Source organism: Paenibacillus mucilaginosus 3016 (assembly GCF_000250655.1).
Taxonomy (GTDB): domain Bacteria; phylum Bacillota; class Bacilli; order Paenibacillales; family NBRC-103111; genus Paenibacillus_G; species Paenibacillus_G mucilaginosus.
Window position 1 is genome coordinate 182,501 of the sequence record NC_016935.1, and the last position, 57,671, is coordinate 240,171.

At 56.3% G+C, this 57,671-nt stretch carries 48 protein-coding genes, 10 tRNA genes, 2 rRNA genes, 1 other RNA gene and 1 pseudogene (2 of these 62 running past the window's edge); 56 read left to right on the forward strand and 6 right to left on the reverse strand.

Features of this window, described 5'->3' with window-relative positions; all coding sequences use genetic code 11:
- The 11 genes from PM3016_RS00810 to PM3016_RS00860 form a co-directional block, all read left to right on the forward strand.
- Positions 1-1,986, forward strand: a 23S ribosomal RNA gene (locus PM3016_RS00810); it begins 944 nt to the left of the window's first position.
- 170 nt (positions 1,987-2,156) lie between these two features.
- A 5S ribosomal RNA gene (gene rrf / locus PM3016_RS00815) occupies positions 2,157-2,273 on the forward strand.
- A 15-nt stretch (positions 2,274-2,288) separates the two neighbouring features.
- Positions 2,289-2,376: transfer RNA gene (locus tag PM3016_RS00820), tRNA-Ser, on the forward strand.
- Positions 2,377-2,405: 29 nt separating this feature from the next.
- Positions 2,406-2,482 (forward strand) — tRNA-Met (locus PM3016_RS00825).
- A 39-nt stretch (positions 2,483-2,521) separates the two neighbouring features.
- Positions 2,522-2,597 (forward strand) — tRNA-Val (locus PM3016_RS00830).
- A 15-nt stretch (positions 2,598-2,612) separates the two neighbouring features.
- Positions 2,613-2,689 (forward strand) — tRNA-Met (locus PM3016_RS00835).
- 14 nt (positions 2,690-2,703) lie between these two features.
- Positions 2,704-2,780: transfer RNA gene (locus PM3016_RS00840), tRNA-Asp, on the forward strand.
- A gap of 48 nt (positions 2,781-2,828) precedes the next feature.
- A tRNA-Phe gene (locus PM3016_RS00845) sits at positions 2,829-2,904 on the forward strand.
- Between the two features lie 5 nt (positions 2,905-2,909).
- A tRNA-Thr gene (locus PM3016_RS00850) sits at positions 2,910-2,985 on the forward strand.
- 9 nt (positions 2,986-2,994) lie between these two features.
- Positions 2,995-3,079 (forward strand) — tRNA-Tyr (locus PM3016_RS00855).
- A 15-nt stretch (positions 3,080-3,094) separates the two neighbouring features.
- Positions 3,095-3,170: transfer RNA gene (locus PM3016_RS00860), tRNA-Lys, on the forward strand.
- Between the two features lie 183 nt (positions 3,171-3,353).
- Here PM3016_RS00860 and PM3016_RS00865 read toward each other — a convergent pair.
- Positions 3,354-4,604 (reverse strand): nickel-dependent lactate racemase family protein, encoded by a 1,251-nt coding sequence (locus PM3016_RS00865; protein WP_014368138.1) that lies wholly within the window; start codon positions 4,602-4,604, stop codon positions 3,354-3,356.
- A gap of 311 nt (positions 4,605-4,915) precedes the next feature.
- Here PM3016_RS00865 and PM3016_RS00870 point away from each other — a divergent pair, with 311 nt between their 5' ends.
- The 25 genes from PM3016_RS00870 (at position 4,916) to PM3016_RS00995 (ending at position 34,973) form a co-directional block, all read left to right on the forward strand.
- Positions 4,916-5,902 (forward strand): PucR family transcriptional regulator, encoded by a 987-nt coding sequence (locus tag PM3016_RS00870; RefSeq protein ID WP_238540410.1) that lies wholly within the window; start codon positions 4,916-4,918, stop codon positions 5,900-5,902.
- 90 nt (positions 5,903-5,992) lie between these two features.
- Positions 5,993-7,117: an ABC transporter ATP-binding protein gene (locus PM3016_RS00875; protein WP_014368140.1), complete on the forward strand. Its 1,125-nt coding sequence runs from the start codon at positions 5,993-5,995 to the stop codon at positions 7,115-7,117.
- Positions 7,118-7,241: 124 nt separating this feature from the next.
- A complete protein-coding gene (hprK, locus tag PM3016_RS00880; protein WP_013913997.1) occupies positions 7,242-8,183 on the forward strand; it encodes an HPr(Ser) kinase/phosphatase in 942 nt (313 codons plus the stop codon).
- Positions 8,184-8,264: 81 nt separating this feature from the next.
- Positions 8,265-9,314, forward strand: a complete 1,050-nt coding sequence (gene lgt, locus PM3016_RS00885) for a prolipoprotein diacylglyceryl transferase (protein WP_014368141.1) — start codon at positions 8,265-8,267, stop codon at positions 9,312-9,314.
- Complete coding sequence (gene ppaX, locus PM3016_RS00890; RefSeq protein WP_014368142.1) at positions 9,292-9,945, forward strand: pyrophosphatase PpaX; 654 nt, start codon at positions 9,292-9,294, stop codon at positions 9,943-9,945. Before lgt ends, ppaX begins: the two co-directional genes overlap by 23 nt.
- Positions 9,942-10,445 (forward strand): acyltransferase, encoded by a 504-nt coding sequence (locus tag PM3016_RS00895; protein ID WP_013914000.1) that lies wholly within the window; start codon positions 9,942-9,944, stop codon positions 10,443-10,445. The genes ppaX and PM3016_RS00895 overlap by 4 nt, the downstream gene beginning before the upstream one ends.
- Positions 10,446-10,750: 305 nt before the next feature.
- Positions 10,751-11,929, forward strand: a complete 1,179-nt coding sequence (locus PM3016_RS00900; RefSeq protein WP_014368143.1) for an ATP phosphoribosyltransferase regulatory subunit — start codon at positions 10,751-10,753, stop codon at positions 11,927-11,929.
- 14 nt (positions 11,930-11,943) lie between these two features.
- Positions 11,944-12,591 carry an ATP phosphoribosyltransferase gene (gene hisG, locus PM3016_RS00905; RefSeq protein ID WP_013914003.1) on the forward strand — a complete coding sequence of 216 codons (648 nt, stop codon included), beginning with the start codon at positions 11,944-11,946 and terminating at the stop codon, positions 12,589-12,591.
- Between the two features lie 151 nt (positions 12,592-12,742).
- On the forward strand, positions 12,743-14,035 hold the full coding sequence (gene hisD / locus PM3016_RS00910; RefSeq protein ID WP_014368144.1) for a histidinol dehydrogenase: 1,293 nt from the start codon (positions 12,743-12,745) through the stop codon (positions 14,033-14,035).
- Positions 14,025-14,636 carry an imidazoleglycerol-phosphate dehydratase HisB gene (gene hisB, locus PM3016_RS00915; RefSeq protein WP_014368145.1) on the forward strand — a complete coding sequence of 204 codons (612 nt, stop codon included), beginning with the start codon at positions 14,025-14,027 and terminating at the stop codon, positions 14,634-14,636. Before hisD ends, hisB begins: the two co-directional genes overlap by 11 nt.
- 3 nt (positions 14,637-14,639) lie before the next feature.
- Positions 14,640-15,266, forward strand: a complete 627-nt coding sequence (gene hisH, locus PM3016_RS00920) for an imidazole glycerol phosphate synthase subunit HisH (protein ID WP_014368146.1) — start codon at positions 14,640-14,642, stop codon at positions 15,264-15,266.
- Between the two features lie 41 nt (positions 15,267-15,307).
- Entirely contained in the window at positions 15,308-16,066 is a 759-nt protein-coding gene (gene hisF / locus PM3016_RS00925; RefSeq protein ID WP_013914007.1) for an imidazole glycerol phosphate synthase subunit HisF, read from the forward strand.
- Positions 16,063-16,770: a bifunctional phosphoribosyl-AMP cyclohydrolase/phosphoribosyl-ATP diphosphatase HisIE gene (gene hisIE, locus PM3016_RS00930; protein WP_013914008.1), complete on the forward strand. Its 708-nt coding sequence runs from the start codon at positions 16,063-16,065 to the stop codon at positions 16,768-16,770. The genes hisF and hisIE overlap by 4 nt, the downstream gene beginning before the upstream one ends.
- A gap of 12 nt (positions 16,771-16,782) precedes the next feature.
- On the forward strand, positions 16,783-17,598 hold the full coding sequence (gene hisJ / locus PM3016_RS00935) for a histidinol-phosphatase HisJ (RefSeq protein WP_013914009.1): 816 nt from the start codon (positions 16,783-16,785) through the stop codon (positions 17,596-17,598).
- Between the two features lie 119 nt (positions 17,599-17,717).
- Entirely contained in the window at positions 17,718-18,668 is a 951-nt protein-coding gene (locus PM3016_RS00940; protein WP_013914010.1) for a ribose-phosphate diphosphokinase, read from the forward strand.
- 170 nt (positions 18,669-18,838) lie between these two features.
- On the forward strand, positions 18,839-20,593 hold the full coding sequence (locus PM3016_RS00945; protein WP_014368147.1) for a tetratricopeptide repeat protein: 1,755 nt from the start codon (positions 18,839-18,841) through the stop codon (positions 20,591-20,593).
- A 44-nt stretch (positions 20,594-20,637) separates the two neighbouring features.
- Positions 20,638-21,591 carry a thioredoxin-disulfide reductase gene (gene trxB / locus PM3016_RS00950; protein ID WP_013914012.1) on the forward strand — a complete coding sequence of 318 codons (954 nt, stop codon included), beginning with the start codon at positions 20,638-20,640 and terminating at the stop codon, positions 21,589-21,591.
- Positions 21,592-21,792: 201 nt separating this feature from the next.
- Positions 21,793-26,982: an S-layer homology domain-containing protein gene (locus PM3016_RS00955; RefSeq protein ID WP_041619008.1), complete on the forward strand. Its 5,190-nt coding sequence runs from the start codon at positions 21,793-21,795 to the stop codon at positions 26,980-26,982.
- 352 nt (positions 26,983-27,334) lie between these two features.
- Positions 27,335-28,288, forward strand: coding sequence for an ROK family glucokinase (locus PM3016_RS00965; RefSeq protein WP_014368149.1), 954 nt, complete (start codon positions 27,335-27,337; stop codon positions 28,286-28,288).
- A gap of 162 nt (positions 28,289-28,450) precedes the next feature.
- The gene (gene rapZ, locus PM3016_RS00970) at positions 28,451-29,350 is read left to right on the forward strand and encodes an RNase adapter RapZ (protein ID WP_013914017.1); all 900 of its coding nucleotides are present in this window, start codon (positions 28,451-28,453) and stop codon (positions 29,348-29,350) included.
- A complete protein-coding gene (locus PM3016_RS00975; RefSeq protein WP_014368150.1) occupies positions 29,347-30,336 on the forward strand; it encodes a gluconeogenesis factor YvcK family protein in 990 nt (329 codons plus the stop codon). Before rapZ ends, PM3016_RS00975 begins: the two co-directional genes overlap by 4 nt.
- A gap of 6 nt (positions 30,337-30,342) precedes the next feature.
- Entirely contained in the window at positions 30,343-31,281 is a 939-nt protein-coding gene (gene whiA, locus PM3016_RS00980) for a DNA-binding protein WhiA (protein WP_014368151.1), read from the forward strand.
- 434 nt (positions 31,282-31,715) lie between these two features.
- Positions 31,716-31,985: an HPr family phosphocarrier protein gene (locus PM3016_RS00985; protein ID WP_010500412.1), complete on the forward strand. Its 270-nt coding sequence runs from the start codon at positions 31,716-31,718 to the stop codon at positions 31,983-31,985.
- Positions 31,986-32,189: 204 nt separating this feature from the next.
- Positions 32,190-33,980, forward strand: a complete 1,791-nt coding sequence (locus tag PM3016_RS00990) for a copper amine oxidase N-terminal domain-containing protein (RefSeq protein ID WP_014368152.1) — start codon at positions 32,190-32,192, stop codon at positions 33,978-33,980.
- A gap of 180 nt (positions 33,981-34,160) precedes the next feature.
- Positions 34,161-34,973, forward strand: coding sequence for a hypothetical protein (locus PM3016_RS00995; protein WP_013914022.1), 813 nt, complete (start codon positions 34,161-34,163; stop codon positions 34,971-34,973).
- A 91-nt stretch (positions 34,974-35,064) separates the two neighbouring features.
- On the opposite strand, the gene clpP is transcribed toward PM3016_RS00995, so the two are convergent.
- The gene (gene clpP / locus PM3016_RS01000; RefSeq protein ID WP_013914023.1) at positions 35,065-35,646 is read right to left on the reverse strand and encodes an ATP-dependent Clp endopeptidase proteolytic subunit ClpP; all 582 of its coding nucleotides are present in this window, start codon (positions 35,644-35,646) and stop codon (positions 35,065-35,067) included.
- A gap of 129 nt (positions 35,647-35,775) precedes the next feature.
- Positions 35,776-35,850 (reverse strand) — tRNA-Arg (locus tag PM3016_RS01005).
- Positions 35,851-36,111: 261 nt separating this feature from the next.
- Here PM3016_RS01005 and PM3016_RS01010 point away from each other — a divergent pair.
- The 15 genes and pseudogenes from PM3016_RS01010 (at position 36,112) to PM3016_RS01080 (ending at position 52,608) form a co-directional block, all read left to right on the forward strand.
- Positions 36,112-37,143 carry a sugar-binding transcriptional regulator gene (locus PM3016_RS01010; protein WP_013914024.1) on the forward strand — a complete coding sequence of 344 codons (1,032 nt, stop codon included), beginning with the start codon at positions 36,112-36,114 and terminating at the stop codon, positions 37,141-37,143.
- Positions 37,144-37,231: 88 nt separating this feature from the next.
- Positions 37,232-38,239, forward strand: coding sequence for a type I glyceraldehyde-3-phosphate dehydrogenase (gene gap / locus PM3016_RS01015; RefSeq protein ID WP_187296756.1), 1,008 nt, complete (start codon positions 37,232-37,234; stop codon positions 38,237-38,239).
- A 394-nt stretch (positions 38,240-38,633) separates the two neighbouring features.
- Positions 38,634-39,815, forward strand: a complete 1,182-nt coding sequence (locus PM3016_RS01020; RefSeq protein ID WP_014649068.1) for a phosphoglycerate kinase — start codon at positions 38,634-38,636, stop codon at positions 39,813-39,815.
- A 15-nt stretch (positions 39,816-39,830) separates the two neighbouring features.
- Positions 39,831-40,583: a triose-phosphate isomerase gene (gene tpiA / locus PM3016_RS01025; RefSeq protein ID WP_013914027.1), complete on the forward strand. Its 753-nt coding sequence runs from the start codon at positions 39,831-39,833 to the stop codon at positions 40,581-40,583.
- 1 nt (position 40,584) lies between these two features.
- The gene (gene gpmI / locus PM3016_RS01030) at positions 40,585-42,129 is read left to right on the forward strand and encodes a 2,3-bisphosphoglycerate-independent phosphoglycerate mutase (protein ID WP_014368153.1); all 1,545 of its coding nucleotides are present in this window, start codon (positions 40,585-40,587) and stop codon (positions 42,127-42,129) included.
- A gap of 51 nt (positions 42,130-42,180) precedes the next feature.
- Entirely contained in the window at positions 42,181-43,473 is a 1,293-nt protein-coding gene (gene eno / locus PM3016_RS01035; protein WP_013914029.1) for a phosphopyruvate hydratase, read from the forward strand.
- A 310-nt stretch (positions 43,474-43,783) separates the two neighbouring features.
- The gene (locus PM3016_RS01040) at positions 43,784-44,494 is read left to right on the forward strand and encodes a M50 family metallopeptidase (RefSeq protein ID WP_014368154.1); all 711 of its coding nucleotides are present in this window, start codon (positions 43,784-43,786) and stop codon (positions 44,492-44,494) included.
- 174 nt (positions 44,495-44,668) lie between these two features.
- Positions 44,669-44,908: a preprotein translocase subunit SecG gene (gene secG / locus PM3016_RS01045; RefSeq protein ID WP_013914031.1), complete on the forward strand. Its 240-nt coding sequence runs from the start codon at positions 44,669-44,671 to the stop codon at positions 44,906-44,908.
- Positions 44,909-45,002: 94 nt separating this feature from the next.
- Entirely contained in the window at positions 45,003-45,806 is an 804-nt protein-coding gene (locus PM3016_RS01050) for an alpha/beta hydrolase (protein ID WP_014368155.1), read from the forward strand.
- A 30-nt stretch (positions 45,807-45,836) separates the two neighbouring features.
- A pseudogene (rnr, locus tag PM3016_RS01055) lies at positions 45,837-48,346 on the forward strand (ribonuclease R).
- 123 nt (positions 48,347-48,469) lie between these two features.
- Positions 48,470-48,955: an SsrA-binding protein SmpB gene (gene smpB, locus PM3016_RS01060; protein ID WP_014368157.1), complete on the forward strand. Its 486-nt coding sequence runs from the start codon at positions 48,470-48,472 to the stop codon at positions 48,953-48,955.
- A 186-nt stretch (positions 48,956-49,141) separates the two neighbouring features.
- Positions 49,142-49,504: a transfer-messenger RNA gene (ssrA, locus tag PM3016_RS36895) on the forward strand.
- 140 nt (positions 49,505-49,644) lie between these two features.
- Positions 49,645-50,304: a hypothetical protein gene (locus PM3016_RS01070; protein ID WP_014368158.1), complete on the forward strand. Its 660-nt coding sequence runs from the start codon at positions 49,645-49,647 to the stop codon at positions 50,302-50,304.
- Positions 50,301-52,001 (forward strand): GMC family oxidoreductase N-terminal domain-containing protein, encoded by a 1,701-nt coding sequence (locus tag PM3016_RS01075; protein ID WP_014368159.1) that lies wholly within the window; start codon positions 50,301-50,303, stop codon positions 51,999-52,001. Before PM3016_RS01070 ends, PM3016_RS01075 begins: the two co-directional genes overlap by 4 nt.
- Before the next feature lie 79 nt (positions 52,002-52,080).
- Positions 52,081-52,608, forward strand: a complete 528-nt coding sequence (locus PM3016_RS01080; RefSeq protein WP_013914038.1) for a DUF3231 family protein — start codon at positions 52,081-52,083, stop codon at positions 52,606-52,608.
- Positions 52,609-52,697: 89 nt separating this feature from the next.
- Here the strand turns inward: PM3016_RS01080 and PM3016_RS41255 are convergent, their stop codons facing one another.
- Both PM3016_RS41255 and PM3016_RS01090 read right to left on the reverse strand, forming a co-directional pair.
- On the reverse strand, positions 52,698-52,865 hold the full coding sequence (locus PM3016_RS41255; protein ID WP_420798965.1) for a DUF5367 family protein: 168 nt from the start codon (positions 52,863-52,865) through the stop codon (positions 52,698-52,700).
- A 110-nt stretch (positions 52,866-52,975) separates the two neighbouring features.
- Positions 52,976-53,563, reverse strand: coding sequence for a TetR/AcrR family transcriptional regulator (locus PM3016_RS01090; RefSeq protein WP_014368161.1), 588 nt, complete (start codon positions 53,561-53,563; stop codon positions 52,976-52,978).
- 228 nt (positions 53,564-53,791) lie between these two features.
- On the opposite strand from PM3016_RS01090, the gene PM3016_RS39230 reads away from it, so the two are divergent.
- Both PM3016_RS39230 and PM3016_RS01095 read left to right on the forward strand, forming a co-directional pair.
- Entirely contained in the window at positions 53,792-54,220 is a 429-nt protein-coding gene (locus PM3016_RS39230; protein ID WP_238540411.1) for a hypothetical protein, read from the forward strand.
- Positions 54,120-55,244, forward strand: a complete 1,125-nt coding sequence (locus tag PM3016_RS01095) for a TolB family protein (protein ID WP_014368162.1) — start codon at positions 54,120-54,122, stop codon at positions 55,242-55,244. Before PM3016_RS39230 ends, PM3016_RS01095 begins: the two co-directional genes overlap by 101 nt.
- Positions 55,245-55,251: 7 nt before the next feature.
- Here the strand turns inward: PM3016_RS01095 and PM3016_RS01100 are convergent, their stop codons facing one another.
- On the reverse strand, positions 55,252-56,082 hold the full coding sequence (locus PM3016_RS01100; protein ID WP_014368163.1) for an AraC family transcriptional regulator: 831 nt from the start codon (positions 56,080-56,082) through the stop codon (positions 55,252-55,254).
- Positions 56,083-56,211: 129 nt separating this feature from the next.
- On the opposite strand from PM3016_RS01100, the gene PM3016_RS01105 reads away from it, so the two are divergent.
- The 3 genes from PM3016_RS01105 to PM3016_RS01110 form a co-directional block, all read left to right on the forward strand.
- Positions 56,212-56,670 (forward strand): SRPBCC family protein, encoded by a 459-nt coding sequence (locus tag PM3016_RS01105; RefSeq protein ID WP_013914044.1) that lies wholly within the window; start codon positions 56,212-56,214, stop codon positions 56,668-56,670.
- A 279-nt stretch (positions 56,671-56,949) separates the two neighbouring features.
- Positions 56,950-57,123 (forward strand): hypothetical protein, encoded by a 174-nt coding sequence (locus tag PM3016_RS38355; protein WP_014368164.1) that lies wholly within the window; start codon positions 56,950-56,952, stop codon positions 57,121-57,123.
- 230 nt (positions 57,124-57,353) lie between these two features.
- Positions 57,354-57,671, forward strand: the 5' end (the start) of a protein-coding gene (locus PM3016_RS01110) for an inorganic phosphate transporter (protein WP_014649075.1). The gene runs 771 nt beyond the window's last position; only the first 318 of its 1,089 coding nucleotides appear in the window; the start codon lies at positions 57,354-57,356; its stop codon lies beyond the right edge, outside the window.

Consider the following 57,671-nt stretch of genomic DNA (forward strand, 5'->3'; position numbering starts at 1 on the left):
AGTCAAACTCTGAATGCCGCAAACGTGATGCCCGGGAGTCAGACAGTGAGTGCTAAGATCCATTGTCAAGAGGGAAACAGCCCAGATCATCAGCTAAGGTCCCCAAGTGTGTGTTAAGTGGGAAAGGATGTGGAGTTGCACAGACAACCAGGATGTTGGCTTAGAAGCAGCCACCATTGAAAGAGTGCGTAATAGCTCACTGGTCGAGTGACTCTGCGCCGAAAATGTAACGGGGCTAAACACACCACCGAAGCTATGAGTCCAAGGTGCAAACTTGTTTGCACCCGGGCAGTAGGGGAGCGTTGTATGCGGGTTGAAGGTTGATCGTGAGGACAGCTGGACTGCATACAAGTGAGAATGCCGGTATGAGTAACGAAAAGATCAGTGAGAATCTGATCCGCCGAAAGCCTAAGGGTTCCTGAGGAAGGCTCGTCCGCTCAGGGTAAGTCGGGACCTAAGGCGAGGCCGAAAGGCGTAGTCGAAGGACAACAGGTTGAAATTCCTGTACCACCGTGAACCGTTATGAGCAATGGGGTGACGCAGAAGGATAGTGACGCGAGCTGATGGATGCTCGTCCAAGCAGTAAGGCTGATGTGTAGGCAAATCCGCACATCGTAAGGCTAAGCTGTGATGGGGAGGGAAATTTAAGTACCGAAGGTCATGAGTTCAGGCTGCCAAGAAAAGCCTCTAGCCAGGGAGAAGGTGCCCGTACCGCAAACCGACACAGGTAGGCGAGCAGAGCATGCTAAGGCGCGCGGAAGAACTCTCGTTAAGGAACTCGGCAAAATGACCCCGTAACTTCGGGAGAAGGGGTGCCTCGGTAGGGTGAATAGCCCGAGGGGGCCGCAGTGAAAAGGCCCAAGCGACTGTTTAGCAAAAACACAGGTCTGTGCGAAGCCGCAAGGCGAAGTATACGGGCTGACGCCTGCCCGGTGCTGGAAGGTTAAGGGGAGCGGTTAGGAGCAATCCGAAGCTGTGAACCGAAGCCCCAGTAAACGGCGGCCGTAACTATAACGGTCCTAAGGTAGCGAAATTCCTTGTCAGGTAAATTCTGACCCGCACGAATGGCGTAACGACTTGGGCGCTGTCTCGACGAGAGATCCGGTGAAATTTTAATACCTGTGAAGATGCAGGTTACCCGCGACAAGACGGAAAGACCCCATGGAGCTTTACTGCAGCTTGATATTGGACTTTGGTACGATCTGTACAGGATAGGTGGGAGCCTGAGAAGCCTGAGCGCCAGCTTGGGTGGAGGCGCCGTTGGGATACCACCCTGATCGTATCGGAGTTCTAACCTGGTACCGTGATCCGGTACGGGGACAGTGTCAGGTGGGCAGTTTGACTGGGGCGGTCGCCTCCTAAAGCGTAACGGAGGCGCCCCAAGGTTCCCTCAGAATGGTTGGAAATCATTCGAAGAGTGCAAAGGCATAAGGGAGCTTGACTGCGAGACAAACAGGTCGAGCAGGGACGAAAGTCGGGCTTAGTGATCCGGTGGTACCGAATGGAAGGGCCATCGCTCAACGGATAAAAGCTACCCTGGGGATAACAGGCTTATCTCCCCCAAGAGTCCACATCGACGGGGAGGTTTGGCACCTCGATGTCGGCTCATCGCATCCTGGGGCTGAAGTAGGTCCCAAGGGTTGGGCTGTTCGCCCATTAAAGCGGTACGCGAGCTGGGTTCAGAACGTCGTGAGACAGTTCGGTCCCTATCTGTCGCGGGCGCAGGAAATTTGAGAGGAGCTGTCCTTAGTACGAGAGGACCGGGATGGACGTACCGCTGGTGTACCAGTTGTTCCGCCAGGAGCACGGCTGGATAGCCAAGTACGGACGGGATAAGCGCTGAAAGCATCTAAGCGTGAAGCCCCCCTCAAGATGAGATTTCCCAGTATGTAAGACCCCTTGTAGACGACGAGGTTGATAGGTTCGGGGTGGAAGCGCGGCAACGCGTGGAGCTGACGAATACTAATCGGTCGAGGGCTTATCCACAAGCTTCCTGAGGGAAGCGGCGGCAGCAGTATAGATGTTAGGTCTTTAGCTAGTAAGCGAGGAGATATCTTTTTGAAAGCGACCTTTATGCGAAGTATAACGGAGCGCAAAAAGATATGCCCGAGCGCTGTTTCGTTTCCAGTTTTCAAGGTACAAGCCTTGAACAACCGTTTGGTGATGATGGCGGAAGGGAACCACGCGTACCCATCCCGAACACGAACGTTAAGCCTTCCAGCGTCGATGGTACTTGGACCGCAGGGTCCTGGGAGAGTAGAACGTCGCCAAGCAGTTCATTGATGCATGGAGAGATACCCAAGTGGCTCAAGGGGACCCTCTGCTAAGGGGTTAGACTGCGCAAGTGGTGCGAGGGTTCGAATCCCTCTCTCTCCGTAGATTCTATCTGCATCGATTATCATTATGGCGGCATAGCTCAGCTGGCTAGAGCGTACGGTTCATACCCGTAAGGTCGGGGGTTCGATCCCCTCTGCCGCTACCATATTTCCGAACTTATTGATTCATATGGTTTGGTTACCCAGGAGGCTTAGCTCAGCTGGGAGAGCATCTGCCTTACAAGCAGAGGGTCGGCGGTTCGATCCCGTCAGCCTCCACCATAATGTTTATACTGACGCGGGGTGGAGCAGCCCGGTAGCTCGTCGGGCTCATAACCCGAAGGCCGCAGGTTCAAATCCTGCCCCCGCAACCAATTTTCTTTAGTGTGGAGCCGTGGTGTAGAGGCCTAACATGCCTGCCTGTCACGCAGGAGACCGCGGGTTCGAATCCCGTCGGCTCCGCCATTTATTGTTCAAATCGAGGAATAAAGATTTGATAAATGTATATACTAAGGCTCGGTAGCTCAGTTGGTAGAGCAGAGGACTGAAAATCCTCGTGTCGGCGGTTCGATTCCGTCCCGAGCCACCATGTATGCCGCTGTAGCTCAATTGGTAGAGCAACTGACTTGTAATCAGTAGGTTGGGGGTTCAAGTCCTCTCGGCGGCACCATTGTTTTTTGGAGGCTTAGTGAAGTGGCTAAACACGGCAGACTGTAAATCTGCTCTCATCGAGTTCGGTGGTTCGAATCCATCAGCCTCCACCACTTTCTTTTCATCTAGAGCCATTAGCTCAGTCGGTAGAGCACCTGACTTTTAATCAGGGTGTCGTAGGTTCGAGTCCTACATGGCTCACCATTTCGATGCCAAGTACCTCAATTGGGGTCTTTTTTTGTTTTATAGGCCATAAACAATAACCGCCCTGAGGGAGAAATCCTTGGGCGGTTTTTTTGAAGCCGAAAGTAATAAGTTTTCAGCGAAGGGACCCCGACCAGGGGTTTTTCTTATTTTAGACTGACGAGGACTGCGACTGCCTTCCAATCAAGGAGGGGCTGGAAACGTCAGAGACCCAAACGGAATGATTGCCAGACTGACGTTCCGCTGCTGGGTAACACTTAGAATCCATTCGCTTGGGTCATGGACAGGGGAGAAGCCGAGCAGGTCAACCCAATGCGGAGCCAAGGAAGAGTAGAGGTGGACTTCCACCCGCTTGAGCACCTCTTCAACGTGAAGCAGTTTGTGGGCACCGAGTACAAAGTGTTGCTTCAAGGCCGCCGTACTGCGTTGAAGGTCGGTCATCGTCTCGAGCCAATCCTGCAGGACGCCGCTCCCGAGCATTTCGCGGCATTCGGCCACCAGCAGTACTTTTCCCCCCGGCCGGGTAAAGGCAGCCGCATTGCGAAGGGGCTTGAGTGCCTGATAAAGCTGCAGATCTCTGGGAGCTCCCCCGGCAGACACCACGATACTATCATAAAGGGGATGTGCCGGCAGAAGAAAATACTGAGCGGCGAGCTGAGCCCCCCGATGGTGTGTCTCTAAAAGATCCCCTGCCAAGGCTTCGAGTACCTCATTGTCATGATTCAGAAGCACATTCAGAACAAAGTGGAGAGGTGTGAACGATTGTGCCTCCACCATATCGGCATATAAGGGAGTGTCCGCTTCCCCGGCTTGTCCCGGATACTTCAGTGATAACCCATGATTATGTTCGATCGTGCGCCAAGAAGCCACACCGGGAACAAGAGCCTTGGCTCCTCCGGATACCCCCGCCAGCGCATGAGGCTGAATGCTTCCTGTGGCGATCCTGAGCGTGGCGTCTGCAACGAGACGGTTAATTTCCACGGGAGTCCCGAGCTTGGTCGTTCCTACATACCTGCAGTCTTCGGAGTCCGACGAGTGATTGTGAATCCGCACCCTCGCCGCAATCTCTTCCCCTGCCAGCTCGACAAGCTCCTTGGGGGTATGCCGGCGGTGAGCCCCTAAGGCCACTACGATGTCTACCTGCTCGTCGGTGATGCCGGCATCATTCAGCTCTTGAAGCAGAAGGGGCAGCATCAGCCGGTTCGGACAAGGACGCGTCCCGTCGCTGATCAGAATGATCGCACGCTCATGGCCTTGAGCGATATCACGGAGTACGGGGGAACCTAGGGGAGAAGCCAGTGCCTGCCGGATGCGTTCCAAGGAAAGCCTGGGCGATGCCTCCATCAGGGAAGCAGGGTAGGACAGAGAATCCCAGGACAGAGAGGGCGGGATATCCAGAGTTACAGTCCCACGGCCGTATCGCAGATTGGGCATAGTCATCCTCTCCTTCAGGTGGTTATGGCTAAGCACTTCTTCTTTCCATTATTTCCGCTGAAGGTACCCGGTATCCGAGAGAGCGGGGGCAGCCTGTTTCCGGCGTCAAGTTACCAGGCCGCTGATGAGTTATGATACAATATGGAGAGAAGCAAACTAGACGATTCAATACCTTATAGATGAAGGTTGGGAGCCGGATGGACTGGGGAACGGTGAGAGAACAGCTGGAAGGTATTTTGAGCATCAGCGTGGACACGGTCAGATGGCCGGTGTCTGACTGGGACCATGCATCGGAGGCCTCAGGAGAGCCTGTGAGCAGCGTGATCAAGAATGGACGGGTCTATTGGCTGGTACAGAAGCAGGAGTCGGAAGCGCTTTTATTTGCCGTAGATGAGCAGGTTGTAAGTGACGTGGAGCGGCGCCTTGTAGACTTGGTGCTCTCTACGAAGAAGGAGCCGGAGCCCAAGCCGGCCCGCATGCCGACCGAGGAGGAACGTAAAGCGGGGCTGGTGCGCGATTGGCTCCATCAGCAGCAGGAGCGCGGCTTCACCCAAGCGGAAATGCCGGACCAGCTCGTTTCGCTGCTGTCGCTCTATTCTACGAAGGTGCCCATTCTGCTCTATGGAGACTATACCACCTCGCGCCGCGTGCACTATGCGGAGCTGAAGAAGCTGCTCGATTCCTTCTTCGATGCGGAGATTACGCTGATTCCTTTGACGGAAAAAGAATGGCTTATCCTCGGTTCGGAGAAAATCCTGACAATGGACGGCGGAGATGACAGGATCTCGGATGAAGAAACGCTGGAGGACAAGCTGGCCGCTATGGGGTACGGTCTGCATGAGATGCTGGAGAATGAATGGGTAGGCGAAGCCCACTTGGCCGTGCATTACCCTATGACCCCCGCCAAATCACTCTACAGCGTGGTGCTGCAGCTGCGTGAGACGATCATGCTGGGGCGCACCTACCATGTGGGGAGCAGTATGCATCTGCCCTGGGAGCTTCAGCTCGAGAAGCTCGTTCATCTCGTGCCGGAAGCGGAGAAGGCCAGTTTCCTCGAAAGGGTGCTGAAGCGGCTCGATGTCGCCTTCGACCCGGAGACGATGACGACGCTGGAGCAGTTTTTTCAGCTGGACTGCAATGTCAGCGAGACGGCGAAAAAACTCTATATTCACCGAAATACGCTGCTGTACCGCCTCGACAAGTTCAAACAGGAGACCGGATTGGACGTTCGGACGTTCAATAACGCGGTTCTTGTGAAGATTGCCATGTTATTGTACAAAGTAACGAAAAGAAAGTGATTTTTTTGTAGGGATTGTGCATAGTCATCACGAGGGCCGTAGGGTATGATTAACTCATATCAAGATACTATCTCGTAGGGGGAATTGATCATGGCAGGCGTTCGTTTGAACCACATTGTGAAAAGATATCCTGGCGCGGCAGAAGCAACGGTAAAAGACTTCCACTTGGATATCAAGGATAAGGAGTTCCTCGTTCTTGTAGGCGCTTCCGGCTGTGGTAAATCCACGACGCTTCGTATGATTGCCGGTCTGGAAGAAATCACGGAAGGCGAACTGTACATCGGCGACCGCCTCGTGAACGATGTGGCACCAAAGGACCGCGACATCGCGATGGTATTCCAATCCTACGCGCTGTATCCGCACATGAACGTGTACCAGAACATGGCGTTTGGTCTCAAACTCCGTAAGTTCAAGAAAGCCGATATCGACGCACGCGTTCGTGAAGCTGCGAAGATTCTCGATATCGAGCACCTGCTCGACCGCAAGCCAAAAGCACTCTCCGGCGGTCAGCGCCAGCGTGTTGCCCTTGGCCGTGCGATTGTCCGTGAGCCGCAAGTGTTCCTGATGGACGAACCGCTCTCCAACTTGGACGCGAAGCTTCGTGTACAGATGCGTGCCGAAATCGGCAAGCTGCACAAGCGTCTTGAAACAACAATCATCTACGTAACGCACGACCAGACGGAAGCCATGACGATGGGCGACCGGATCGTCGTAATGGATAAAGGCATCATCCAACAGGCCGCAACGCCTGAAGAAATCTACAACTATCCGAAGAACATGTTCGTAGCGGGCTTCATCGGTTCCCCGTCCATGAACTTCGTGTCCGGTACATTCGCTGAGCAGAACGGCGGCGTGTACTTCAAAGCGCAAGGTCTGAATGTTGAAGTACCTGAAGGCAAAGCGAAAGTGCTGCGCGAGAAGGGTTACATCGGCAAAGAAGTGGTTATGGGTATCCGTCCTGAAGATTTCCACGAAGAAGCGATCTTCATGGAAGCTTCCCCGAACACGATCGTGAACGTCAACATCGAACTGTCCGAGAACCTCGGTCACGAAATGTACCTGTACCTGAACGGCATCGGTACACAAACGGTTATCGCCCGTGTAGACGGCCGCGCTTCCTTCAAAGAAGGCACAACGGTGAAGCTTGCGCTCGACATGAACAAAGCGCACTTCTTCGACAAAGAAACGACGCAATCCATCCTGGTGAATGCTTAATTCATCGGTTCGATCAAGAGGGTCAGCCCACGGGCTGGCTCTCTTTTTACTATAAGGCCTTGTTGATTTATAAGAACGATTCCATTAGGATGAGAATATTGGAATACAAAGGAGACCGATCGCGATGGCCAAAAAAGTGAAAGTGTCGGATTTGGTGAGAGAGTTCCATTTGGAGGTCATCTGCGGAGAAGAAGGACTGAAGCGTCCGATCGCTACCGCGGATTTGTATCGGCCGGGCCTGGAGCTGGCCGGTTATTATGAGTTTCATCCGCATGACCGTGTGCAGATTCTGGGGAAGACCGAGCTGACGTTCTTCGACGGCTTGACTTCGGAAGAGCGGACGGATCGCATGGAGCGGATCTGCTCGCCCAAGGATATCCCCTGCGTCATTCTGTCGCGCAGCCTGGAAGCGCCGATCGAGCTGCTTGCTTCGGCGAACGAGCATAAGATTCCCGTACTCCGTACGGCGATGGCCACTACGATTCTGGCCAGCCGGCTGACCAACTTCCTCGAGAATCGGCTCGCTCCGACAACGACCATCCATGGCGTTCTCGTTGACGTCTACGGGATCGGGATGCTGATCTCGGGCTCCAGCGGTATCGGTAAAAGCGAGACCGCCCTGGAGCTGGTCAAGCGCGGCCACCGGCTCATCGCGGATGATGCGGTGGAGATCCGCCAGACGGCGGACCATCAGCTCATCGGTAACGCACCGGAGCTGATCCGGCATTTGCTTGAGATCCGCGGAATCGGGATTATCAATGTCATGACGCTGTTCGGGGCAGGTGCGGTACGCACAGAGAAGAAGATTGCCGTCGTCTGCAAGCTCGAGACCTGGCAGCAGGATAAGCAGTATGACCGGCTCGGGCTCGATGAAGAGACGACTCGAATCATCGATACGGATGTCCCGCTGGTCACGATTCCTGTACGTCCGGGCCGTAACCTTGCCGTCATTATCGAGGTGGCTGCAATGAATTATCGCTTAAAGCGGATGGGCTACAACGCGGCGCTTCAGTTTACGAACAAATTGACGGAATCCCTTGCGGAAGATATGGATGATCTGGACTAGCGGAACCGCAGCATAACAAGATGAACCATCAGGTGCAGCCCAATCCGGGTAAGGGTGGGCTGTTGGGAAGGAGCACCACTCATGTTATTTGCAATGAGTACCGTCGCATTCTCGATCGGCCCGATCAGTGTGCACTGGTACGGCATTATACTAGGCTTGGCCGCGCTCACGGGGCTTATGCTCGCGGTTCAGGAAGGCAAGCGGTTCGGCATTCCTTCCGACTTTTTCATGGACATGCTCCTGATTGGTGTGCCGTCGGCCATTATCGGGGCACGAATCTATTACGTAGCCTTCCAGTGGGATGATTACAAAGACAATCCGATTACGGCACTCTACATATGGCAGGGTGGCATCGCCATCTACGGGGCTCTGATCGGTGCGATCATCGGAGCGGGCATTTATTTCAAGCGCAAAGGCTATTCGTTCTGGAGGATCGCCGACATCTGTGCGCCCGGACTGATTGTCGGGCAGGCGATCGGCCGGTGGGGCAACTTTATCAATAAAGAAGCACATGGCGGACCGGTGGATGCGGCGTTCCTGTCGAACAATCTCCATCTCCCATCCTGGATCGTGAGCCAAATGCAGATCGACGGCACGTACTATCACCCGACTTTTCTGTATGAGTCGCTCTGGAATTTGGTGGGCCTGCTGCTTCTCTTCGTTCTTCGCAGGCAGCGTTTCCTTCGGGCGGGCGAGCTATTCCTGAGTTATTTTATATGGTACGGCATCGGGCGTTTCTTCATCGAAGGTCTTCGGACCGACAGCCTTGGGTTTACAGGGCCGGACTGGCTGGCGGCTCTCATGAACGGCCTCTGGTCTCCGATGACGCTGCTCGGGTTCACACCGGGTGACATGAGCATGAACGGAGGCAATGTGCGGGTATCCCAAATGCTGGCGCTCCTGTTCATCATCGGTGCTGTTGCGCTTATGATCATTCGTCGGGCTACCGGGGCTTCCTCGGAGAAATATTCGGATCCGATCTATCGCAGAGGAGAGGCTCCGTCGCAGGATGCCGGAGCAGCCGGTAATGCTGCAGGAACCCCTGCCGGCACTGCGGGGAACGGTAAGCAGACAGCCGGAACAGAACACCATTCAAAGGAGCCGGACCATGATCCAAACCGTACTGTTTGACCTCGATGGAACGATTCTGGATACGAACGAATTGATCATCCAATCGTTCCTGCATACGTTTGAAGGCGTGACCGCCGAGCCGCTGACGCGGCATCATATCATACCGAACATGGGCCGGCCGCTTGTGGAGCAGATGGTCTTCTTCTCGGGCCGTGAAGAGGTAGAGGACCTCGTGGCGAAGTACCGCCATTTTAACCTGACCCGTCATGACGAGCTTGTCAAAGAGTTCCCTAAGGTGCGGGAAACCCTTGCCAGACTGCATGCCGCCGGGATCCGCATGGGCGTGGTCACCAGCAAGATCCGCAAAACGACGGAGATGGGTCTCAAGCTGACCGGCATCTACGACTACTTCGGCTCCATCGTAACGGTCGAAGATGTGGAGAAGGCCAAGCCGGACCCGGAAGGGATCCGAAAGGCCCTTCAGGAGCTTGGCGCGGATCCGGCCACAGCCGTGATGGTAGGGGACAGCCACTATGATATCGAAGCCGCACACAATGCGGGGCTTCCTTCCGTAGCGGTAGCCTGGTCCCTCAAAGGTATGGAATATCTTCAAGGGTATTCGCCTACCCACATTATCCATGATATTGAGCAACTGCTCGGCATTATCGGGCTGGAGGAGAAGCAGGTGTGAGACAGACGGACCGCTATCCGGTAGACGGGCCGAATTCGCTCTGGCAGGTGTACCGCACCATTCCGAGGTGGAAGGCGGTCCGCAACTTCATCTTCATCCAGATCTCGCGCTACGCTCCTTCGCTTCCGCTGAAGCTGTGGATCTACCGCAGGATTCTCGGGATGAAGGTGGGACGGCATACATCCTTCGCGCTCATGGTGATGGTCGACGTGTTCTTTCCGGAGAGAATCGAAGTTGGGGAGAATACGATTATCGGGTACAATTCCACGATTCTGACGCATGAATACCTCATTAAGGAATACCGGCTCGGGCATGTGCGAATCGGGTCGAACGTGATGATCGGGGCGAATACGACCGTTCTGCCCGGGGTGACCATAGGCGATGGAGCGATCGTGGGAGCGGGATCGGTCGTACACAAGGATGTGGCTCCGTACAGCTTCGTGGCCGGGAATCCGCTGCAGGTGATCCGGACCGATGTTCGGGAAGATGACCGAGCCTGACGAAGAGCATACTGAAGACCTGCGGAAGGTTTGCAGGGGATCTGCAGCAACATGTCGGCGTGGTCGGATTTTACCGTAAAATGAAACAGTCTGCTCAGCTTAGTCACAACATCAGAGGCAGGACCTGAGGGTCCGTCTCTTTTTTGTATCCCGGGTTGCAGGAGCAGGGCATGCAATTGACGAAGCTGGGCTTCCGTGGTAAACTAACGATTACATTCTTCATCTTGGTAGTATGGTAACATATTAGCGGACTAAAGCGTTCTGAAATATTCATGACTAAACGAAGATAGATAGGGTGAACTCCATTGTCCAAACCGAAGGTGTTTGAGAAGCCTACAGGCGTGAAGGACTATCTCCCTGAGGCAGCTGCCAAACTGCGCAGCATTGAGCTGAACGTGATGCAGTGCATGGAACGTTGGGGGTATCGTGAGATTATCACGCCAACGCTGGAATATTACGATACGGTGGGAGTGGCCAGTTCTACGGAAGACAAGAAGCTGTTCAAGCTGCTCGACCGCAACGGAACGACACTGGTGCTGCGTTCCGACATGACGGCACCGATCGCAAGGGTCGTTTCGTCTCTTCTGCAGAATGAGGCCTTCCCTCTGCGACTCTCCTATCAGGCGAATGTGTTCCGGGCCTTCGAGGCGGAAGCCGGCCGGGATGCGGAATTCTTCCAAACCGGCGTGGAGCTTGTCGGTGACGCTTCGTCCGAATCGGATGCCGAAGTGATTGCGCTCGCCATTGCGTGTCTGCAGGCGGCAGGCGTTAAGCAGTTCAAGATTGCCGTGGGTCACGTCGGCTTCCTGAACGGGCTGCTGCAGGAAACGCTGAAGCATGACGCGGAGGCACAGACGCTGCTGAAGGGATGCCTGCTGAACCGCGATTATGTAGGCTATCGGGAGGCGCTTCAAGAGCTGCAGCTGACCGAGAGGGTACGGGGCGAGCTGGAGGGGATTCTGCGGCTGCGCGGCGGCCAGGAAATCTGCCGGCAGGCGCGCGAGCTGACCGAGGACCCGGTAGCCCAGCATGCGATCGCCCACCTTTGCGAGGTATGGGATGTGCTGCAGGCTTATGGTGTCAGCGATCATGTGCTCATCGACCTGACGATGATCGGAGACTTTTCTTATTATACGGGGATGACGTTCGAAGGTTATGCCGCCGATCTCGGCTTCCCGGTATGCAGCGGCGGACGTTACGATAACCTGCTGAAGCAGTTCGGCCGTCCAGCTCCGGCAACCGGATTCGCTCTGAAGACCAACCGGATTCTTGAAGTCGTCGGACGGGAGACGCTGGGACGCCGGCTCCGGAAGACCCTTGTGCTTTATACGGCGGGACGGCGGGCAGATGCACTGGCCCGTGCAGCGGAGCTGAGAACGGAAGAAGGACGTACGGTGGAGACCCGGCTGATTCCGGAAGGATTTTTCGTGGCGGTCCAGGGGCTGCCGTATGACGATGTGCTTGAATTCGTAGGCGAAGGATAGGAGGTACCCAGGCGATGCAGGAGCTATTGAAAGTAGCGATGCCCAAAGGGCGGATCTATAAGCAGGCGTCGAAGCTGTTCCGCGAAGCGGGCCTTGCGATACCGGACGATGCGGACGATTCCCGGAAGCTGATCATTCAGGTGCCGGAAGCGAATATGGAATTCATTATGGCGAAGCCGGTGGATGTGCCGACCTATGTGGAGTACGGTGTGGCGGATATCGGCGTAGTCGGCAAGGACGTATTGATGGAAGAAAACCGCGATGTATATGAGCTGCTGGATCTTGGCATTGCACGCTGCCGGATGTCCGTGATTGCCCTGCCGGATTGGCAGCCGGTAATCAATCCGCGGGTAGCGACGAAGTATCCGAACGTGGCATCCCAGTACTTCCGGGAGCAGGGACAGCAGGTAGAGGTCATCAAGCTCAACGGTTCGATCGAACTGGCGCCGATGATCGGCCTGGCCGACCGTATCGTCGATATGGTCGAGACCGGCAGCACGATCCGCGAGAATGGGCTCAAGGAATATGAGCAGATCTTCTCGATCACGTCCCGACTGATCGCCAACCGGGTGAGCTACCGGATGAAGAACAACGCGATTCAGGCCCTGTGCGACCGGCTTCAGCCGGCAATTGCGGCGGCTACCGCAGGTGCGGGCAAGTAAGCGGTCCTACTCGGTTGATGGTATGGGCACAGATTAAGCCGGCGGATAAGCGCTTAACATGCAGTCTAACAGTGAGCGAGCATAAGCGATTAACATCCACTTGGCAGGATGAGAGATTGAACCAAGGAAGCTATCGGGAGGAGGCGGCGACATGAAGGTGATGCCGGCATCGGAGTTTAGTCTGAAGCGGGAGGTCGAGTACGGCTCTCCCGAGCAAAATGAGGCGGTTCAGCGCATTATTGAAGAGGTGCGGCAGGATGGGGATGCGGCTCTCCGCCGGTTCGCACAGCAGTTCGACGGAGTGAACGTAGGTGATCTGCGCGTGAGTTCCGCTGAGATTGAAGCCGCGTATCAACAGGTGGATGAAGATTTCCTCACAGCCATTCGGGAAGCGTCGGTGAATATACGCCGGTTCCACGAGAAGCAGATGCGCACCTCCTGGATGGATCTGCAGGGCGACGGCAGCATCCTCGGCCAGGTGATCCGGCCGCTGCGCCGCGTTGGTTTGTATGTTCCGGGCGGTAAGGCGGCATACCCGTCCTCGGTGCTCATGAACGCCATTCCCGCCCAGGTGGCCGGTGTGCCGGAGATCGTCATGGTCACCCCGCCGGCTACGGCAGGGGTGGAAGGCATCGATCCGCATATCCTCGTGGCGGCTGCGGAAGCCGGCGTGAAGGAGATCTACCGCGTCGGCGGCGCCCAGGCGGTGGCGGCGCTGGCTTATGGCACGGAGTCGATCCCTGCGGCTGACAAAATCGTCGGACCGGGGAATATCTACGTAGCCCTGGCTAAGCGGTATGTGTTCGGCGCCGTGGACATCGATTCCATCGCGGGACCGAGTGAGATCGTGGTGCTGGCGGACGGCAGTGCCGATCCGGCTTATGTGGCCGCCGATCTGCTGTCCCAGGCGGAGCACGACGAAATGGCTTCAGCGATTCTGATTACGCCGTCGGAGGATCTCGCGAACGCCGTGCGGACCGAGGTGGAGCTGCAGCTGCAGGCGCTGCCGCGGCGCGAGATCGCTGCACAGTCGATCCGCGATTACGGCGCAATCCTTACGGTCTCCTCGCTCGAAGAGGGCGTCGATGCGGTGAACCGGCTGGCGCCGGAGCATCTCGAGATTCTGGTGGCCGACCCGTTCCAATACCTCAGCCGCATTGAGAATGCGGGAGCGGTTTTCCTCGGCCCGTACAGCTCGGAGCCGGTAGGCGACTATTTTGCGGGACCGAACCATGTGCTGCCGACCAACGGTACGGCACGGTTCTCTTCGCCGCTGAACGTCGATGATTTTCTGAAGAAATCCAGTGTGATCTATTACAGTAAGGAAGCTCTGCTGCGTGACGGGGAGAAGATCATGACGCTGGCCCGCCACGAAGGGCTCGAAGCTCACGCGCGTGCAATTGAAATCCGGTTGGAGAAGGAAGGGAACCGCAATGGCCAATGAACAAGATCAGCAAGCAGTCCGCCGCTCCGAAGTGGCGCGCAAAACCAATGAGACCGATATCCGTCTGGCCTTCGCGGTAGACGGAAGCGGCGTATCGGAGATCGAGACGGATGTGCCTTTCCTCAATCATATGCTGGACCTGTTCACGAAGCACGGCCAGTTCGATCTGCGTGTGGATGCCAAGGGCGACGTGGAGATTGACGATCACCACACCGTGGAAGATATCGGGATTTGCCTCGGGCAGACGCTCCGTGAAGCGCTCGGCGACAAGCGGGGCATCAAGCGCTATGCGAGTGTGTTCGTCCCTATGGACGAGGCGCTGGCGCAGGTGGTCATCGACGTGAGCAACCGGCCGCACTTCGAATACCGGGCGCAGTATCCGTCCCAGACGGTGGGCAGCTTCCAGGTGGAGCTCGTGCACGAATTCCTGTGGAAGCTGGCACTGGAGGCTCGTATTACGCTTCACGTTATCGTCCACTACGGACTGAACACACACCACATGATCGAAGCGGTCTTCAAAGCGCTGGGCCGGGCCCTCGATGAGGCGACAAGCATCGATCCGCGCGTACAGGGCGTGCCTTCGACGAAAGGGGTCCTGTAAGCCATGATCGCGATCATCGACTACGGCGTAGGCAATCTGCACAGCGTCCGTTCCGCGGTGGAGCGCCTCGGGTATGAGGCGCTTGTCACTTCGGACGAAGCGGAGATTCTCGGCGCTGCCGGCGCGATCCTGCCCGGTGTCGGCGCGTTCGGCGACGCGATGGCGCATCTGCGCGAAGCGAAGCTGGCGGATACCGTGAGGAAGGCCGCGGACAGCGGCAAGCCGCTGCTCGGCATCTGCCTCGGCATGCAGCTGCTGTTCTCGCGGAGCGAGGAGCATGGCGAGCATGAAGGCCTCGGCCTGCTGCCGGGCGAGGTGATACGCTTCCGCGGCGATTACAAGGTGCCGCATATGGGCTGGAACAAGCTCTCCTACAAGCAGGAGAGCCCGCTGTTCCGTGAACTGCCGGAAGGACACGTGTATTTCGTCCACTCGTACCATGTGCTGCCGGAGCAGGCCTCGGATCTCCTGGCCACTACGGATTATTACCAGGAAGTGACCGCGATTGTCGGACGCGGCAATGTATTCGGCATGCAGTTTCACCCCGAGAAGAGCGGCAGCGTAGGCATGAAGCTGCTCGGCAACTTCCTTGCGCTGTGTGAAGGACGCGCAGCGGCAGGGCAGCTGTAGAAATGGGAGTGGACTAAGGCAACACGGAAAGGGGAACAAGTATGCTGGCCAAACGGATTATTCCCTGCCTTGACGTGAAGGACGGACGGGTCGTCAAGGGAGTCAATTTCGTCAACCTGCGGGATGCCGGGGATCCGGTTGAGCTTGCAGCGATCTACGATAAGGAAGGGGCCGATGAGCTCGTATTCCTTGATATCTCGGCATCTCACGAAGGGCGGGCCACCATGGTGGAAGTGGTGCAGCAGACCGCAGAGCAGGTGACGATTCCTTTCACCGTGGGCGGCGGCATTGGCTCCGTCGACGACATGAAACGGATGCTGCGTGCCGGCGCGGACAAGATCGGGATCAACACGGCGGCTCTTCGTAACCCGCAGCTGATCTCCGACGGAGCCCGGCGGTTCGGGTCGCAGTGCATCGTCGTGGCGGTGGACGCGCGCTTTAACTCCGAGTGGGGCGAGTGGGAAGTGTTCACCCACGGCGGCCGCAATGCGACAGGCATCCGTGCTCTGGAGTGGGTGAAGCGGGCGGAGACGCTCGGCGCAGGGGAACTCCTGCTGACCAGTATGGACGCCGACGGCACGAAGGACGGCTTCGACATCAAGCTGACCCGTGCAGTATCGGAGCTCGTCAGCATCCCCGTCATCGCCTCCGGCGGAGCGGGACGCAAGGAGCATTTTGCCGAAGTGTTCGAGCAGGGCAAGGCGGATGCGGGACTGGCCGCCACGATTTTTCATTACAAAGAAATGACGATTGAAGAGGTCAAAGACGACCTCCGCAGCAAAGGAGTCGAAGTCCGATGAGTGGAGCGCAGGGAGCAGTAGAGAGCATAGAGGCGCTGCAGGCGGCTGTCAAGTGGGATGCCCACGGCCTCGTGCCCGCCATCGTCCAGGATGCACTGAGCAAAGAAGTGCTGATGATGGCCTATATGAATGAGGAGTCGCTGAAGCTGACTCTGGAATCGGGCGAGACCTGGTTCTGGAGCCGTTCGCGTCAGGAACTGTGGCATAAAGGCGCTACGTCCGGACATACCCAGAAGGTCACATCGCTGCGGTACGACTGTGACGGAGACACGCTGCTCGTGCTTGTCGAGCAGAAGGGGCCTGCCTGCCATACCGGCAGCTACAGCTGTTTCTTCAATGATGTGAAGCTGGGTGCGCTTGCGGGAGCGGAGGCAGCCGCTGCAAATGAATCGGACCGCTTCGCCATGCTGGCGAAAGTGGAGGCCGTGATTGCCCAGCGTGACGCAGAGCGGCCGGAAGGCGCGTACACGACGTACCTCTTCGAGAAGGGGATCGACAAGATCCTGAAGAAGATCGGTGAGGAAGCGGGCGAAGTGATCATCGCAGCCAAAAATCAGGATAACGACGAGCTTCGCTACGAAGCGACGGACCTGCTCTTCCACCTGATGGTGCTGCTGCGCGAGCGCAAGGTGCCGCTCGACGACCTGATGTTCGAGCTGGGGCGCCGGTACAACAAACCGAAATCCGAATATTCGCTGGAATAGGAGAGAAGCTAAGTGCGCATCGATTACCACACGCACCATGTGCGCTGCGGGCATGCGTCGGGCGATCTCGAGGAATATGTGGTGAAGGGCATCGAGATCGGACTGACCCAGCTGGGCTTATCTGATCACATGCCCTTGCTTCATGTAGATCCGGAGACCTATCTGCCCGGCATGGCCATGCCGATGGACGAACTGCCGCGGTACGTCGAGGAGGCGTTCCGCCTGCAGCAGAAATATAAAGATCAGATCGATATCCGTGTCGGCCTGGAGGGCGATTACATCGAAGGCTGGGAGAAACAGATCGAAGAAATCATCCGGGCCTATCCGTGGGATTACGTCATCGGCTCCGTTCATTTTCTCGGGGAATGGGACATCACGGACTACCGCCAAACAGACGGCTGGAAAGAACGCGATGCTTATGCCGTATACGAGCAGTATTACGATGCGGTCGTGAAGGCCTGCCGGACGGGGTTCTACGATTATATCGGCCATATCGATGTGATCAAGCGCTTCGGCTTCAAGCCCGACCGGAATGTCGAGCATCTGGAGAACATGGCGCTCGAGGCCGTGAAGGCCGCCAATATGGCCATCGAGCTCAACGCTTCGGGCCTGCGTATGCCGGTTCAGGAGATGTTCCCGAGCCGGCGGATGTTGGAATACGCGTTAAAGCTTGGCATTCCCGTAACGCTGGGGTCCGACGCGCACCAGCCCGAACGGCTTGCCCAGTATTTGGATGAGGCTTCAGCCCTGCTGCAGGACGTGGGTTTTACCGATTTAGCCACATTTAAAGTCAGGAACCGACAAAACGTGCCTATTGGATTCGAGTGATTTCATGTATAATGGGTAAGAAACAAATTCATTCCTGATCCCAGGGTAAACCGATACAGGCGTCTAATGCGCCACACGTCAAATGTTCCACGGAACACAAGCAGAATGCGGAGGTAACCATGTACAGCGACAAAATGAAGATTTTCTCGGGTTCGTCCAACCCGAAATTGGCAGAGCAAATCTGTAGAGAGCTGGAGGTACCGCTCGGCCAGATTAAACTTTCCCGTTTCAAGAGCGGGGAAATTTACTGTCTCTACGAAGAGAGCATCCGGAACTGTGATGTGTTCCTGGTGCAGACGTTCTCCCATTCCATCAACGAGAATTTCATGGAGCTTCTCGTCATGATGGACGCGGCCAAACGGGCTTCGGCGAGAACGATCAACCTTGTCGTTCCATACTATGGTTATTCCCGCCAAGAGCGCAAAGCCGCGCCCCGGGAACCGATCTCGGCGAAGCTGGTGGCAGACCTGCTGACGGCAGCAGGGGCGGACCGTGTTATTACGATCGATCTGCACGCACCCGCGATTCAAGGCTTTTTCGACATCCCTGTGGATCATTTGACCGCGCTGGATCTCATCAGCGACTATATGAAGAAACTCAATGTGCCTAATCCGATCATCGTTTCCCCGGATGCCGGACGGGCTACAACGGCCGAGAAGATGGCGAACATCCTCGATGCACCGTTTGCCATGATGATCAAGAAGCGCCCGGCACATAACGAAGCCGTCATCACGCACGTGATCGGGGACGTGGCCGGCATGACGCCGATCATCATCGAAGACCTGATCGACACGGGAACGACAATCGTCAACGTTGTCGAGGGGCTGAAGGAACGCGGCGCACACGACGCTTACATCTGTGCCACGCACCCGGTATTCTCCGGTCCTGCCCTGCAGCGTCTGGATCACCCGAACATCAAAGAGGTGGTCATTACGGACTCCATCGCGATTCCGGAAGACCATTCCGCCCGTTTCCGGGTGCTCTCGGTTTCCCACCTGCTGGCCGACGCGATCAATATCATCATGTCCGGCGGCTCGCTCAGCTCCCTGTTCAAATACGGCGGAGTGTAACCTTCATAAGATTTCCCACACCACTCCGGCCTTCAGAACCTTATGGTTTTGGGCCGGTTTGTGTTATGATGGGAAGAACTACGAATACCGGACATGTAGAGACTCACCCATCAGCGTAGGCTGCCGATGACTTCTCGATCATACCGGACGGACACGGAGGTGCCTTACTCATGGAGAAGAAAAAACGTGCCCTACCCCAGACCCACACCAATGTCGTGCCAATGAAAATGGATGCCACGTTCTTTTTCGAAAAAGCCGTTCAGTCAATGGACCGTTATCATTATGATAAGGCATTGAAATATTTTCGTCGTGCCGCCGAGTACGAACCGGAGAACGCGGTAAACCACTGCAACCTGGCGGGGCTGTTATCCGAGATGGGTAACTATGAGGAATCGAACCGCATTTTGCAGCATGTGCTCGACCAGATTGACCCGGCGATGACGGAATGCTACTTCTATATGGCGAACAACTTCGCGAATATGGAGAATTACGAATCGGCCGAGAAGGCGATCGTCCATTATCTCGAGAATGACCCGACAGGCCAGTTCCTGGAGGAATCCGAGGAGATGATGGAGCTCCTGAGCTTCGAGCTGGAGCGGCCGGCGAAGCTGTCGACGATCAAAAGCCGCGAAGGGCTGTTTGAGCATGATCGCGCCCGTGCGCTGCTCGAGGAAGGCAAGTTCTCGGAAGCGGTGCGTATTCTTGAGAACATCGTCAAGAAGCATTCGGATTTCATGGCGGCGCGCAACAATCTGGCGCTGGCCTATTACTATATGGGACATTTCGACAAATCGGTCGACATGATCAAGCAGGTGCTTGAACTGGAGCCCGGCAATCTGCATGCCCTTTGCAACCTGGCGATTTTCTACCAGCACTTCGGTGACAAGGTAGCGCTTGGCGAACTCCTCGAAGTGCTGCGCAAGACGTATCCGTTCCACCAGGATCACGTCTTCAAGCTGGCCACGACGATGGGGATCCTGAGCGAGCACGACAAGGCCTACCGTCTCTTCAAGCGGCTGCTGAAGACCGGGGAAGCGGGGCTGGATCCCTGCCTGTTCCACTATACGGCGGTAGCGGCTTACAATACGGGCCGGTATGCGGAAGCGGAGCGCCAGTGGCGCCAAGCCGAGAAGTTCGATCCGACTTCGGAGATTCCGAAGTTCTACCTGAATCTGCTGAACAAGTATAAGCAGGATAAAATCAAGCCGAATGTCAGCTATCATTACCACCTGCCGTTCGAGGAGCAGTTCCGCGGTATTGAACGCGGCGAGAACGGTCTGCCGGAGCATTTGAAGCGCGATCCGCTCGTACGTTCGTCCTTCTTCTGGGCGCTGCGTCACGGGGACGGGGATACGAAGCTGCAGGTGATTCAGGCGTTCGCACTCATTGGAGATGATGAGGTGAAGGACTCGCTGACCCAGTTTATTCTGGAGCCCGGGGAAGATGACTATCTGAAGAAGGTCGCCATCTTCGTACTGCGCAGTATCGGTGTAAGGGAGCCGCTTCAGGCGGTATTGGAAGGGAAGGAGACTACGGTAGCCCCCTCCCCCTTCGCTCCGAACCTTCCTGTTTGGGACCGCAAATGGCAGGGTATTATGGAGATGGCGATGCGTCATATGGCCCGCCGTTATGATATGGTGCAGCAGTACGATTTGCAGACTCTCTGGGTAGAATACCTTACGAGGGTGTTCCCGAATGTGCCGAAAATGGCGAAGCCTGAGGGCTGGGCCGCGGCACTGGAGTACCTGACGGCCAAAATGCACCGCCGTCCCATTACGTACGGGGATGCAGCCGCCAGATATGGGGTATCCATTGCGACCGTCAGCAAGAATGCCAAAACCATCGATGAAGCCTGCGGGCTTCGGGAGAAGATGGCCGCTATCTTCAGCAAGTTTGCCGAATTGGATTCCAGCCATGAATCATAAATAGCAAGCAAACCAAAGCGAATGCAAAGACGGGAGGAACCTATATGTACAAATCCATCGTAATCGGTACCGGCCCTGCAGGCCTGACGGCGGCGATCTATCTCGCACGCGCCAACCTGAATCCTCTGGTGATCGAGGGTCCGGAGCCAGGCGGCCAGCTTACTACGACGACTGAGGTTGAGAATTTCCCCGGGTTCCCGGAGGGCATCATGGGTCCCGAGCTTATGGCCAACATGCGCAAGCAGGCGGAGCGCTTCGGTGCGGAATTCAAAACCGGCTGGGTCAACAACGTGGATCTGTCGAAGCGTCCCTTCAAGCTGAACGTCGAAGGCCTTGGCGACATTGAAGCCGAGTCGCTCATCATCTCTACCGGCGCGTCTGCCAAGCTGCTCGGGATCGCGAACGAAAAGGAAAGCATCGGCCGCGGGGTATCCACCTGTGCCACATGCGACGGGTTCTTCTTCCGCGGGAAGAAGATCATTGTGGTGGGCGGCGGCGATTCCGCGATGGAGGAGGCGAACTTCCTGACCCGCTTTGCTACGGAAGTTCGTCTGGTACACCGCCGTGAGGAGCTGCGCGCCTCGAAGATCATGCAGGACCGCGCACGTGAGAACAGCAAGATTACGTGGAGCCTGAACCGGACTCCGCTTGAAGTGATCTCGGGTGAGAAGGGCGTAACGGGACTTAAGGTGAAGAATAACGAGACGGGCGAGGAAGAAATTCTCGAGACCGACGGGATCTTCGTTGCGATCGGCCATAAGCCGAATACCGACTTCCTTAAAGGGCAGATCGTAACCGATGAAGTCGGCTACATTCAGGTCAAACCGGGCTCATCGCTGACGAATATCGAAGGCGTGTTCGCCTGCGGCGACGTACAGGACAGCAAGTACCGTCAGGCGATTACCGCGGCAGGCAGCGGCTGCATGGCGGCACTGGACTGCGAGAAGTTCCTCGAAGGGCACATGGTGCACGACTGGAGCCAGTCGCTGAATAAGTAAGAGCGTGGTAGGAGAAGCGTGAATCCGCACCGGGAGGTGAAGGGTTCACGCTTTTTTGTTGTTACCAGTGATTTGTAAGTAAAGCGGATATTAAGTTTCGTTTAGAGGGATTCCCAAAATGTAGAAGTTATGGTAGCATGAGCGAAACGATACATAATGTATCGAATCCTGTGGATTTTAGGGAAGGAGAAGTCGGATTCTTTGAAGAAGTTGTCGAAACGAATCATCCCTGCGGTTCTGTCTTCCGTCCTGCTGATCGGCGGCAGTCTCCCTGTAGGTGCGGCACCGGATGCAGGCCAAGGCTTGGCAGTCGACCCGGCGAACATGCTGCTTGTACCTTCACTGCAGCTCCAGGGGCTGGCCGCTTCCCCAGTGCAGCTGCTGCAGCAGAAGGGCCTTACCGTTACGGAGAACAAAGATACGGGGGCGCCGCGCTTCCTGATGGGAGCTTTGTCTGCCCGTTTGAACACGGATGAAGCCGTTCTTCAATATGTAAGCTTAAACCAACAGGTCTTCGGCCTGCAGAATGCCGCAGCGGAGCTCGGTCTGGTCAGGAAGAATACGGACGATATTGGACAGTCTCATTATTTGTACCAGCAGAAGTACCGGGGCGTTCCTGTGTATGGGAAGTACATCAACCTGCATCTGGATTCATCCAAGAAGGCATATGCGATCCAAAACCAGCTTATGGGTTCTGTCGGTGGATTATCCGTAGATGTTACTCCTGCACTGAGCGGTCAAGAGGCAGTGGCGAAGCTGCAGGCTGAACTGGAATCGACCATCGGACAATCCATTACCCTTGGGGGTAAGATCGGTGAGAAGGTGGAGGTCCCGCTGCCGGAAGCGAAGCTGGTGGTGTATCCATTCGAAGGTGAGACCCATCTGGCGTATGAGATCAAGTTTACGTATATCCAGCCGGAGATCGGCAGCTGGGTCGGTTTTGTCGATGCGCATACGGGAGCCATCATACATAAGTACAGCAATCTGCACCACGCGGATGGGGACGGGGCGGTCGTCTCGGAGAATGTCGGCCATAAGGGCGACAAGAAGCAGTTGAATGTGCTGAAGGACGGTAATACCTATTACCTGGCGGACATAACGAAGCGTATGTTCATGGAGCATCCGGGGCACGAAGATTCGGGAGAGGTCCTGACTCTTGAATATGCAGGGGAGACCCCACAGGGATTTCTAGGCAAACTCCAGTCCAGCAATTCGCCAGTGTTTAACAGTCAAAAAGGAACCTCAGCGGCACATGGAGTGGACGCCCATTATTATGCAGGTCATGTATATGACTTTTTCCTGAAAGAGTTCGGACGCAACAGTCTTGACGGTAAAGGAATGGACATCGTGTCCATGGTCCATGTGCCTCAAGCGATGGATAATGCATATTGGCTCGGTGGTGCCAATGCGATAATATACGGCGACGGAGATCGCTATGACTGTCTCGCCTGCGCTGGAGACATTGTGGCGCACGAGCTATCCCATGGGGTAACGCAGTTCTCTGCCGGTCTGGTTTATGAGAACCAACCGGGGGCCTTGAATGAATCTTTCTCTGATATCATAGCGTCTGTGTTTGACAGTGAGGATTGGCTTCTCGGAGAAGATACAGGCAATATACTCCGCAGTCTTGAAAATCCTGAGCAGCATGGGCAGCCCAAGCATATGGACCATTTCCAGGAGCTGTATGACGATATCGTCATTGGTGACAACGGTGGAGTGCATATCAACAGCGGAATCCCGAATCATGCCGCGTATCTCATTGCGCAGAAAGTCGACGCACTGAAGATTGCAGGATGGAATGGCCGCAAAGTATTGGGGCAGCTGGCATACGGTACGCTCACGAAATACCTGACCCCGGTCTCCGAGTTCGAGGACGCGCGTGACGGCTTCGTTGCCTCGGTATCCGACTGGCAGAAAGCCAACGGTATTCCGGTTGAGCAGGCGCAAAAAGTGAAGGAATCTGTGATCGCTGCCTGGACCGAGGTGGGCCTGGCATACACGAGCGGTTCAGAGGCGCATCAGAGCAGCAATATCACATCCTTTACGATTCCTTCGGTAGCTAACGAGCAGCAGACCCAAATCGATCTGGCGAATGCCACGGTAACGTATTACGCGCCGAAAGGCACGAATATCAGCAATCTGGCACCGCAGTTCACCGTGTCTTCTGGAGCTGCTGTAAGTCCTGCTGCTGGAACACCTCAGGATTTCAGTAAAGGTGGAGTCAAGTATACCGTCACTTCGCAGAGCGGCGCTTCTAAAGTCTGGACGGTGTTCGTTGTTGAAGCGGGTAAAGATACGGATGCTCCGAAGTATCAAAGGTCCTCATTCAGTTACGATAACAAAACGCTGACCGTGGAGTTTAACGAACATGTTCTCGACTTCCGCTATTACGCGGGAGCGAGAGAGCGGACTCTGAAAGATAAGATTTGGGTTGTTGATGCTGATGGAAAGAACAAGCCTCTAGGTGCGGAGGATACCGCACAGGTTAAGGATGGTAAGCTACAGATTTCATTTGGCCATCCGGTAACGTATGCTTCCGTCCGAAGTATCGTCATTGAGCCGGCAGCAGTTGTAGATTTAACGGGGAATTACACTGTGAAGGAGGAAGATACAGTATTTATTCCTGTAATTCCAGCTCCAGTGCCGGTTCCGCTCGGAACAACGATTATAGCAGGCGGGGCTAACGGTGCACTGGTCGAGCTTTATAACGCTGAGAATGATAAACTGGTCTCTTCGATACAACTGGGGCAGCAAGAGAACCGGGCGCACTTCTTCTATATACCAGACGGGAAATATATACTGCGACAAGTGATTGCCAGCGACAGCAATCCGGCAAGCTTAGCGTCGGCGCCGATTACCATCGCTCGCCTACAGGCCCCTGCTAACCTGCACGCGACAGAGGTAACGCCGCAATCCGTGCGGCTCCAATGGGAGCCGGTTTCAAACGGGACCCCTGTCACCTATGAGGTCTATGGGTACAACAGCAGTAACGGGAGCGTTGTTGCAGCCGCGTCAGGAGTGACTGATGCCGTCTACAACGTGACTGGCCTTACGCCGGGAGGCTATATGTTCTCGGTCAAAGCGGTGGATGCAGCTGGAGGCCGGGTTTCCACACCGGCAGTAACCACTGTGGATCATGCGGTGACCGTCTCGGCCGATACTTACGCTCCTTTTTGGTCCACCTATGCGGCGCTGGGGGACTCCCTGGCGGCAGGTGTAACCCATGAAGGCAGACTTGGGTTGGGTTATCCGGATTACATCTGGAACGAACTGAAGAATCAGGGTCAACCTGTATATTTTGACAAACGCTATGCATCTCCTGGATATACCTCCGGGGATGTGCTGTCGGACCTGAAGCGCAGTGTGACCCGTTCCGTTTACGGCCAACCGGGTGAGGGCAGCATCGCCGATACAGTGCGTTCGGCCAACCTCATTACACTGAATGCCGGAGCCAATGACCTGCTGGCAGCCGACAAGATCGCTGGAGGTACACTTAGCGAGACGCAGGCTCAACAATTATTGGCATCGATCGGCAGCAATATCGGCAGCATACTGGATCTCATCAAAGAAATTAATCCGAATGCCTCCGTGTTCGTGATGGGATATTACAATCCGTTTCCACATGGAACGGAGCAGGAAAAGCAGCGTGCTCAACTGCTGATTGAGGAGCTTAACAAGGTAATTAAGGATGTGGCAGAGAAGCGGGGAGCAACGTTTGTGGCTACCATGAATGCGATCGCCGCAGACACTGCAAATAATCTCCCGAACCCAGCGAACATTCATCCGAGCGATAAGGGCTATAAATTGATTGCCGCGGAATTCCTGAAAGTCATTCCGGCGGGAGCCGCGAAGAGCAAGCTTACGGTCAGCGACGTGACCCGTACCGGAGCGAAGCTCACTTGGGAATCTGCTGTAGACTCCAAGGGAGTTACCCAGTACCGAGTGTATCGCGATGATACCGTGGTTGGTACAGTGTACGGCGGCGAAACCTCTTATGCTATTTCGGGGCTCAGCCCAAGCAAGACCTACCAGTTCCGAATCGAAGCTGGCGATGCGGCCGGCAACTGGTCTACGGGCGGTCCTACGGCCTCCGCAACGACCACTAAAGGCTCCAACTCACCAGGTGGAGGCGGAGGAGCCGGTGCACTTCCTGCGGATGCCTTTACGGTTTCCGATACAGGCGTAACCCTCAAGTCTGGCGCATATACCTCCGTGCAGAAAACGGAGAACGGGCAGTTCGTTACCGAAATCACGCTCGACGGCGCCCGGCTGGCCGAAGTGTTCCAGAAGCTGAAGACGCTCGGCAGCGCCTCCCGCACGATTACGCTCGAAGTCGACACGAAGCAGGGGGTCACCGTGGTGGCTCCGGGACAAGCGCTGCTCGAAGGGCTGAAGGCGGTGCCTGATGCCTCGCTTCAGATCAAAACGAATACGGCCGGTTACCACGTTCCTCTGAATGTGGTTCCGGGAGATATCACGGAACAGCTGAAGGCAGCCAAGCCGGGTGACGTCATGGTGCGCTTCGGGATCCGGGTCCATCCAGGTTCGTCGGTCACGGCCGCGAAGCTTCAGGGAGACCTCTATGGCTTTGACGTCACCGCTGCAGCGGGCACTGCGTCCCGCAAGCTGGTCATCCCTGCGAACAAAGCCGGTGTCATTACCCTGACGCTGGACGGCGAGATTGACGAGGCTCAGGCTTCCCTCGTCGGCTATGATCCGGACAAAGGTGCTATCCGCTTTGCCCCGGCGCTCTTCCAGGAGAAAGAAGGAAAGACAACCGTCACCGTGGCCCGGAATGTATCCCCGGCATATGGCGTTGTAATTACCGTTCCGGCCTTCACCGACCTCGACGGCCACTGGTCGTCGAAGGATGTGGAGCTTCTCGCCGGCAAGCGTGTGATTGAAGGCACGACAGACACCACCTTCGAACCGGAAAGCCCGATGACGCGGGCACAGTTTGCCACGCTGCTGGTCCGCGCCCTCGGCGTCGATCCGGCTGTAGAAAGCGCAAGCCGGTTCACCGATGTCACACCGGGGGCCTGGTACGGGTCCAGCGTATCGTCCGCCGTCTACGCCGGGCTGATTGAAGGCTTCGAGGACGGCTCGTTCCAGCCGGATGCGTCCATCACCAGGGCGCAAATGGCGACGATGCTGTCGAGAGCTTTGAAGTTTGCGGACCGCAAGCCAAGTGTCTCCGCTGCGCTCCTGGACTCTTTTACGGATAAAGGGGACATCGGCGAATGGGCGGAAGCGGCGGTAGCTGAGGCTGTACACGCGGGGATTATTCAAGGCATGACGGACACCACGTTCGCTCCTGCGGAGAATGCAACCCGTGCCCAGGCGGCCGTGATGCTGAAGCGTATGCTGCTGTACATTGAATACCTAAACTAGGACGCTGTTGTAAGCATGCGGCACCCTCGTTCCCTTAGGGATGAGGGTGCTGTTTTTTAACGATACACCCGGAAATGTGGACTTTGTGCGGAATCATGTTCAAGCGGCCCGGGATGAGGTATAATAGGGAGGATCGGGCGTCTCTGCAAGGGATTCCCAAGAAGGGCTGCGGCGGCAAAAGCCTTCTGGACGGTGTGGAAGCAGCCATAGGAAAGCGGAGTTTGGGAGCCTGGGAAGCCTTGATGCCTGAGGGGAAAGGGCCCTTGGTTAACCCTTGACCTGCAAGTAGGGTTGCCTTATAGTTGGAACAGGAGTTATACGTTAAACATGTCGTATGAGGTGAAAAGCAGGTATGGGAGATCAAGTGTACGTAGGAGTCGATTTGGGAGGAACCGCGATTAAAGTGGGATTGTGCGACGAGCAGGGCAAGCTTCTGCAGACGTACGAAGGCCCGACCGGTACCGAACACGGCGCGGATGTCGTGCTGGAGAATATCGCACAATATGTGCGCAAGCTGGTGGCGGAATCCCCTTATGAGTGGGAGCAGGTTGCCGGAGTCGGTGCGGGGATCGCCGGGTTTATGGATATTCCGGAAGGCTTCATGAAGCTGTCTCCCAACCTGGGCTGGCGCAACGTTCCGGTGAAGAAGATTCTCGAGGAGAAGCTCGGCGTGCCTGTCAAAATCGACAACGACGCCAATGTAGCGGCACTCGGCGAAGCATGGAGCGGAGCGGGTGCAGGCATTCCGAACGTCGTCTGCTATACGCTTGGAACAGGCGTTGGTGGAGGCATTATCATCCACAGCCGGATTTATCAGGGCTCCAACGGTATGGCAGGAGAGCTTGGTCATATGGTGGTTGTACCGGACCTGGAAGCGATCGAGTGCGGATGCGGTAAGAAGGGCTGCCTCGAGACCGTATCTTCGGGAACGGGCATTATTCGCATGGCCAAAGAAGCCGTGGCGCGTGGAGAGCATACTTCCCTGGCCCTGGTGGAGAACATCATGGCGAAGGACGTATTCGATGCGGCGAAGACCGGCGACGAAACCGCACTGCGGATCATTAACCGGGCAGCGCTGTACCTGGGCAAATCGATGGCGGCGGTATCCGTCGTGCTGAACCCGAAGCGGTTCATCGTGGGCGGCGGGGTGTCCAAAGCCGGTGATATTCTGTTCGATGCCATTCGTAAGTATTACCAGGAATTCACACAGGAGACTGCGCAGGAAGGCGTGGATATTGTTCCGGCCGTGCTCGGCAACGATGCCGGCGTAGTGGGCGCAGCAGGACTGAATCTGCACAGCATCTAACAGGATAACCGGTGTACGGCGTCATGTGCACCTGCCGATATACAATGGTAAGAAAGCGAGGACCCGGCCGGTTCTCGGGGACAATGGGCGTGCCTGAACCAGTAGTGCAGCCATGTCCTTACACCGGTCCGGCTGAAGTCCAAGCAAAAGGAGTTGGGCCTTATGGAAGAAAACCATTCCCTCGGAAAGCTGGTCATCATTACAGGCATGTCCGGAGCAGGCAAGACGATCGCGGTGCAGAGCCTCGAGGACTTGGGCTTCTTCTGCGTGGATAACCTTCCGCCGGTTCTGATTCCGAAGTTTGCGGAGCTCATCGAGCAGTCGAAGGGACGCATCGGCAAGGTCGCGCTCGTGATCGACCTTCGCGGACGCGAGTTTTTCACCTCCCTGTCGGAGTCGCTCCGTTACCTGAACGAGAATTACACGCTGACCTACGAGATTCTGTTCCTCGACGCTACGGATTCCGTTCTGGTCCAGCGGTACAAGGAGAGCCGGCGGAAGCATCCGCTGGCGCCGACGGGCGCTCCGCTCGAAGGCATTCAGGCAGAGCGCAAGCTGCTTGAGGAGCTCAAGGGACTGGCTACACAGGTGATCGATACCTCGAATCTCAAACCGGTGGCGCTGAAGGAGAAGATCGCTTCCCGGTTCACCAATGTGGAAGGAAGCAGTATCTCGGTCAACGTGATCTCGTTTGGATTCAAGTACGGCGTTCCGATTGATGCCGACTTGATTTTTGATGTGCGCTTTCTGCCGAACCCGCATTATATCGACCACCTGCGTCCGAATACGGGTCAGGACCCTGAAGTCTACGAGTATGTCATGAAGTGGAACGAGACGCAGGAATTCCTGGCGAAGCTGCTGGATATGCTCCAGTTTCTTGTGCCGCAGTACAAGAAGGAAGGCAAGAGCCAGGTTGTGGTCGGGATTGGATGCACGGGCGGGAAGCACCGTTCGGTCGCGATTGCGGAATATTTGGGCAAAATGATGGGAAGCAGCGAGACCGAAACCGTTCGGGTAAGCCATCGTGATTCGGAGCGCGACCGGGTTGAGGTGAAACGATGACCGATGCCCTGGAGAGGGAGAACTATATCCCCCGGATCGTCGTGATCGGAGGAGGAACGGGGCTCTCGGTCATGCTCCGCGGCTTGAAGCACAAGCCGATGGACATCACCGCCGTAGTCACGGTCGCCGACGACGGGGGCAGCTCAGGGATCCTGCGCTCCGAGCTCGAGATCATTCCTCCGGGTGATATCCGCAACGTGCTCACGGCCCTGGCGGATGTGGAGCCCCTGCTGGGCAAGCTGCTCGAATACCGTTTTGACAAAGGAAACGGATTGGCAGGCCACAGTTTGGGTAACCTAATGCTCGCGGCCATGCGGGATATTACCGGCGACTTCGTTACGGGCGTCCGGGAGCTCAGCCGTGTCCTGGCGGTCCGGGGGCGCGTGCTGCCGGCTGCGGATGAAGCCATCGTGCTCCGGGCGGAGATGATGGACGGCCAAGTCGTTGAAGGCGAGTCGAAGATTCCGAAGGCCGGCGGTGTCATCCGCCGGGTCATGATCGAGCCGCGGGACGTGAAGGCGCTGCCTGAAGCGGTGGAAGCGCTCAAGACGGCCGATGCGATCCTGGTCGGTCCGGGGAGCCTGTATACGAGCATCATGCCGAACCTGCTCGTTCCGGAGATTGCCGAGACGATCGTGAAGTCCAAGGCGCTTAAGATGTTCATCTGCAACGTCATGACGCAGCCGGGAGAGACAGACGATTACAAGGTCAGCGATCACTTGAAAGCGATTCGTGATCATGTCGGCCACGCGCTGTTTGACTACGTTATCGTCAATAACGGAGTGATTCCGGACCCGGTCAAGCGCAAGTATGCCGATAAAGGGGCCGAAGTTGTGCCCCTGGACTTGGATGCCGTAACGCAGGAGGGCTACAAGGTCATCGCCGACAAGCTGGTACTGTTCCAGACTTACCTGCGCCACGATGCCGAGAAGCTGAGTCAACACATATATCAACTGGTGGAGAGCTGGATGTTCAAGAAGAGGTGATGTACCATGTCCTTCGCCGCCCAAACGAAGAAAGAGCTGACCCTGATGGAGGCGGACCCCTGCTGTGAGAAAGCGGAGCTGTCCGCGCTGATCCGGATGAATGGAGCGGTGTCGCTGACGAGCCAGAAGATCATTCTGGACATCTCGACGGAGAACGCCGCTATTGCCAGACGCATCTATTCCCTGCTCAAGAAATCGTATACGGTTCATATCGAACTGCTCGTTCGAAAGAAAATGCGGCTTAAGAAAAACAATGTTTATATCGTCCGGGTGCCATCCCAGGTGCAGAGCATTCTGTCCGATCTGCAGATCGTCTCGGAAGGCTTCCTGTTCGCTTCGGAGATTGAGCCTTCCCTGATTGCGAAGGACTGCTGCAAGCGGGCTTACCTGCGCGGGGCGTTCCTGGCCGGGGGATCGGTCAATAATCCCGAAGGCACCTCGTACCATCTGGAGATTTACTCGATGTACGAGGAGCACTGTCAGGCCCTGTGCAAGCTGGCCTGCGAGTTCGGCTTGAATGCCAGGTGTATTGAACGGAAGAAAGGGTTCGTGCTGTATATCAAAGAGGGCGAGAAGATCATCGACTTCCTGTCCCTGATCGGGGCCCATCAGGCGCTGCTGCGCTTTGAGGATGTACGGATCATGAAGGATATGCGCAACTCCGTCAACCGTCTTGTGAACTGCGAGACGGCCAATCTCAACAAGACCATCGGTGCGGCCGTACGGCAGATCGACAACATCAAGCTGCTCCAAAAAGAGCTCGGACTCGATAACCTGCCGGAGAAGCTTCGGGAGGTTGCGGAGATCCGGCTTCAGCATCCCGATATGAATCTGAAAGAAGTCGGGGATCTGCTGAAGGGCAAGGTGAGCAAGTCCGGGGTTAACCACCGGCTGCGGAAGATTGATGAAATGGCGGAAAAGCTTCGTAAATCGCAGGTGCTCTGACGCAAATATAGAACTTTTGTGTAAATTTGCAAATATTCTAGTGCAGAGTGCCGAAAAATGATATAATAGCTGAAAAATTGCTTTTTTAATTTTAGAAATCTGAAGGAAGGCAGCCCGGAATCAGGCTGTACTCTTCCTTAATGCTTTCGCATGACTCCAGATTTAACGTTAGGATGATGTACAGAATTCTTACATCCTAACGTTTCTGGGTTTGACGAAGGACCAGGGTTTCGCCCAATGGGCTGCAGTCATTTTTTCCATGCACTAGACCCGGCATGCCGGTGTTCTAGCGGCGGTAGGTGTGCCGCTGGTATGGACTACGTCAAGTTCGCCAAGGCCCAGGGCCGTTTGATACGCCCAGGCTGCTCAAGTTTGAAGAAGGCGGGAACGTCTTCGGGATTCGGAATTTATAGATTGTAGGGGGTATTGGTTGCATGTCGAGACGCCCAGTAGTCGTCAAGTTGAAAACAGGCCTTCATGCCAGACCGGCAGCGCTATTCGTTCAAGAAGCGAATAAGTTCTCTTCGGAGATCTTTGTGGAGAAGGACGAGAAGAAGGTTAACGCCAAGAGCATCATGGGCATCATGAGCCTTGCGATCAGCACCGGTACGGAAGTTCACATAAGTGCTGAAGGTTCGGACGCTGAACAGGCTGTAAACGCTTTAGTCACACTGGTCAGCAAAGAGGAATTGGAGAACCAATAACGACCGCCACGGGCTTCCGATAAGGAAGCTTTTTTCTATGCGGCGTGGCTTTCGAGCAGTATAGTGCCAAGAAGAAGAGCGCAACCTTTTTTCGTGCCGTGCGTCTATTATGACGTGCTCCAAACGGCCGGAGAAGGTTTTTGGGCCTGGGAAGAAGGAAGAAGACAGAATAGAGCTGCAGGAAGAGGAGTAGGAGAAAAGAACATGAAACGGATCAAGAAAGAACTGGCTCTCCTGTTGGTGGTCAGCCTGCTGATGTCTATCATGTGGGTGTCCCCGGGAACGGCGGCCGAGCAGGAGAAAAATCCGCTCGCATCCGCCAGCACGACGTATGTGCTGCTGTATATTGACAAGGCGGAAGCCTTCCTGAACGGCACACAGGTTACCCTCGACGCACCGGCCACGATCATCAAGGACAAAATGTACGTGCCGGCGAAGTTCCTTGGGGATGCGCTCGGCATGAAGGTCGAGTGGAATGATGCTACCCGCCAGATCGAGATGGAGACACCGGGCTACGAAATCATGCTCGACATTGACAACAAATCGGTATGGATTAACGGGTATTGGATGGCCTTTGACGACGTTGCCGCTATTGTGAACGGACGCCTGATGATCAAGCTGACCTGGCTTGCCGATTATATGGGAGCCAAATATACGTATAACAATGAACTGCGCCGCGTGGAAGTGCTTCACGTCAATGCGCCGCAGGGACTGTATGATCCGAATACAAGCAACTCCAAGCCGGTGGCCAAGTTCACCTTTGCCAAGCAGACTTACAAGATCGGCGAGCCGATCAAGTTTGTGGACCTGAGCTATGATCCGGATGCCGAAGGGATTGCCAAGTTCGAGTGGAAAGGGAAAGAAGACGCTTATTTCCAGGCGGGCACCTACCCGATCACCTTGACGGTTTGGGACAGCAACGGCAACAAGAGCGAGCCGTACACGCGCAATCTGGTCATCTCGAAAGAGACGTTCCTGAGTGCCGTGGAGTATCCGATCTACATGAAGCCGGTCGGCTCTTTCATCAAGACGAACTGGAGCACGCTGTGGAGCCACTTCTGGGAGCTGCCGGAACTGCCGAAGACGGCAACCGAGGTTCCGGGACGGACGCTACTGGTCTCCGACAGCCCGGAAGAGTTCTATGAGCAGGGCATCCTGTATCAGGACGAAGTCGAAGGCAAAGTGAGATTATATGCGGACCACATCAACGGTACGAAGGAAAAAGTAAGCTTCGCCATTCTGGCGAAGAACATGACCGACAAGCCGGTCACAATCAAGACGACGAATAAAGGGGAAGTGTGGCCTTCGGTCTACGCCAACCTGATCGGCAGTGAAGCCACCGTAGATTTCCTTCTCGGGGACCCGCTGAACGAAACCATGACAATCCCTGCGGGTCAGACGTTCACCTATAAGCAGATGCCGGACTTCTACCCGGCACAAGGTGTGAATTTGTTCTATGACCTCGAGACGGACGGGAAGGTGCAGTTCTCCTTCATCGCGGCCAAAGATGTCTCCCAGAAGGCGCTGGCGCTGCCTAAGCTCGCTTTCAGCGGACACGTCAGGGGGACTTTCCCGGTCTCGGAAGTGAAGTGGAATATCGACGCATCCTCGTTTACGACACCGTCCAGGCTGATCCTGGGCGACGGAATCAAGGATCCTTTCCTGCCGGGGTACGACCCGCAGCGGAAAGCGGAAGTGAAGAATGACGGCAACTACGGCGTAATCTATAAGATCCATGCCGACAAGCCCCGCAAGATGGCGATCATGATTCTGGCCAAAGGCGGCGTATTCAAGGGGCCGATCAAGATCAACGGGGACATCCGACTGATTCCGGAGTCGGGCGTCATCACGGCGTTCGACGGTATGCAGATTCTCGCGAAGACGACAGGCAAGGAAGAGTCGCTCGACATTGAGTTCAGCCCTCCGGCCGGTTCGGCCTTCCCGGTCGATCTGATCTTCTATCCGCTCGATGACCGGATGGATCAACAGCCATAAGCTTAATGCAATCCAGCCCTTTCCTTTGCAGTTTAAAGGAAAGGGTTTTTTCTTATGCTCGTGTCCGATGCCAACGAAGTTAGGGTGTCAGAGGTCCGTCAGGCAGTCGTCATCCATAATCCGGCAACTTGCTGTCTGCAGCACTCGTCTAGCATGTAAGAAGGGAGGAGGAGAGTATACATGAGCTCTTGGCGGACGGATCCGCAGCGGATATGGCGGTGGCTCGGATGGAGTTGTATCGTGATAGGCGTGTTCTATTTTCCTGCTTTCCCGTGGTATTTGCTTGGGGAGGTCAAGGAAGAGGAGATTGGCCATTGGGCTTTGTGCAGCATGGTTGGGGGAACCGTTATCTTGTTGGGCGCCCGGCTGTACCGTAAGGGGGGAGGACAAACCAAGCGTCTGCTGCTGTTGGTAAGTCTTGTGGGAATGGCTGTGCTGCTGCTGGGACAGGTGCCGGCTCTATATTCATGGATGATTTATCAGGGCAATTTAATCCGGCACTGGCCGGTATCGCCGAGTGTCGGCTTTTTCTTGGGTGTGGCGCTGCATGGGTGGCTGGTCTTATTGGCCCTCGCTGCCCTCACAGCAGCCTGCCTTTCTTTGGCTGGCCGGGGACATTCGGAGATCCGGCTTTCCCGACGGGAGGGCTTACGCTTTTTGCTGGGGCTTGGGAGTTTGCTGGCTCTCTGGTGGGGCTGGGATGCCTATCAGGCAAGGGGGTGGATTGCGAATACATACCCGGCCGATGGCATGGAACATGTGCCCGTGCGAACAGTGGTGACGGTGGCATGGAAGGGCAGCTATGAGACTATGGGCATGCGGGTGCGTTATGAAGATTCGCCGGAAGCTGCGGTGCCGGGAGCATCAGGGGCGACGCAGTACGGTATGACGTTTGAACCCGAAGGCGGATTTCAGCCCGGCCGCAGGGTACGGATCGAAGTGGAGGCTGGGCGGCGGACTCATGTGTTCCGCTTTACCACGGATACGAAATAGACTTAAGCTGGACTAATGGGATCACGGCAAAAAGCCTGCCGACCGGATGACCGGAAGGGCAGGCTTTTTGGTTACTGCGGTTTAGTGGGCATTACACTTTCTCGATAACCTTATCGATCAGTCCGTAGGCGCGGGCTTCTTCCGCCGACATGAAGTTGTCGCGGTCGGTGTCCTTCTCGATACGCTCGAAGGATTGGCCTGTACGCTCGGAGAGGATCGTGTTCAGCTTGTCGCGCATCTTCAGGATCCGCTTCGCACGGATCTCGATATCGCTGGCTTGGCCTTCGGCACCGCCGAGCGGCTGATGGATCATGACTTCGCTGTTCGGCAGCGCAAAACGCTTGCCAGGTGCTCCTGCGGCAAGCAGGAACGCACCCATCGAAGCGGCCATGCCGACGCAGATCGTCGAGACGTCCGGCTTGATGAACTGCATCGTGTCGTAGATCGCCATGCCCGAAGTGATCGAGCCTCCCGGGGAGTTGATATACAAGTGAATGTCTTTGTCGGGATCGCTTGCCGCCAGGAACAGCAGCTGCGCAATGATCGAGTTGGCTACAACGTCGTTAATGCCACTTCCAAGAAAAATGATGCGGTCCTTGAGCAAACGCGAGTAAATATCGTAGGCGCGTTCCCCTCTTGCATCCGGTTCGACTACCATTGGGATAAAACTCATGAGCTGCAGCCTCCTTTATAATTAAACTATAACCATCATAGCCCAAAAACAAACAAAGGTCAAGAAAGGTCAAATTAACCGACAAAAAAAGACCAGCTGTGTCAGCTGATCTGTTTGTTTGTAAGTAAGTGGCGCGCCCGTAAGGAATCGAACCTTAATCTCAGGCTCCGGAGGCCTACGTCATATCCATTGGACCACGGGCGCATGTATGAAGTTTGCTGCATGATCACCTGTGGGGGTGACAGCAAAATTGATTATATCTTATGACAAGCAGGAATGCAAGTCCCTGCCCAAAAGTTTTTTGGTTACAAGATATTTACAAAAGCTCTCTTGAAAATGGTTTGAAAGTCCGGTATATTAGAGATAACTAAGTGAGAGCTTAGTTCTTCTTTTGGAGAATGTGGGACTAAAAATGCATCACCGGGACGAAAAGTGTCCAGTAAGCAGGCAAGCGGGAGTGAATCCATGAGAGAGATTCTTGACATCCAAAAACAGCTGCTTCCCGACTTGATGGACACCATGAAGAAGCGCTATACCGTTCTTCATCATATCCTGGTTTCCGGGATGATCGGCCGGCGCACTTTGGCGGGAATGCTGAACACGACGGAGCGGGTGCTCCGCGCGGAAGTGGACTTTCTGAAGGAGCAGGGCCTGGTCGACGTGGATGCCTCCGGCATACGCATCAGTATGGCCGGCAGGGAACTGCTCGAGCGGATCGAACCGCTGGTGAAGGACCTGTTCGGGCTCACGGAACTGGAAGAACAGCTGCGCGTGCATTTTGGCCTGAAGCAGGTAGTCATCGTGCCGGGAGACTCCGACGCTTCACCTCAGGTGAAGAAGGAGCTTGGCCGAGCCGGTGCGTCCGTACTGCGCAAGCTGGTTACAGAGAACGACGTCGTTGCCGTCACCGGCGGATCGACGATGGCTGAAGTGGCCAACCATCTCACGGCGGCGCCGGCGATGAAGGGCATCTGGTTCGTTCCAGCCCGCGGAGGGCTCGGGGAGAGCCTGGAGATGCAGGCGAATACCATCGCTTCCACTATGGCCAAGAAGACAGGAGCGCGTTACCGGCTGCTCCACGTACCCGACCACCTCGGTGAGGAAGCTTACCAGTCGCTGATCCAGGACACCACCATCTCCGAGATCATCCAGTTCATCCGTCAGGCACGGATGGTCATTCATGGGATGGGAGATGCTATGGTAATGGCCAGACGGCGCAAAGTGGACCGGGAAACAACCGAAAGCCTGCAGAGGGAAGGGGCGCTTGCGGAAGCGTTCGGGTATTACTTTGACCGCAGCGGCCGCATGCTGCACCGCATGCCGACCATCGGACTCCGACTGGAGGACATCCATGGGATGGATACCGTCATCGGGGTTGCGGGAGGACGCAGCAAAGGCGAGGCGATCGCATCGGTGCTCAAGTACGGTCATGAAGACGTGCTCGTAACCGACGAAGCAGCAGCACAGGAGATTATCCGCACAATCAGTTCATCATGACAGGTTCTGCCTGTCTTGAACGTTGCGCCCAGCGGACCCGCAGCGCGGGATAAGCGGGTGTAACAATATACATTTTGGGAGGCTATCAATCATGGTAAAAGTGGGTATTAACGGATTTGGTCGTATCGGCCGTAACGTATTTCGTGCAGCACTGGGCAACCCTGAAGTAGAAATCGTTGCAATCAACGACCTGACAGACGTAAACACGCTGGCTCACCTGCTCAAATACGACACTACGCACGGCAAGCTGAATGCAACGGTTGAAGCAACTGAAGGCGCGCTGATCGTAAACGGCAAAACCGTAAAAGTATTTGCAGAGCGCAATCCGGAAAACCTGCCTTGGGGCGCTAACGGCGTTGAAATCGTCGTTGAATCCACAGGGATCTTTACTGCGAAAGAGAAAGCCGAGCTTCACCTGAAAGGCGGCGCGAAGAAGGTTATCATCTCCGCACCGGCTACCAACGAAGACATCACGATCGTTATGGGCGTTAACGAAGACAAGTACGACGCTTCCCAGCACACGATCATCTCCAACGCATCCTGCACAACGAACTGTCTTGCTCCTTTCGCTAAGGTTATCAACGACAAGTTCGGTATCGTAAAAGGCATGATGACGACGGTTCACTCCTACACGAATGACCAGTCCGTACTCGACCTGCCGCACAAGGACCTTCGCCGTGCACGTGCAGCTGCCGAGAACATCATCCCTTCGACTACGGGTGCTGCAAAAGCCGTTTCCCTCGTTCTGCCTGAGCTGAAAGGCAAGCTGAACGGTATGGCTATGCGCGTACCTACGCCTAACGTTTCCGTAACGGACCTGGTTGTTGAACTGAGCCAGAACGTAACGGTTGACGATGTGAACAACGCCCTGAAAGAAGCGGCTAACGGCCCTCTGAAAGGCATCCTGAACTACTCCGAAGAGCCGCTTGTATCCTCCGACTACAACGGCGACCCGGCTTCCTCCACGATCGACGCCCTCTCCACGATGGTTGTCGGCGACAACATGGTGAAAGTCGTTTCCTGGTACGACAACGAGTGGGGCTACTCCAACCGTGTCGTTGACCTGGCTAACTTCATCGCCAAAAAGGGTCTGTAAGAACAAAACTGTGGTAATGGTCTGCTAACCCCCTGAACACCAAAGGGCACTGGCGCGGTCCAATGAGTATCTATCTTCGGGATCTGTTGAACTTTCGTTTTTCTGAAATATTAGGAAGAGGTTATAACGAAAGTTCAAAGGATCCGCGCTATGCTCTGCGATAGATACTCATTGTGCTGGCGTGCGCCTTGGTGAGAAGGGCAAGCAAGGCCCATTCCCACATTTTTTGGTGCGGGTAAGGGTAGGGTAGAGAGAGAACATACAACCAAGAGAGAAACCGGTACATACCAGCTGATATGACATGTTCCGGATCACATATAGAGTACGAAACAGAGCACTAGAGCGTTGAGCAAGAGCATCAAGCACACATGAACCCACCGGGAGGGCGACAATGATGAACAAGAAGAGCGTTCGTGACGTGGAAGTAGGCGGCAAACGCGTATTTGTGCGCGTAGATTTCAACGTACCGCTGGAGAACGGCAAGATTACCGATGACACACGGATCCGTGAGACCGTACCGACCATCAAGTACCTGACGGAGCGCGGTGCGAAAGTCATCCTCGCGAGCCATATGGGCCGTCCGAACGGCGCGGTTGTGGAAGAGCTCCGTCTGACACCGGTAGCCGCACGCCTCTCCGAGCTGCTGGGCCAGCCGGTTACCAAGGCTGACGAAGCGGTAGGCGCAGCGGTTCAGGCGCAGGTAGCCGAGCTGAAAGACGGCGATGTGCTTCTTCTTGAGAACGTGCGCTTCTATGCGGGCGAAGAGAAGAACGATGCGGAGCTTGCGAAGCAGTTCGCAGAGCTGGCGGACCTGTACGTGAACGACGCGTTCGGCGCAGCACACCGTGCGCACGCTTCGACGGAAGGCATCGCGCATCACCTGCCGGCTGTCGGCGGTCTGCTGATGGAGAAGGAGCTCGACGTGCTCGGCCGTGCGCTGAACAACCCGGAGCGTCCTTTCACGGCGATCGTGGGCGGTGCGAAGGTGAAGGACAAGATCGCGGTCATCGAGAAGCTGATCGAAATCGCCGACAACATCATCATCGGAGGCGGCCTGTCCTACACGTTCTTCAAATCCAAAGGCCTTGAAATCGGCAAATCCCTGGTGGACAACGACCGTCTGGAACTCGTTCAAGAGTTCGAGCGCAAAGCCAAAGAGAAGGGCATCAACTTCCTTCTGCCGGTTGACGTTGTTGTAGGTGACAAGTTCGGTGCGGATGCCAACACGAAGATCGTGAACATCGATGAGATCCCGGCTGACTGGGAAGCATTCGACATCGGTCCGAAGACGCGTGAGATCTACGCGAAGACGATCGCCGAATCCAAGCTGGTTGTATGGAACGGGCCGATGGGCGTATTCGAGCTCGAGCCGTTCAAGAACGGTACTCAAGCCGTAGCAGAAGCTTGCGCGGCAACGGCAGGCTACACAGTGATCGGCGGCGGCGACTCCGCTGCGGCAGTCGAGAAGTTCCACCTTGGCGACAAGATGGACCACATCTCCACCGGCGGCGGCGCATCCCTCGAATTCATGGAAGGCAAAGCGCTCCCTGGCGTTGTTGCGCTTCAAGATAAATAAGGAGGCGTACCCTTCATGCGTAAACCGATTATTGCAGGCAACTGGAAAATGTTTAAAACCGTACAGGAAGCCGTTTCTTTCGTGAACGAAGTAAAAGGCAAAGCGGAAGTGGAAGGCGTGGAGAGCGTCATCTGCTCCCCGTTCACGAATCTTCCTGCCCTGGTGGAAGCGGTGAAAGGCACGACGCTCAAAGTCGGCGCCCAGAACCTCCACTTCGAAGACAACGGTGCTTACACGGGTGAGATCAGCGGCGTTATGCTGAAGGATCTCGGCGTAGAGTACGTCATCATCGGTCACTCCGAGCGCCGGGCTTACTTTGGCGAGACGGACGAGATCGTGAACAAGAAGGTCCAAGCGGCATTCAAACACGGTCTGACTCCGATCGTCTGCGTAGGCGAGAAGCTCGAAGAGCGCGAAGCGAACCAGACCAAGGACGTATGCAAAGTGCAGACCGAAGGCGCATTTGCAGGCCTGAGCGCAGAACAGGCGGCACAGGTGGTCATCGCCTATGAGCCGATCTGGGCTATCGGAACAGGCAAATCTTCTACAGCTGCAGACGCTCAAGACGTGATCGGCTACATCCGTGAAGTCGTGAGCGGCCTGTATGGCGCCGAGACGGCTGCAGCGGTACGCATCCAGTACGGCGGCAGCGTGAAGCCGAACAATATTGCGGAATACATGCAGCAGCCGGATATCGACGGCGCGCTTGTAGGCGGAGCTTCCCTGGAGCCGGCGTCCTACATCGCCCTGATCGAGGGGGCCAAGTAAGATGGCCAGACCGAAACCGGTAGCAGTCATTATCCTGGACGGCTTTGGCCTGCGCGGAGACGTGCAGGGCAATGCCGTAGCCCAGGCGAAGAAGCCGAACTACGAGCGTTATTGGAACGAGTTTCCCCACACCACGCTGATCGCCTGCGGCGAAGCCGTAGGTCTGCCGGAAGGCCAGATGGGGAACTCCGAGGTAGGTCACCTGAACATCGGCGCAGGCCGTATCGTGTACCAGGACCTGACCCGGATCTCCAAGTCGATCCGTGACGGTGAATTCTACGAGAACGAGACCATCCTCGGAGCAATCCGCCACGCGAAGGACAACGGCAAGAAGCTTCACCTGTACGGCCTGCTGTCCGACGGCGGCGTTCACAGCCACATCGAGCACCTGTTCGCGCTGCTTGATGTGTGCAAGAAGGAGAATTTCGAGGAAGTATACATCCATGCGTTCCTCGACGGCCGTGACGTAGCGCCGGACAGTGCAGCGGGATACATGGAGCGCCTCCTGAAGAAAATCGCAGACGTGGGCGTAGGCCGCATCGCTACGGTACAGGGACGTTACTACGCCATGGACCGCGACAAGCGCTGGGAGCGTACCGAGAAGTCGTACCGTGCCATGGTTTATGGCGACGGCCCGACCTTCGAAGATCCGATGAATGCGATTCAGGAGTCCTATATCCGTTCGGTGTACGACGAGTTCGTCATGCCGACAGTCATTGTGAAGCCGGACCATACACCGGTAGGTCTGGTGGAGAGCGGCGACTCCGTCGTGTTCTTCAACTTCCGTCCGGACCGTGCGATCCAGCTCTCCCAGGTGTTCACGAACAGCGACTTCCGCGGGTTCGACCGCGGGGACAAGGCGCCGACGGACCTGTACTATGTCTGCCTTACGCTGTTCAGCGAGACGGTCGGAGGCTACGTGGCCTACAAGCCGAAGAACCTCGACAACACGCTGGGCGAAGTGCTGGCACAGAACGACTTGAAGCAGCTGCGGATCGCCGAAACGGAGAAATACCCGCACGTCACGTTCTTCTTCAGCGGCGGGCGTGATGTCGAGCTGCCTGGCGAGACCCGTATTCTGATCCCTTCGCCGAAGGTAGCCACTTACGATCTCCAGCCGGAGATGAGCGCCTATGAAGTGGCGGCTGCAGCCGTGGCTGAGATCGAAGCGGAGCGCCAGGATGTGATCATCCTGAACTTCGCGAACCCGGATATGGTCGGCCACTCGGGTCTTCTCGAGCCGACAATCAAGGCTGTTGAAGCAACGGACGAGTGCCTTGGCAAAGTCGTGGATGCGATCATTGCCAAGGGCGGCGTCGCACTGATCACCGCCGACCACGGGAACGCCGATGTCGTCACGAATCCGGACGGCTCCCGCAATACGGCCCATACGACCAACCCGGTGCCTTTCATTGTGACGGACGGTCGTGTTACACTAAGAAACGATGGCATTCTGGCAGATATTGCCCCTACGGTATTGGACCTGCTCGGCGTGTCCAAGCCGGCGGAAATGACCGGCACAACGCTGGCTGCTTCCCGCAGCTAGCCTGATCAGCAAGCCTCATCCCAAACCTAATTTGAAGGAGTGTATCCCGTAATGACAGTAATCTCTAATGTGTACGCTCGTGAAGTGCTCGACTCCCGCGGTAACCCAACGGTAGAAGTGGAAGTTCATCTGGAATCCGGCGCACGCGGCCGCGCTATCGTACCATCCGGCGCATCCACAGGCGCATACGAAGCTGTTGAGCTTCGTGACGGCGACAAGTCCCGTTACCTCGGCAAAGGCGTTCTGAAAGCCGTTGAGAACGTGAACGACGTGATCGCTCCTGAGATCATCGGCATGAACGCGCTGGACCAAGTCGGCATCGACAAGCGCATGATCGAGCTCGACGGCACGCCGAACAAAGGCAAGCTGGGCGCGAACGCGATCCTCGCGGTATCCATGGCGGTTGCCCGTGCTGCTGCTGAAGCGCTCGACATCCCGCTGTACCTGTACCTCGGCGGCTTCAACGCGAAGCAGCTGCCTGTTCCGATGATGAACATCATCAACGGCGGCGCGCACGCGGACAACAACGTTGATGTGCAAGAGTTCATGGTTCTGCCGGTCGGCGCTCCTTCCTTCAAGGAAGCACTCCGCACAGGCGCAGAGATCTTCCACAGCCTGAGATCCGTTCTGAAGGAAAAAGGCCTGAACACGGCTGTAGGCGACGAAGGCGGCTTCGCACCGAACCTGGGCTCCAATGAAGAAGCGATCCAAACGATCATCACAGCAATCGAGCGCGCAGGCTACAAGCCGGGCGTTGACGTATTCCTGGGTATGGACGTTGCTTCCACGGAATTCTTCAAAGACGGCAAATATCACCTCGAAGGCGAAGGCAAGTCCTACACGTCCGCTGAGTGGGTTGACTTCCTGGCGGCTTGGGTTGACAAGTACCCTATCATCACGATCGAAGACGGCTGCTCCGAAGACGACTGGGAAGGCTGGAAGCTTCTCACCGAGAAGCTCGGCGGCAAAGTTCAGCTCGTGGGTGACGACCTGTTCGTAACGAACACCGAGCGTCTGTCCCGCGGTATCGAAGAGAACATCGGTAACTCGATCCTGGTTAAAGTGAACCAAATCGGTTCCCTGACCGAAACGTTCGACGCGATCGAAATGGCGAAGCGCGCAGGCTACACGGCTGTCATCTCCCACCGTTCCGGCGAGAGCGAAGACAGCACGATTGCCGACATCGCCGTGGCGACGAACGCCGGCCAAATCAAAACCGGTGCTCCTTCCCGTACGGACCGCGTAGCGAAGTACAACCAGCTGCTCCGCATCGAAGACCAGCTGACGGACGTTGCTCAATACGCAGGCAAGAGCGCATTCTACAACCTCAAAAACTTCAAGTAAGCATGACTTGAAGCTTCGTCAAAACCCGCAGGGCCCAGGCCTCTGCGGGTTTTTTCACTTTCTTTTCACCGGCGAACGGTATACTGGCCCTACAAGGTTCTGAATCCGGAACAGCCGGCTGATTGAAGGGCGGAATGCCAGGGTAAAATGGGAACAAAAGGATAACGATCCCAACCAACAACCGGGTCCGGACTGTCCCGTAAGATAAGGTAAGGTAAGGTCAGCCTGCTTACCTGCAGGAAAGCCGCATATACTGGCAGGAGATGCTAAGCTGCACCATCATCCCACTGAAGGAGAGGAGGGAAGCCCTATGAACCGGTGGCTCAAGACGATCGCGTTTTTGGTGCTGTCCGTTTTTTTATCCCATTTCATCCCGTTCAATGAGTTCTTCCGCAACCTGGATACCATGATTCACGAATTCGGTCATGCGGTGGTGACCCTGCTGCTGCAGGGCCAGGTCATGTACATTGAACTGTTCGCCAACCACAGCGGTGTGACGTATTCGCAGATCTCCAGTCCCTGGAGCCTGATTCCGATTGCCATGGCAGGCTACATGACGGCATCGCTGTTCGCCCTGTTCCTGTTCCGTGTAAGGGCACATGACCGGGAGAGGCTCGGTCTGCAGGTGATTACACTGATCGCGATCGCGGCTTTGATTCTGTTCGTTCGGGGAGAGTTCGGCGTCATGTGGCTGATCGGTTTTATCCTCCTAAACGTCGTCATGCTGGCGTTCATGCCGGCCTGGATCCGTGACCTGTATTATCTGCTGATTGCCTTCCTGACGCTGGAGGAATCCGTTATGGGCCCCTTCTCGCTGGTCCTCTATGCGCTGCGTGATCCTTCTCGGGCCGGCGATGCAACGAATCTGTCGCTGGTCACCCCGATTCCTGCGGTAGCCTGGGGGGCGTTCTTCACCCTGTTTGCCCTTTGGTGCGCGGTACGTGCCATCACGCTGTTCCTGCAGGGGAGAAAATCGGAATACCGGCGTACCCCGGCCCATTATACAAGGTACGAGGATTAAATCCGGGAAAGTTGGGTATCCTATAATAATGCGGCCGCCCCCTTCCCGGCAGGATTTGTCAGATGGACAAGAGTGTGCTATACTATGCATGCTGTCTGTTTTCTGGGTTTTCATCGACACATGGGCCTAAGGACATCGGGCAAGTTCTCTCGTACACTAGCAGGAGGTAGGATTATGGAAGTTGCACTGAAGATTATACTGGTTATCGCTTCGCTCGGTCTGATCGCGGTAGTACTGCTGCAGCCAGGCAAGAGCGCGGGGTTATCCGGCGCCATCTCCGGCGGTGCAGAGCACTTGTTCGGAAAGCAGAAGGCACGCGGCCTGGAGCTGTTCCTCAATCGCCTGACGATGGGCCTTGCGGTAGCGTTCTTTGTTCTGTCTTTGATCGTGGCTTACTTTGTAAAAGCGGTATAAACATAAAAGCGTGACAGCAGGGGAAAGATACTCCTGCTGTTTTTTTATTACTATGCAGCGGTCAGTACGGAGTTACGGCAGGGAGGCGAGGCAGTTGACGCGGCAGTATCGAACAACGGAGCCCTTTCACCTGAAGGGAACGGGAGAGCGGGCATCCACGGAACTCCTGCTTATCCACGGGTTCACCGGTTCGCCTTCGGAGTTCCGCCGCCTGGGCTACTACTTGAACGATCTGGGCTATACCGTAAGGGGGATCCTGCTGCCGGGCCACGGAACGACGCCCGAGGATATGATCCGTACGGGGCTGAACGACTGGTCCAGGCATGTGACGGAGAGCTTCGACACCATCCGGGCGCAGGGCGGTCCGGATCGGCGGATCGTAGCCGTAGGACATTCGATGGGCGGTCTCCTGGCCTTGAAGCTGGCGATGGAGCGTCCGCTGGCCGGGGTCGTCTCCCTCGCCGCACCGATCTTCCTGGCCTCGCGCAAGACCGTACTGGCCGTGCTGCTGCAGTATTTTGTGAAGTATGTGGAGCGGCGTCCGACCGTCCCCCCTCATATCATCGAGGAAGCCTGCTCCTACAGCCGTACGCCGATTCCTTGTGTCGTGGATTTGCGCAAGCTGCTTAAGCACGTCAAAACCAGTTTAAATGAAGTAAAAGCCCCGCTTTTTATCGGACAAGGGGGAAGGGACAAGCTTGTGCTGCCGCGCAGTGCGGAGTACATCTACCGCCATGTCTCCTCGGCCTTCCGGCAGATGGCCCATTACCCCTCCACCTCGCATGCCATCCTGCTGGATGAGGAGCGGGAGCGGGTATACGCGGATATTCACCGATTTCTGGTGACGCTTGAGCATATAGGGACATGGGAACAAACGGCGGCGGGGTATGCGCCATAAAGTATAGAAAGAAGAAGGCAGGTGACCGTCATGATCACTAAAGACATATTACTTGATTTTATGCAGGAAGAGGCTTATAAGCCGCTGACTTACCAGGAGCTTGAGCAGCATTTTCAACTCGACAGTGCCCAGGCGTTCAAGGATTTCCTGAAGCTCTTGAATGAGCTGGAGAACGAAGGGCTGATCGTGCGGACACGCAATGACCGGTACGGCGTGCCGGAGCGGATGAACCTCCTCCGGGGCCGTCTGCAGGCTCATGCCAAAGGGTTCGGCTTCCTGATTCCGGACGATAAGGAGCATCCGGACGTCTACATTCATGCGAACGATATGAGTACAGCCATGAACGGGGACATCATACTGGTCCGCATCACTTCCCGCAGTCCTTCAGGGGGACGGATGGAAGGGGAAGTCGTCCGGGTCGTGTCACGAGCCAACACCCGGATTGTCGGTCTGTTCCAGGCCCATGAGGAGTATGCGTTCGTCATACCGGACGACAAGCGGGTGGTACGCGATATCTTCATCCCGAAGGATTCCTTCGGCGGGGCTATGGACGGGCACAAGGTGGTCGTCAATATCGTCTCCTATCCGGAAGGACGGGCGGCGGCACAGGGAGAAGTCATCGAGATTCTTGGGCATAAAAATGACCCAGGCGTCGACATTCTCTCGATTATCCGCAAGCATGGTCTTCCGGAGGCCTTCCCGGATGAAGTGATGGAGGAGGCTTCGGAAGCTCCGGACGTCATTACGGAAGAGGAGATTGTGTCCCAAGGCCGCCGCGACCTCCGCAACAAGCGAATCGTTACCATCGACGGCGAAGACGCCAAGGACTTGGACGATGCCGTCAATGTGGAAGTGCTCGAGAACGGCAACTACGTCCTGGGCGTTCACATTGCGGACGTCAGCTATTATGTTCGCGAGAACTCGGCGCTGGACCAGGAGGCGTATAGCCGCGGCTGCTCCGTCTACTTGGTGGACCGGGTCATTCCCATGCTGCCCCACCGTCTCTCGAACGGGATCTGCTCCCTGAATCCGAGAGTGGACCGGCTGACGATGTCCTGCGAAATGGAGTTCGATGCACAGGCGAACGTGGTTCGGCACGATGTATTTACGAGTGTGATTCGGACCAGCGAGCGGATGACGTACAAGAATGTGCGCAATCTGCTCAAAGGGGAAGCCGAGCCTGAAGTGCAGGAAAAGTACGCGTACCTCATGGACGATTTCCGCCGGATGGAAGACCTGGCGATGCGGCTGCGGAACAAGCGGATGCGCCGCGGTGCGATCGATTTTGACTTCCAGGAATCCAAAATCCTCGTAGATGAGAGCGGCAAACCGACGGATATCGTGAAGCGGGAGCGTTCCATCGCCGAGATGATCATCGAAGAGTTCATGCTTGCGGCGAACGAAACGGTGGCGGAGCATTTCCACTGGCTCAAGGTTCCGTTCCTGTACCGGATCCATGAAGATCCGGACGCGGAGAAGCTGCAGCACTTCCTCGAGTTCATCACGAACTTCGGCTATGTGGTGCGCGGTAAGGGTAATACGATTCATCCGAAGGCACTGCAGAGTCTCCTGGAGGAGATCAAAGGAACGAAGGAAGAGACAGTCATCTCGACGGTCATGCTGCGTTCCATGAAACAGGCGAAGTACGATGCGAACTCGATGGGTCACTATGGTCTGGCGGCCGAGTTCTATTCCCACTTCACATCACCGATCCGCCGGTATCCGGATTTGGTCATCCACCGGGTCATGCGAGAGGTACTGGAGGGCGGCGGAACCGGTCTTACCGACAAACGGCATGAGTATCTGACTTCAAGAATGGACGATATCGCCAAGCAGTCGTCTGAACGCGAACGGGTAGCGGTAGATGCCGAACGGGAAACCGAGGCTCTCAAGAAAGCCGAGTTCATGCTCGACAAGGTCGGCGAAGAGTTCACCGGCATTATCTCCAGCGTCACCTCCTTCGGGATGTTCATCGGCTGGAGAATACGGTGGAAGGTCTCATCCGTCTCTCGGATCTCACAGACGACTACTACCACTTCCATGATGCGCAGCACGCGCTGATCGGGGAACGCACATCGAAGATTTTCCGTCTCGGCGACGAGGTGAAGGTCCGCGTCTCGCGGGTGAACATGGACGAGAAGACCATCGACTTCGAGATGGTTGACATGAAGCCGCGCTCGCAGAAGATGAGCCTCGTCGACGCGCTGAACGGTGTGCGCCGCGGAGCAGGCAAGCGCGGCGGCGCCGGAGGTGCCCGCGGAGCGCGCGGTGGCGGCGAAGGACGACCGGCAGCTGCCGGCAGCGGTGGTGGAGGACGCGGGGGCCGGGGTAAGCGCGGAGCGGCAGCCGGGCCCGGTGCACGCGGCAGCCTGGGCGGCGGCGGTCGCGGCAAAGCCGGACGCGGTGCCAGCGCCGTGGGCGCCGGCAAGGGCCCGGGGGCCGCGAAGGCGCGGGCGCTGGACGCGGTCGGACGCAGCGGCGAGAGCGGCGGCGGTACGGGCTTCGTGCGCAAAAAGCGCAAGAAGACCGTGAAGCGGTAGAGGGCAGGCAGTAGGCTGGTCACGGAAGGCATAGCGAGCTCTTGATTTCCGGGGATGGAGTCTGGTACAATGGACTCCATCCCTTGGAATGGAAATCGCTGTGAAGTAGGAGGTCTTGCGAATATGGCACAGAAGAATCCCAATGAAGCGAAGCTGCTTGCCCAGAATAAGAAGGCGTCCCACGATATTTTATCGAAGTACACCTACGAGTGCGGGCTGGTGCTGACCGGTACGGAGATCAAGTCGCTTCGGCTCGGCAAAGCCAACATCGGTGACGCGTTCGCAACCATCCGCAACGGCGAAGCTTTCATTCACAATATGCATATCTCGCCATTCGCCCAGGGGAACCGGTTCAATCCGGAGGACCCGACGAGAGCACGCAAGCTTCTGCTGCGTAAGGAGCAGATTCACAAGCTGCTCGGCCAATCCAAGCAGGAAGGCTATACCATCGTTCCGCTGAAAGTCTACGTGCGCAACGGGTACGCTAAGCTCCTGATCGGTCTTGGACGAGGCAAGAAGCAGTACGACAAGCGTGAATCGGCAGCGAAGAAGGATGCCCAGCGGGAGATCGCAAGGGCACTGCGCGAGAAGCAGAAGGTGGCCAGGTAAGCCGCACGAGTATAGTCGGCCGGACTGGATGCTCTTCCAGATAGTCGGGTGTTCCTTTCGCCCGAGAGTATGCTATAATAAACAAGCAGCCGGGGATGAGCAACCACGAGCTTCCCGCAAGCGGCTGAGAGATTCAGCGCAAGAACCTAGCATCAATTTTAGTAGACCGCACAAGTCTACCAATCCGGGGACGTTTTTGGATTCGACGGGGGTAGTACGAGCGCGGGTTGCGGGTAGTGGGGACGCGTCCACTTCATCAACGCTAAAGCCTATTAAATGGCAACCAAAAACAACAACTCGCTTTCGCAGCTTAATAACCTGTGACGCGGCTCCTACTCTGCATCGCCCATGTGCCGGGATAGGGGCTCAACCTTAGTGGGATACGCTGTCTCATCTCCGCCTGCGGTGAGCTGAAGAAGACAATCAGGCTGACCCAAAGCAGAGCCGGTTACGGGGCGCTGCTCGGGTGACATCAAAACTGTGACTACACCCGTAGATGCCTGTGTGGCGTTGCCTTCGGACAGGGGTTCGATCCCCTCGTCTCCATACTGAAAAAACACCGACTCTCCTAGGTCGGTGTTTTTTCTTTCTACCCGTTCCCCCGCCCGCAGACATAGTCCACCCCACATCCCAATAAACTAATTTATAAACTTTTGGACGCGCGCTTGAATGAATGGGGCGGTGAGTAGATGGCAAAGTTCAACGGAGAAACCGAAACGAAAGATCCCTATGTCAGAGTGACGTTTGAGGCGCTGCTCGAAGCGGTTCTTCCGGTCACTTACCGGACGCCGCCGGGTACGGGCAGTGATCTGATCCCTGTCCCCGGTGGAGTAGAGCTGAAACTTCACGAATACCTGATCCGAGAGCTCGACCATTCCCAGTTCCAGCCGGTGAATGCTCCAGATGGGCTCCCGCCGCTGTCCAGGTCCACGGCACAGATGCTGGACTTGGGAGCGGAGCAGTATATCCGCAGAGGTCTGGCTCTGCCGCTGACCGAAGGCTTCCCCGGCGGCGGACAGTTTACCCGGCTGGCGCCGATAGACCGGCTGCTGACCTTGGAGCTGATCGACCGCCTGGAGATTCCTCTGGGAGAGCTCTCCCTTCCATTTAAGAACAATCCGGGACTGGTGCAGACCATGGTCAATTCGTTTACACAGCTGCCGTATTTTGGGTATTACTGTGAATGGTACGGTTACGGCACCACGCGGTTTGCCCCGCCGGCCGACCGCCGGCTTCAGTTCGTTCCTCCCGGCTGGCAGCTTGCGGGATATCCCGGACCATCGTTCGGTTACCGGGAATTTCGGGGCTTCCTGTTGACCTATCCTGCATGCCAGGGGGGATCGCAGTGAGAGATCCGGATGTGATCGTCATCGGCTCGGGCGGCGGCGGGGCCGTGATGGCCAAAGAGCTTGGAGAGATGGGACTGCAGGTGCTGGTGCTGGAGGCAGGCCCCTGGTACGGTCATTCGGGATGGCCTGAACCCAATCAAGAACGGGGCGCCAAGAGCGGCTCGGACCCGGGCGAGTTGAATGTCTCTCTCTTCAAGGAGCAGTACAGCAAGCTCGAGGGGGACATGAATGAGCAGATTACAGGCAAGCTGCGGTGGGGACCCGCGGATCGGAACCGCCCTCCCTGGTTCCGCAATCTGACGGAGCGGGGCTTTGTATGGCAGAATTCAGGGGTTGGAGGGACGACGCAGAGCTATCTGGCCAATTGTCCGCGGGCTTTCCCCGTCAGAGTGGACGGGGTGTGGCCGATCTCTTACCGCGAACTCGTGCCATATTACGAGAGAGTGGAAGCGACGCTGCCCGTGGAGTTTGCGCCCGTCACCGCCAAGGAAGAATTGTTTTTCTTCGGTGCGCAGAAGGCGGGCTGGGAGCTGATTCCTACCCTCAATGTAACTACACCGGGCTACCGGCCCCAGCCCAACGCAATTCTTCCCCCGAACCGGCATCTTACCGATCCGGCTTACTCGCTGGAGCAGTTATCCTGGATGGAGGGCTGTACACTGGCCGGTCACTGCGTGAACGGCTGTCCGCACGGCCCGTCGGTGGACAAAATCGCGAAGCGTTCCACCAATGTCAGCTATATTCCGCTGGCCTTGCGGACCGGGCGGGTCACCGTCAGGCCCAATACCTTCGTGACGCGGATTCTGACGGAAGCCCACCCTTCGGAGGGGCTCCGGGCCACGGGCGTCCGCATCCGGGATACGTGGACCGGGGAGATCGAAGAGCTTAGGGCCGATGTCATCGTCATGGCGGCCGGAGCGATTGAAAGCCCGCGGCTCTGGCTGAATTCCGGACTGCCGGCCAACCGGTGGGTAGGCCGGGGGCTCTCCAATCATTATTTCGGCTGGGTGACCGGGATGTTCGATGAACGGGATCTGCTGCGGATTCTGGGAAGCCCGGAGATCAATCCCTTCGTGGGCCATACCTCCGGGGGCAGGCTGGATATTCCGGGGCTGGGTTCGCTCATGGTGACGGGAATGAGTCCGGGACTTACCGCCTCGATGAGCTATGGCTTCAGCCAAAACGGTTACAGTTTTCTGCATCCGGCTGCTGCCGAGACAGGGGATTTGGTTGGCCGTCTGGTAGGGGCGGAGTTTCAGTACTGGATGGAGAACTACCGCCGGACGCTCAGTATCGTGATTTTCACGGATGATGAACCCGATTACCGGAACGGTATTACGGTCGATGCGGCAGTGCAGGATGAACATGGACCAGTTCCGAAGATACGCTATGTTCCGGGGGCTCGGGAGGAACGGAGTCGCATGGAGCTGGCGAAGATTGCTGTAGATATCCTGCGTAAGGCAGGAGCCCGGAAGGTGCATCGCTCGGATTGGCCCGGTTCGCTGCTTATACATATGGAGAGCACGATGAGAATGGGCTTTGTCGTCAATGAGAACTGCGAAGCTTACCAGGTCAGGCGGCTGTACATCACCGATAACAGCGTGCACTTCAATGCGTTAGGCGGAGCGAATCCGACGCTGACCACACAGGCTTTGGCAACACGAGCCGCGGAGAAGCTGGTTCAGACTTATTTTTGATGGGATCGGCAGGTATTGCAATAAAATCCATTCGAGAGGGGAACCTATGTAATAAAAACACATGGAGTGTTGTCTGCAGATGAATCTTTTTGAAGTATTTAAAGATGCGATCAAGCCTTTCCTGGACGGAGAGAAGCCGCCTCTCAATGTGGGGGAGGTGATGAACCTGTGGTTCTACACCACAGCGACGGAACAAACAATGCGCGGGGAGCAGGTGTCCTACAATATTGTACAGGAGCCTGAGCTTAAAGAAATGCTGCGGGTGGTCATCCACGATGTGCACGGCCCGATCATGGAAGAGGTCACGGAGTTCATGAGGGCGGAAGGCGTCCCGCTGCCTTCGATGACCCCGGACAAAACGATCGGGGATTTCCGAGAGCTTCCCGAAGGCGCCCATCTGTCGGACGAGGAAGTGGCGAACCTGCTCAGCTTCAACATTGTTCTCGGCATCAATTATGCCTGCCGGGGAATGACGGAAGCGGTCCGGCCGGATGTCGCCGCGATGTTCGTCAAGTTTCAGATGCGGAAGATGACCTATGCGGTCAGCCTGAGAGAGTTTTTGATGCGCAAAGGGTGGTTGAAGGTGCCTCCCGTTTACAAGCCGTAAAATGGAAGCTGTACCGCATGTGTGAGCACCAAGCCGGTAAGGGGCTTGGTGCTCTTTGGCTGTTTCGGCAGCAGGGGCGGCAGTGAGGTTTAACTCTTGGGAAGACGCCCGGTGGCCAGGATTAACCCGTAGGCCCAGAGCAGCCATCCGGCCAGCAGAGGAATACCCTCTGGAGGAAGTGAGGGGAAGACGTAAGAATGGAAAGCGAGAGAAAAGATATCCAGGAACATGCCGGGCAGCGCGATCCGGACGGACATTCGAATGCGGCCGCCGGAAGGGACTCCGAGAAGGGCATACAAGGGGAAGATGCAGCCATAGAACCAATCCCCAGACAACGAAAATCCCCTCTCTCTTTGGAAGAACCGAGTTAGAGCTCAAGATTATTCACCCCGCCCGATATCGCATGAAGCAGACGCCCAAACGAGTTGAATACGGCATCCTTGGGAAAGTCCTTATCGAGCAGAGCCTGCACGGCAAGACCGTCAACCATCGCATTGATCAGAACGCCCCAGTGCTCGAGGGGGATTCCGTCGACCGGAGAGCCGTTCCACCGGGAACACAGCAGGCTGGCAAGCTGTTCATTCTCCTCACGGAGCATTGCCCCCAGGCGCTCCCGATTCGGCTCCGACTGGAAGCTCGCAGCCATGGACGTGAAGAACAACCTGTGATAGAAGGAGTCGTAGCCGCATCGATCTTTGGCTCCCTGCAGGGCTTCCTCTATGCTTCCGCTCTCCTTATGCTGGTTCTGGGACTGCCAAGAGGCAGCGCACAGGCTTTGGGTCAATTCAAGCATCAGCTGATCTTTCGTGCGGAAGTGGTAATAGACAGTGCCTTGACTCACCTTCGCTTCGTCCGCGATAGCCTTCAGAGTCGTTTTCTCGATCCCCTTCTCAGCTAGACAGATCCGGGCGGCTTGCAGCAGCTCCGCTTTGGAGATCAGATTGGGTCTGGCCAATGTTCGTCACCTCTTATTAGTTAGTTGAACAACTAACTCGGAATATGAGATCATTTTATAGGACCTTTCCAATCGTTGTCAATTGCCGCCGGACAGGTTGGGGTTTTAACGCATTTTGTTTATTTTCACACACTCCTGAAAACGGTGAAGATTCCCACAGGTTTTGAAGGCGTTCCCTGCTATACTGATACCGCATGTATCATTTGTATCGGAGGGGTTGATCGTTATATGAGACCCGCATTTGTCCATTCCATCCAAAAGAAACTGTCCGTCACCCTGACGACGGCGCTGCTTATCTCCTCGGTGCTGCCGGCAGCGGGGGCGGCAGCGGGCCCGGACTTCGAACCGGCGTTCAGCACGGTCACGGAATCCGATTACGGAACGGGCAGCGTCGCGCCCCCAGCGGTGCAGGCCAACGCCAAGCCGACGCCGGCAGGCGCTCCGCTTACATGGAGCCTGCTGACGAAGAATAACCGTGGTTTTGCGTCGATGCTGTACGCGACCTATCGATACGCCGATCAGCAAGCTGAGCTCGGACGAACGGTATCTGGCGTTCATGACGTATCCGCCGGATGTCGAGCAGGCGCCGGGACGCCAAATCGTCTTGATCCGGGACCGCAGCACGGGCGGCTGCGAGCGGGTGAAGACCCCGGATGAGACCGGGTCGGTTCTCTATTTCGACATGACGCCGGATGCCCGCTATATCGCGTATACTTACGCGGATACGGTGATCAGCGGCCAAAGTAAAGTGTACCTCTATGACCGGACCACGGAAACGCTGGAGACCGTGAACGGTACAACCGGCAGGAAGGAGTTTCGCATGGAGGAAGGCGATTACGTTTCGATCAGCGCGGACGGCCGGTATGTTGCCTTCGATACGGATGCGGAGGGGCTCGTACCCGGCGATACGAACGGGGAGCGGGATGTGTACCTTTTCGACCGGCTGGGCTCCGGCAGCAGGCTCGAGCGGATCAGTGTTCCGCTGGAGGAGGGCCGGAATCATGACAGCCGGCATCCTTCGATTAGCAGCGACGGAAACCGGATCGTCTTGGTCTCCCAGGCGAAGCTGACCGATCTCGATGAACCTGACGGAACGGAGAGCCTGTACCTCTATGACCGTCAAGCGGCAGCGGGAACGTATCCCAAGCGGATTGCCGAGGGGGAGACCCCATCGATCAGCGGGGACGGCCGGTATGTGGCCTTCACTACCTTCAGGGATGATCTCGTGCAGGGTGAAGATACCAACAACCGGGATGATATCTATGTCTACGACGTAACGGATGCCGTCTTCCACAGAGTATCCAAGGAAGCGGACGGAACGCAGCATACAGGCGACAGCCGGCATCCTTCGATCAGCCGCAGCGGCGCTTATGTCGCTTACGAGGTGGATTCGAGCGATAACGGGGATGAGTCGGAGTTATATGTCGCGGCCCGTCAAGGGGCAGCCTCTGCGAGGATTGAGGTACCGGAGGCGTCCGTTTCCCTCTTGCCCTCGGGCAAGAGGCCTGCGGTTGGAGATACGGGCGCTTCCGTCACCTTCTTCTCGTCCTATCTTGAGCGGATCGGCGGGGTGGAGGTCAGGTTATGGGATTACTTCGTCGCTGCGAGCGGCGCTTCTCCATCTCTGGCATCCGGTATAGCACCTGAAGCTTCGGATCTGGTGGGGCAGAATCAGCGGTGAAGAGCTTCTAAGACGACTTCTCCGCTTCTTCCCGTCCTATCCTTCCTTTGGCATGCTGTTCCGGGGTTCGGCCGACGATGGCTTTGAAGTCCTTGATAAAATGGGCCTGATCGTGATAGCCCAGCTCCATGGAGAGCTCCAAGCTGTCCGGTGGTCCGCTCTGCTCCATGGCCTCGGCTGCATTGTGGAGCCGGTACAGCTGGATGACCCACTTCGGCGTAACGCCGACATATTGATGGAACAGCCGCTGCAGTCCCCTGACGCTGAGCCCGAAGGCATCCGCGGCTTGGTCCACTCTCGTCAGGCTCCGGTCCTCCCGGATCCGGTCCACAATCCGGCCGATGAAAGGAACCTGCTCGTCCCGCGGCGGGAGCTTCGGCCGCAGAAGCGCTTCGGCCAGCTCGATCATCCGGCTTTCCTCCGGCTCCGAGAGCATGGCGTCTTCCAGCTCCCCGGCGTTTACGCCAAACACAGAACCTATGGCCAAGGGCTGGTCGGCGAGGTGGGCTGCAGGCCGGCGCGAGAAGGGATGGAAGCCGCCCGGCTTGAACTTCACGCCAAACACACACCCCCGCCCATGGAGGGGATAAGTGAACTTTTGCTTCGAGGGCCCGAAGATGGCCGATTTCTCCCTTTCCACGACCAGGTTGACGCAAGGGTTAGGGAGAACTTCCTGCGGGTAGGTTGCCCCATCCGACACATCCCAGCGGACCACCCAATAGTGCTTGACGAAGAAGGCCAGCTCCTCTGAAGGGTCATGGCGTGTAAGCCGGAACCTGCGGCTGCCTTCCTGCATCCGCAGTACGCCCATACTGGGCCAAGGAATATTTGCGTTCATGCGATCACTCCTGTGGTTTGGATGACATGGGATGCAGGCTTGTCGCGTTTTTACAATACTTGGATGACCTGCAGCGTTATACTCATAGTATCACAATTCCATCTTCATAGAATCAAGGAGAGATCGATCATGGACAGAGAAGCCCTGAAATACGAATTTTATATCGGAGCGGGAGTGGAGGAGGTCTGGAACGCCTTCATCTCACCGGAAGGAACTCGCAAGACTTTCTTCGGCTGTGTGCTGCAGTCCACCTTCGAGCAAGGAGCCCCGTTCCAGTACGTCGGGCCGGGCCAGGAGGGGGATGAGACGGTCCATGTCTATGGGACGATTCTGAACTACGAGCCGCTCAAGGAGATCAGCTACCTTGAGCATCCCGGTGCATCGTATCAGGACAACCATGCGGAACTCGAATCCAGGGTTACCTTCACGCTGGATACCGTCGGCGCTTGTACCAAACTGACGCTGGTCAACGACGGCTGGACCCCGGGTCATCCTTCATATGAGAATGCGAAGAGCCATTGGTGGATGATTCTCAGCAACATCAAGACGGTGGCCGAAACGGGAAAAGCTCTCGATTTCGGATGGTAGAAGAAGCGCCCGGCGGGGCGCTTTTTTTGTTGCGGGTTTTTTATTGCGCAATATTTAGGAAGGCGGAGCGGTCTGCTCCCTTGCAAGGGAGCAGGAATGGATACGATACGGGAGCATTCGGGCGAATGTTTTTGAATCGGCGGGGAGAAGGCGGCTCATAGAGGATTAGGGGCCATTACCGCTTCTGAGCTCCCATAGACCGGTTTCCCCTGAAAAACCATGTTTGCTATACTAAACGGGACCGATTTTCAAAATACAGATGAGCAGGGAGCTGACGATGTGACTTATACGGAATTGTTGGAACGCCGGAGCGAGATCCTCAAGCGACACCTGGGCAGCTTAATTCTTAAGGATAATCAATACGGGCTGAACGAGCGGGAGAGCTGTATGTTCAGGGATCTGGTCAAAGAACTGCACCGCAACAAGTATGAATGGAACGAGAGCATGAAATAAAAGGTGTGCATAGGGGGTTCCATACCCACTATATATATAAGTAAGAAGAGGGGCATCCATAGAGGGGTGCTCCTTTTTGCATAAGAAAGACCCGAATTTTCATTCGGTCCTGCGGCGGGTAATCTACTCTATTGACGTGGTAAAGCAAGTAAGCTACAATGACCAAAAATTCTACATGGCATACCGATGATTACAAAACGGACGATTTGGCGAAAGAGATGTGAATGGTGATGTGGGTTACATGGATCGCGATTGGTATAGCTTTGTTCTTTGCCGCCAATATCGGAGCCAGCGGTGCGGCTGCCTCCATGGGCGTGGCTTACGGCAGCGGAGCGGTATCCCGGAAGATGGCGGCGCTGAGTCTTGTGGCCGTAGGTGTATTCCTGGGGGCCTATCTGGGTGGTGGAGAAGTAGTGAAGACTCTGGGGTCGGGAATCATTCCCCCGAAGCTGCTGACCGTTGAACTGGTTATTATCATCCTGCTCTCGGCGACGCTGACTCTCTTCGGAGCCAACCTGCTCGGCATCCCCTTGTCAACCAGTGAGGTG

Bases quoted from the DNA above. Each gene is read 5' to 3' on its own strand.
- PM3016_RS00865 (WP_014368138.1), bottom strand. From the start codon at position 4,604: ATGCCCAATCTGCGATACGGCCGTGGGACTGTAACTCTGGATATCCCG.
- PM3016_RS00875 (WP_014368140.1), top strand. From the start codon at position 5,993: ATGGCAGGCGTTCGTTTGAACCACATTGTGAAAAGATATCCTGGCGCG.
- hprK (WP_013913997.1), top strand. From the start codon at position 7,242: ATGGCCAAAAAAGTGAAAGTGTCGGATTTGGTGAGAGAGTTCCATTTG.
- lgt (WP_014368141.1), top strand. From the start codon at position 8,265: ATGTTATTTGCAATGAGTACCGTCGCATTCTCGATCGGCCCGATCAGT.
- ppaX (WP_014368142.1), top strand. From the start codon at position 9,292: ATGATCCAAACCGTACTGTTTGACCTCGATGGAACGATTCTGGATACG.
- hisG (WP_013914003.1), top strand. From the start codon at position 11,944: ATGCAGGAGCTATTGAAAGTAGCGATGCCCAAAGGGCGGATCTATAAG.
- hisD (WP_014368144.1), top strand. From the start codon at position 12,743: ATGAAGGTGATGCCGGCATCGGAGTTTAGTCTGAAGCGGGAGGTCGAG.
- hisB (WP_014368145.1), top strand. From the start codon at position 14,025: ATGGCCAATGAACAAGATCAGCAAGCAGTCCGCCGCTCCGAAGTGGCG.
- hisH (WP_014368146.1), top strand. From the start codon at position 14,640: ATGATCGCGATCATCGACTACGGCGTAGGCAATCTGCACAGCGTCCGT.
- hisF (WP_013914007.1), top strand. From the start codon at position 15,308: ATGCTGGCCAAACGGATTATTCCCTGCCTTGACGTGAAGGACGGACGG.
- hisIE (WP_013914008.1), top strand. From the start codon at position 16,063: ATGAGTGGAGCGCAGGGAGCAGTAGAGAGCATAGAGGCGCTGCAGGCG.
- PM3016_RS00940 (WP_013914010.1), top strand. From the start codon at position 17,718: ATGTACAGCGACAAAATGAAGATTTTCTCGGGTTCGTCCAACCCGAAA.
- PM3016_RS00945 (WP_014368147.1), top strand. From the start codon at position 18,839: ATGGAGAAGAAAAAACGTGCCCTACCCCAGACCCACACCAATGTCGTG.
- trxB (WP_013914012.1), top strand. From the start codon at position 20,638: ATGTACAAATCCATCGTAATCGGTACCGGCCCTGCAGGCCTGACGGCG.
- PM3016_RS00965 (WP_014368149.1), top strand. From the start codon at position 27,335: ATGGGAGATCAAGTGTACGTAGGAGTCGATTTGGGAGGAACCGCGATT.
- rapZ (WP_013914017.1), top strand. From the start codon at position 28,451: ATGGAAGAAAACCATTCCCTCGGAAAGCTGGTCATCATTACAGGCATG.
- PM3016_RS00975 (WP_014368150.1), top strand. From the start codon at position 29,347: ATGACCGATGCCCTGGAGAGGGAGAACTATATCCCCCGGATCGTCGTG.
- whiA (WP_014368151.1), top strand. From the start codon at position 30,343: ATGTCCTTCGCCGCCCAAACGAAGAAAGAGCTGACCCTGATGGAGGCG.
- PM3016_RS00985 (WP_010500412.1), top strand. From the start codon at position 31,716: ATGTCGAGACGCCCAGTAGTCGTCAAGTTGAAAACAGGCCTTCATGCC.
- PM3016_RS00990 (WP_014368152.1), top strand. From the start codon at position 32,190: ATGAAACGGATCAAGAAAGAACTGGCTCTCCTGTTGGTGGTCAGCCTG.
- PM3016_RS00995 (WP_013914022.1), top strand. From the start codon at position 34,161: ATGAGCTCTTGGCGGACGGATCCGCAGCGGATATGGCGGTGGCTCGGA.
- clpP (WP_013914023.1), bottom strand. From the start codon at position 35,646: ATGAGTTTTATCCCAATGGTAGTCGAACCGGATGCAAGAGGGGAACGC.
- PM3016_RS01010 (WP_013914024.1), top strand. From the start codon at position 36,112: ATGAGAGAGATTCTTGACATCCAAAAACAGCTGCTTCCCGACTTGATG.
- PM3016_RS01020 (WP_014649068.1), top strand. From the start codon at position 38,634: ATGAACAAGAAGAGCGTTCGTGACGTGGAAGTAGGCGGCAAACGCGTA.
- tpiA (WP_013914027.1), top strand. From the start codon at position 39,831: ATGCGTAAACCGATTATTGCAGGCAACTGGAAAATGTTTAAAACCGTA.
- gpmI (WP_014368153.1), top strand. From the start codon at position 40,585: ATGGCCAGACCGAAACCGGTAGCAGTCATTATCCTGGACGGCTTTGGC.
- eno (WP_013914029.1), top strand. From the start codon at position 42,181: ATGACAGTAATCTCTAATGTGTACGCTCGTGAAGTGCTCGACTCCCGC.
- PM3016_RS01040 (WP_014368154.1), top strand. From the start codon at position 43,784: ATGAACCGGTGGCTCAAGACGATCGCGTTTTTGGTGCTGTCCGTTTTT.
- secG (WP_013914031.1), top strand. From the start codon at position 44,669: ATGGAAGTTGCACTGAAGATTATACTGGTTATCGCTTCGCTCGGTCTG.
- smpB (WP_014368157.1), top strand. From the start codon at position 48,470: ATGGCACAGAAGAATCCCAATGAAGCGAAGCTGCTTGCCCAGAATAAG.
- PM3016_RS01070 (WP_014368158.1), top strand. From the start codon at position 49,645: ATGGCAAAGTTCAACGGAGAAACCGAAACGAAAGATCCCTATGTCAGA.
- PM3016_RS01080 (WP_013914038.1), top strand. From the start codon at position 52,081: ATGAATCTTTTTGAAGTATTTAAAGATGCGATCAAGCCTTTCCTGGAC.
- PM3016_RS41255 (WP_420798965.1), bottom strand. From the start codon at position 52,865: ATGTCCGTCCGGATCGCGCTGCCCGGCATGTTCCTGGATATCTTTTCT.
- PM3016_RS39230 (WP_238540411.1), top strand. From the start codon at position 53,792: ATGAGACCCGCATTTGTCCATTCCATCCAAAAGAAACTGTCCGTCACC.
- PM3016_RS01095 (WP_014368162.1), top strand. From the start codon at position 54,120: ATGACGTATCCGCCGGATGTCGAGCAGGCGCCGGGACGCCAAATCGTC.
- PM3016_RS01100 (WP_014368163.1), bottom strand. From the start codon at position 56,082: ATGAACGCAAATATTCCTTGGCCCAGTATGGGCGTACTGCGGATGCAG.
- PM3016_RS01105 (WP_013914044.1), top strand. From the start codon at position 56,212: ATGGACAGAGAAGCCCTGAAATACGAATTTTATATCGGAGCGGGAGTG.